54 protein-coding genes, 1 riboswitch and 1 other annotated feature (2 of these 56 cut by a window edge) are annotated in these 57671 nt (G+C 41.9%); all 54 genes read left to right on the forward strand.

Annotated elements, in window-relative coordinates; translation table 11 throughout:
* A protein-coding gene (gene bshC, locus NSQ76_RS07860; protein WP_034623696.1) for a bacillithiol biosynthesis cysteine-adding enzyme BshC crosses the window boundary here: on the forward strand, positions 1 to 1326 show its 3' portion. The gene continues 294 nt to the left of window position 1, outside the view; 1326 of the gene's 1620 nt are visible here — the last part of the coding sequence; its start codon lies off the left edge, out of view; the stop codon is at positions 1324 to 1326.
* Positions 1327 to 1454: 128 nt separating this feature from the next.
* Positions 1455 to 1886 (forward strand): division/cell wall cluster transcriptional repressor MraZ, encoded by a 432-nt coding sequence (gene mraZ, locus NSQ76_RS07865; protein ID WP_003211163.1) that lies wholly within the window; start codon positions 1455 to 1457, stop codon positions 1884 to 1886.
* Between the two features lie 66 nt (positions 1887 to 1952).
* A complete protein-coding gene (gene rsmH / locus NSQ76_RS07870) occupies positions 1953 to 2885 on the forward strand; it encodes a 16S rRNA (cytosine(1402)-N(4))-methyltransferase RsmH (RefSeq protein ID WP_024426925.1) in 933 nt (310 codons plus the stop codon).
* A gap of 37 nt (positions 2886 to 2922) precedes the next feature.
* Positions 2923 to 3270 (forward strand): cell division protein FtsL, encoded by a 348-nt coding sequence (ftsL, locus tag NSQ76_RS07875; protein ID WP_024424265.1) that lies wholly within the window; start codon positions 2923 to 2925, stop codon positions 3268 to 3270.
* 7 nt (positions 3271 to 3277) lie between these two features.
* Entirely contained in the window at positions 3278 to 5428 is a 2151-nt protein-coding gene (locus NSQ76_RS07880) for a penicillin-binding protein (protein WP_341055767.1), read from the forward strand.
* A gap of 128 nt (positions 5429 to 5556) precedes the next feature.
* On the forward strand, positions 5557 to 7476 hold the full coding sequence (locus tag NSQ76_RS07885) for a stage V sporulation protein D (RefSeq protein ID WP_034623693.1): 1920 nt from the start codon (positions 5557 to 5559) through the stop codon (positions 7474 to 7476).
* Between the two features lie 211 nt (positions 7477 to 7687).
* Positions 7688 to 9163 carry a UDP-N-acetylmuramoyl-L-alanyl-D-glutamate--2,6-diaminopimelate ligase gene (locus NSQ76_RS07890; RefSeq protein WP_034623692.1) on the forward strand — a complete coding sequence of 492 codons (1476 nt, stop codon included), beginning with the start codon at positions 7688 to 7690 and terminating at the stop codon, positions 9161 to 9163.
* Between the two features lie 135 nt (positions 9164 to 9298).
* Positions 9299 to 10273, forward strand: a complete 975-nt coding sequence (gene mraY, locus NSQ76_RS07895; protein WP_003211854.1) for a phospho-N-acetylmuramoyl-pentapeptide-transferase — start codon at positions 9299 to 9301, stop codon at positions 10271 to 10273.
* Positions 10274 to 10282: 9 nt separating this feature from the next.
* Complete coding sequence (murD, locus tag NSQ76_RS07900) at positions 10283 to 11629, forward strand: UDP-N-acetylmuramoyl-L-alanine--D-glutamate ligase (protein ID WP_029707663.1); 1347 nt, start codon at positions 10283 to 10285, stop codon at positions 11627 to 11629.
* A 59-nt stretch (positions 11630 to 11688) separates the two neighbouring features.
* On the forward strand, positions 11689 to 12789 hold the full coding sequence (spoVE, locus tag NSQ76_RS07905; protein WP_024424259.1) for a stage V sporulation protein E: 1101 nt from the start codon (positions 11689 to 11691) through the stop codon (positions 12787 to 12789).
* 196 nt (positions 12790 to 12985) lie between these two features.
* The gene (gene murG, locus NSQ76_RS07910) at positions 12986 to 14080 is read left to right on the forward strand and encodes an undecaprenyldiphospho-muramoylpentapeptide beta-N-acetylglucosaminyltransferase (RefSeq protein ID WP_024426929.1); all 1095 of its coding nucleotides are present in this window, start codon (positions 12986 to 12988) and stop codon (positions 14078 to 14080) included.
* A 31-nt stretch (positions 14081 to 14111) separates the two neighbouring features.
* Positions 14112 to 15023 (forward strand): UDP-N-acetylmuramate dehydrogenase, encoded by a 912-nt coding sequence (gene murB, locus NSQ76_RS07915; RefSeq protein ID WP_034623687.1) that lies wholly within the window; start codon positions 14112 to 14114, stop codon positions 15021 to 15023.
* 125 nt (positions 15024 to 15148) lie between these two features.
* Complete coding sequence (locus NSQ76_RS07920) at positions 15149 to 15928, forward strand: cell division protein FtsQ/DivIB (RefSeq protein ID WP_024424256.1); 780 nt, start codon at positions 15149 to 15151, stop codon at positions 15926 to 15928.
* Positions 15925 to 16614, forward strand: a complete 690-nt coding sequence (locus NSQ76_RS07925) for a DUF881 domain-containing protein (protein ID WP_024424255.1) — start codon at positions 15925 to 15927, stop codon at positions 16612 to 16614. The genes NSQ76_RS07920 and NSQ76_RS07925 overlap by 4 nt, the downstream gene beginning before the upstream one ends.
* A gap of 20 nt (positions 16615 to 16634) precedes the next feature.
* Positions 16635 to 17360, forward strand: a complete 726-nt coding sequence (locus NSQ76_RS07930) for a DUF881 domain-containing protein (RefSeq protein WP_041117315.1) — start codon at positions 16635 to 16637, stop codon at positions 17358 to 17360.
* Positions 17360 to 17728: a small basic family protein gene (locus NSQ76_RS07935; protein WP_003210988.1), complete on the forward strand. Its 369-nt coding sequence runs from the start codon at positions 17360 to 17362 to the stop codon at positions 17726 to 17728. Before NSQ76_RS07930 ends, NSQ76_RS07935 begins: the two co-directional genes overlap by 1 nt.
* Positions 17729 to 17887: 159 nt before the next feature.
* Complete coding sequence (gene ftsA / locus NSQ76_RS07940; protein WP_024424253.1) at positions 17888 to 19210, forward strand: cell division protein FtsA; 1323 nt, start codon at positions 17888 to 17890, stop codon at positions 19208 to 19210.
* A 33-nt stretch (positions 19211 to 19243) separates the two neighbouring features.
* Positions 19244 to 20389, forward strand: coding sequence for a cell division protein FtsZ (ftsZ, locus tag NSQ76_RS07945; protein ID WP_024426931.1), 1146 nt, complete (start codon positions 19244 to 19246; stop codon positions 20387 to 20389).
* A 302-nt stretch (positions 20390 to 20691) separates the two neighbouring features.
* Positions 20692 to 25008 (forward strand): S8 family serine peptidase, encoded by a 4317-nt coding sequence (locus tag NSQ76_RS07950; protein ID WP_341053286.1) that lies wholly within the window; start codon positions 20692 to 20694, stop codon positions 25006 to 25008.
* A 249-nt stretch (positions 25009 to 25257) separates the two neighbouring features.
* Entirely contained in the window at positions 25258 to 26187 is a 930-nt protein-coding gene (spoIIGA, locus tag NSQ76_RS07955; protein ID WP_024426933.1) for a sigma-E processing peptidase SpoIIGA, read from the forward strand.
* A 58-nt stretch (positions 26188 to 26245) separates the two neighbouring features.
* Entirely contained in the window at positions 26246 to 26965 is a 720-nt protein-coding gene (gene sigE, locus NSQ76_RS07960; protein ID WP_034623684.1) for an RNA polymerase sporulation sigma factor SigE, read from the forward strand.
* A 143-nt stretch (positions 26966 to 27108) separates the two neighbouring features.
* Positions 27109 to 27888, forward strand: coding sequence for an RNA polymerase sporulation sigma factor SigG (sigG, locus tag NSQ76_RS07965; protein WP_024424250.1), 780 nt, complete (start codon positions 27109 to 27111; stop codon positions 27886 to 27888).
* A gap of 150 nt (positions 27889 to 28038) precedes the next feature.
* Entirely contained in the window at positions 28039 to 28977 is a 939-nt protein-coding gene (locus NSQ76_RS07970) for a sugar-binding transcriptional regulator (RefSeq protein ID WP_024424249.1), read from the forward strand.
* Positions 28978 to 29221: 244 nt separating this feature from the next.
* A complete protein-coding gene (locus NSQ76_RS07975) occupies positions 29222 to 30466 on the forward strand; it encodes an NAD(P)H-dependent oxidoreductase (protein WP_024426935.1) in 1245 nt (414 codons plus the stop codon).
* A gap of 12 nt (positions 30467 to 30478) precedes the next feature.
* Positions 30479 to 30910 carry a transcriptional regulator GutM gene (locus tag NSQ76_RS07980; protein ID WP_024424247.1) on the forward strand — a complete coding sequence of 144 codons (432 nt, stop codon included), beginning with the start codon at positions 30479 to 30481 and terminating at the stop codon, positions 30908 to 30910.
* A gap of 18 nt (positions 30911 to 30928) precedes the next feature.
* On the forward strand, positions 30929 to 31459 hold the full coding sequence (srlA, locus tag NSQ76_RS07985; RefSeq protein WP_024424246.1) for a PTS glucitol/sorbitol transporter subunit IIC: 531 nt from the start codon (positions 30929 to 30931) through the stop codon (positions 31457 to 31459).
* Positions 31460 to 31472: 13 nt separating this feature from the next.
* Positions 31473 to 32483, forward strand: coding sequence for a PTS glucitol/sorbitol transporter subunit IIB (gene srlE, locus NSQ76_RS07990; RefSeq protein WP_024426936.1), 1011 nt, complete (start codon positions 31473 to 31475; stop codon positions 32481 to 32483).
* A gap of 26 nt (positions 32484 to 32509) precedes the next feature.
* Positions 32510 to 32866 carry a PTS glucitol/sorbitol transporter subunit IIA gene (locus NSQ76_RS07995; protein WP_007499733.1) on the forward strand — a complete coding sequence of 119 codons (357 nt, stop codon included), beginning with the start codon at positions 32510 to 32512 and terminating at the stop codon, positions 32864 to 32866.
* 130 nt (positions 32867 to 32996) lie between these two features.
* A complete protein-coding gene (locus NSQ76_RS08000) occupies positions 32997 to 33773 on the forward strand; it encodes an ABC transporter ATP-binding protein (RefSeq protein ID WP_024424244.1) in 777 nt (258 codons plus the stop codon).
* Between the two features lie 79 nt (positions 33774 to 33852).
* Positions 33853 to 34089 carry a YlmC/YmxH family sporulation protein gene (locus NSQ76_RS08005; protein ID WP_008344958.1) on the forward strand — a complete coding sequence of 79 codons (237 nt, stop codon included), beginning with the start codon at positions 33853 to 33855 and terminating at the stop codon, positions 34087 to 34089.
* 211 nt (positions 34090 to 34300) lie between these two features.
* On the forward strand, positions 34301 to 35164 hold the full coding sequence (pgeF, locus tag NSQ76_RS08010) for a peptidoglycan editing factor PgeF (protein ID WP_034623682.1): 864 nt from the start codon (positions 34301 to 34303) through the stop codon (positions 35162 to 35164).
* A gap of 6 nt (positions 35165 to 35170) precedes the next feature.
* Entirely contained in the window at positions 35171 to 35860 is a 690-nt protein-coding gene (locus NSQ76_RS08015) for a YggS family pyridoxal phosphate-dependent enzyme (RefSeq protein WP_034623709.1), read from the forward strand.
* Between the two features lies 1 nt (position 35861).
* Entirely contained in the window at positions 35862 to 36320 is a 459-nt protein-coding gene (gene sepF, locus NSQ76_RS08020) for a cell division protein SepF (protein WP_024424241.1), read from the forward strand.
* A gap of 6 nt (positions 36321 to 36326) precedes the next feature.
* Positions 36327 to 36608 carry a YggT family protein gene (locus NSQ76_RS08025; RefSeq protein WP_024424240.1) on the forward strand — a complete coding sequence of 94 codons (282 nt, stop codon included), beginning with the start codon at positions 36327 to 36329 and terminating at the stop codon, positions 36606 to 36608.
* 53 nt (positions 36609 to 36661) lie between these two features.
* The gene (locus tag NSQ76_RS08030) at positions 36662 to 37438 is read left to right on the forward strand and encodes a YlmH family RNA-binding protein (protein WP_034623681.1); all 777 of its coding nucleotides are present in this window, start codon (positions 36662 to 36664) and stop codon (positions 37436 to 37438) included.
* 26 nt (positions 37439 to 37464) lie between these two features.
* Positions 37465 to 37959 (forward strand): DivIVA domain-containing protein, encoded by a 495-nt coding sequence (locus NSQ76_RS08035; protein ID WP_008344947.1) that lies wholly within the window; start codon positions 37465 to 37467, stop codon positions 37957 to 37959.
* 59 nt (positions 37960 to 38018) lie between these two features.
* Positions 38019 to 38255 (forward strand) — a binding site (T-box leader).
* 59 nt (positions 38256 to 38314) lie between these two features.
* On the forward strand, positions 38315 to 41080 hold the full coding sequence (gene ileS / locus NSQ76_RS08040) for an isoleucine--tRNA ligase (RefSeq protein ID WP_024424238.1): 2766 nt from the start codon (positions 38315 to 38317) through the stop codon (positions 41078 to 41080).
* A gap of 160 nt (positions 41081 to 41240) precedes the next feature.
* Positions 41241 to 41615 carry a TraR/DksA family transcriptional regulator gene (locus tag NSQ76_RS08045; RefSeq protein ID WP_206533877.1) on the forward strand — a complete coding sequence of 125 codons (375 nt, stop codon included), beginning with the start codon at positions 41241 to 41243 and terminating at the stop codon, positions 41613 to 41615.
* 94 nt (positions 41616 to 41709) lie between these two features.
* The gene (gene lspA, locus NSQ76_RS08050) at positions 41710 to 42177 is read left to right on the forward strand and encodes a signal peptidase II (protein WP_024424236.1); all 468 of its coding nucleotides are present in this window, start codon (positions 41710 to 41712) and stop codon (positions 42175 to 42177) included.
* Positions 42174 to 43088 (forward strand): RluA family pseudouridine synthase, encoded by a 915-nt coding sequence (locus tag NSQ76_RS08055; protein ID WP_024426940.1) that lies wholly within the window; start codon positions 42174 to 42176, stop codon positions 43086 to 43088. The genes lspA and NSQ76_RS08055 overlap by 4 nt, the downstream gene beginning before the upstream one ends.
* Positions 43089 to 43258: 170 nt before the next feature.
* Positions 43259 to 43801: a bifunctional pyr operon transcriptional regulator/uracil phosphoribosyltransferase PyrR gene (pyrR, locus tag NSQ76_RS08060; RefSeq protein WP_024424234.1), complete on the forward strand. Its 543-nt coding sequence runs from the start codon at positions 43259 to 43261 to the stop codon at positions 43799 to 43801.
* 155 nt (positions 43802 to 43956) lie between these two features.
* The gene (locus NSQ76_RS08065; RefSeq protein ID WP_025092549.1) at positions 43957 to 45285 is read left to right on the forward strand and encodes a solute carrier family 23 protein; all 1329 of its coding nucleotides are present in this window, start codon (positions 43957 to 43959) and stop codon (positions 45283 to 45285) included.
* 130 nt (positions 45286 to 45415) lie between these two features.
* Complete coding sequence (locus tag NSQ76_RS08070; RefSeq protein WP_262089394.1) at positions 45416 to 46339, forward strand: aspartate carbamoyltransferase catalytic subunit; 924 nt, start codon at positions 45416 to 45418, stop codon at positions 46337 to 46339.
* A complete protein-coding gene (locus NSQ76_RS08075) occupies positions 46323 to 47609 on the forward strand; it encodes a dihydroorotase (protein ID WP_341053297.1) in 1287 nt (428 codons plus the stop codon). Before NSQ76_RS08070 ends, NSQ76_RS08075 begins: the two co-directional genes overlap by 17 nt.
* Positions 47606 to 48700: a carbamoyl phosphate synthase small subunit gene (locus NSQ76_RS08080; protein ID WP_024424230.1), complete on the forward strand. Its 1095-nt coding sequence runs from the start codon at positions 47606 to 47608 to the stop codon at positions 48698 to 48700. Before NSQ76_RS08075 ends, NSQ76_RS08080 begins: the two co-directional genes overlap by 4 nt.
* Positions 48685 to 51900 (forward strand): carbamoyl-phosphate synthase (glutamine-hydrolyzing) large subunit, encoded by a 3216-nt coding sequence (carB, locus tag NSQ76_RS08085; RefSeq protein ID WP_169510837.1) that lies wholly within the window; start codon positions 48685 to 48687, stop codon positions 51898 to 51900. The genes NSQ76_RS08080 and carB overlap by 16 nt, the downstream gene beginning before the upstream one ends.
* A complete protein-coding gene (locus tag NSQ76_RS08090; RefSeq protein ID WP_125586832.1) occupies positions 51897 to 52673 on the forward strand; it encodes a dihydroorotate dehydrogenase electron transfer subunit in 777 nt (258 codons plus the stop codon). Before carB ends, NSQ76_RS08090 begins: the two co-directional genes overlap by 4 nt.
* Positions 52667 to 53599 carry a dihydroorotate dehydrogenase gene (locus NSQ76_RS08095; protein ID WP_341053301.1) on the forward strand — a complete coding sequence of 311 codons (933 nt, stop codon included), beginning with the start codon at positions 52667 to 52669 and terminating at the stop codon, positions 53597 to 53599. Before NSQ76_RS08090 ends, NSQ76_RS08095 begins: the two co-directional genes overlap by 7 nt.
* Complete coding sequence (gene pyrF, locus NSQ76_RS08100) at positions 53571 to 54275, forward strand: orotidine-5'-phosphate decarboxylase (protein ID WP_024424226.1); 705 nt, start codon at positions 53571 to 53573, stop codon at positions 54273 to 54275. Before NSQ76_RS08095 ends, pyrF begins: the two co-directional genes overlap by 29 nt.
* A gap of 7 nt (positions 54276 to 54282) precedes the next feature.
* A complete protein-coding gene (pyrE, locus tag NSQ76_RS08105; RefSeq protein ID WP_024424225.1) occupies positions 54283 to 54921 on the forward strand; it encodes an orotate phosphoribosyltransferase in 639 nt (212 codons plus the stop codon).
* A gap of 167 nt (positions 54922 to 55088) precedes the next feature.
* A riboswitch (SAM riboswitch) is annotated at positions 55089 to 55191 on the forward strand.
* A gap of 116 nt (positions 55192 to 55307) precedes the next feature.
* Positions 55308 to 55412, forward strand: coding sequence for a DUF2292 domain-containing protein (locus NSQ76_RS08110; protein WP_369810469.1), 105 nt, complete (start codon positions 55308 to 55310; stop codon positions 55410 to 55412).
* Positions 55413 to 55457: 45 nt separating this feature from the next.
* Positions 55458 to 56159, forward strand: coding sequence for a phosphoadenylyl-sulfate reductase (locus tag NSQ76_RS08115; protein ID WP_024424224.1), 702 nt, complete (start codon positions 55458 to 55460; stop codon positions 56157 to 56159).
* Positions 56160 to 56172: 13 nt separating this feature from the next.
* On the forward strand, positions 56173 to 57237 hold the full coding sequence (locus NSQ76_RS08120) for an inorganic phosphate transporter (RefSeq protein ID WP_025092551.1): 1065 nt from the start codon (positions 56173 to 56175) through the stop codon (positions 57235 to 57237).
* Positions 57238 to 57294: 57 nt separating this feature from the next.
* A protein-coding gene (sat, locus tag NSQ76_RS08125) for a sulfate adenylyltransferase (protein ID WP_024424222.1) crosses the window boundary here: on the forward strand, positions 57295 to 57671 show its 5' portion. The gene runs 760 nt beyond the window's last position; only the first 377 of its 1137 coding nucleotides appear in the window; the start codon lies at positions 57295 to 57297; its stop codon lies off the right edge, out of view.

The following is a 57671-nucleotide window of genomic DNA, read 5'->3' on the forward strand; positions in this document are numbered from 1 at the left end:
CCGCTTTATACCATACATAAAATCATATCCATTATTCAGTTCGCAAAAGAAAAAGAATCAGCGCTTGGCGTTCCTGTGATTCCAGTCTTTTGGGTAGCAGGTGAGGATCATGACGTAGATGAAATTAATTTTGTCTACACATCCGGCGAAAAAGGTCCAGTCAAGCAAAAGCTGCCATTACATAACGTCAAAAAAACTGCGGCCAAAAGAACACCTCTGCATCAAGAAAAAACAGAAAAATGGCTCCGCGATGTGTTTTCAACGTATGAAGAATCTGCGTATACTAATGACTTGCTTGGTAAGCTTCTTCGATGTTTACGCAAATCGCAAACGTTTACGGATTTCTTTGAATGGATTGTATGCGACCTTTTTGAAGAAGATGGACTGCTTCTATTTAATTCAGGAGACTTAGGCGTCAAACCACTTGAGCGTACGTTATTCAAGCACATTGTCGAGACAAATGATGCAGTCACAGCTCGTTTGAATGAAACGCAGGCTGCCATGAAACGAGCGGGATATCAGCCGATCATTGAAGCTGGTGACAATCAGGCGAACCTGTTTTACGAATATGATGAAGAGCGTTTCCTTATTGAAAAAGAAAACGGCCAGTTTTCTATATCAGAAGTGGGGCTTACGTGGACAAAAGAAGAGCTTTTGCAGGAAATTGAGGAGCACCCAGAACGGTTCAGCAACAATGTGGTGACGCGTCCCTTAATGCAGGAAACCCTTCTCCCAACACTTGCTTTTATGGCAGGACACGGTGAAGTCAACTATTGGGGAGAACTGAAAGGAATCTTTGAGCATTTTGAATTAAAGATGGCACCCGTTCTTCCAAGACTGCACGTGACCATTCTTGAAAGGCACATCGATAAGAAGCTGCCGGTCAGAGAACTTTCTCTAGAAGAAGTGCTTACAAACGGAGTGAAAGAAAAGAAAGAGGCTCACTTTGAGCAAAGCCTTCCAGACAGCTTTGTTCAAGCCGTTGATCAAGCGAAACGTGAATTAGCGAATGTTCATGGTGTATTGAGGCAAGAAGCACTGAAGGTTGAACCAAACTTCGAGCAGCTGCTAGATAAAAATGCCAAATTTATCGAAGATCAGCTTCAATTTGTTTATCAAAAGGTGGCGCAGCGTGTGGAAGAAAAGGAAGGTTATATCCTTCGAGATTTTGAACGGATTGAAAACAGCTTAAAACCATTAGATGCCCCGCAAGAAAGAATTTGGAATATCATGTACTTTTTAAACAAATATGGTCCAGAATTCTTCAAAACGTTCAAAAATCTGCCATTTTCATTTCAAAACAAGCAGCAAATTGTCAAACTTTGAAATAAAGTTTTAATGAACCCTGACTAGTTCAGGGTTTTTTTTTATGTAGAAACAGTGTAAAATAAGTTTTGTGGAGAGAAGTGGTGGATAGTGGAGAGTAAGGGTGAGAAAGTGGGGCTCTGATTATCATGTTCATGGGTGAATACCAACATACGATTGATACAAAAGGGCGCATGATCATCCCTGCTAAATTTAGAGACGGTCTCGGAGAACAGTTTGTGCTGACGAGAGGGCTTGATCAATGTTTATTTGGCTACCCTATGAGTGAGTGGAAACTAATTGAAGAGAAACTCAAAGCACTGCCGCTAACGAAAAAAGATGCACGTGCGTTTACCCGGTTCTTCTTCTCCGGCGCAGTTGAATGTGATCTGGACAAGCAGGGGCGCATTAATATCGCATCAAACCTACTCCAATATGCAAAACTCGAAAAAGAATGTGTGGTCATCGGCGTTTCAAATCGAATTGAGTTGTGGAGTAAGTCGATCTGGGAACAATATACAGAAGAGCAAGAAGATTCTTTTGCTGAAATTGCTGAAAACATGATTGGGTTTGATATATAATAATCCCTTGTGCAGCAAGCTTTCTACACATTCATTTCTATTTGAAAAAGGTGGGACCATAACATCATGTTTCAACATGAGACAGTATTATTAAAAGAAACAGTTGACGGTTTAAACGTCAAAGAAGACGGTACATATGTAGACTGCACGCTGGGCGGAGCAGGTCATAGCTCATATTTACTATCTCAACTATCAGAAAAAGGTACATTGATTGGATTTGACCAAGACGATGCTGCACTGGATCATGCACGAGAGAAGCTCGCAGATTCAAAAGCGAACATTCTTTTCATAAAGAGCAACTTCCGATATTTAAAAGAACGTCTGAATGAACAAGGCATTACAAGCGTAGACGGTGTGATTTTTGACCTTGGGGTTTCATCTCCTCAGCTCGACACACCAGAGAGAGGCTTTAGTTATCACCATGATGCACCTCTTGACATGCGAATGGATCAAACAGCCGCATTGTCGGCAAAACAAGTGGTGAATGAATGGCCATTTGAAGATCTAGTTCGGATTTTCTACAAATATGGGGAAGAAAAATTCAGCAAGCAAATCGCACGCAAAATTGAAGAAGCTAGAAAAAAAGCACCAATTGAAACAACAGGTGAGCTTGTCGACATTATCAAAGAAGGAATTCCCGCACCTGCAAGACGAACTGGCGGACATCCAGCAAAAAGAGTGTTTCAAGCGATCCGAATTGCTGTCAATGATGAATTAAAAGTTTTTGAAGAAGCACTAGAACAAGCAATAGAGTTACTCAATCCGAAGGGGAGAATTTCTGTCATTACATTCCATTCACTTGAAGACCGGATTTGTAAAAGTACATTTAAAGAAATGTCTTCTCTTCCAGAACTTCCGCACGGACTACCAGTGATTCCAGAAGGACTTGAACCAAAGCTGAAGCTGATCACGAGAAAACCAATCGTTGCATCAGAACAAGAGCTGGAACATAACAACCGTGCCCGTTCAGCGAAGCTCCGAATTGCAGAAAAAAAGTAAAACGACACCATAGATGATGATAAAAAGGAGGTTTCTTATGAGTAATTTGGCTTACCAAAGAGAAGTAAAACAATATCAAACAGAGCAGCAAGGCCAATCGGTTGTTATTAAAAGAAGAGGTTCTATCACACTTGGTGAAAAAATCTTACTTGTCATGTTTGTCATGGCTCTTATGTGCAGCTCCATTCTCATCATTTCTAAAGCCTTTGCTGTCTATCACGCCAATATCGAGGTGCAGAAATTAGAGCAGCAAGTATCTTTAGAATCGAAGAAGATCACTGAGCTTCAAAAGGAAAAAGACTTGCTGAGTGAACCAGAGAGAGTCATTGATACTGCGAAAAAAGCTGGCTTAAGCATTTCGAAAGATGTTAAGAAGGTCGATTAAGATGGCGATGCCTAAAAAGAATAAAATGATGAACAGAGGCGCGGCAATTGCGAGTATTTGCTTCGCCCTGTTTTTCTTTATCATCCTTGCACGTTTTATTTATATTCAGATTACAGGAACGGTCGATGGCCAAGTGTTAGCCGCAAAGGCAAATGAACAATATCAATCGAAGAAAACACTTGAAGCGAAAAGAGGGTCTATTTTAGACCGAAATGGGAATGTGATTGCCGAGGATACGTCTGTCTATAAGCTCATTGCGATCATGAGCAAGAAAATGACGGTCGATCCAAAGCACCCGATGCATGTCGTCGACAAAGAAAAGACAGCAAAAGAGCTGTCAAAAGTCATTGATATGAGCGAAAGCGAAATTTTAAAGCGTCTGAATACAAAAGATGCGTTCCAAGTTGAGTTTGGTAAAGCTGGGAAAGACATCAGTTTTTCAACAAAAGAAAAAATTGAAAAGCTAAAGCTTCCAGGGATCGCATTTGAAAAAGACACGAAGCGATATTATCCAAACGGCATGTTTGCGTCGAATCTGATCGGTTATGCAAGATTAGATGAGGCAACGAAGGACATGTCAGGCGCGATGGGACTTGAGAAGGCGCTGAACAAATTTTTAAAAGAAAAAGACGGCTATGTGACATATAACAGTGACAGAAGCGGATGGGCTCTTCCAAATAGTAAAGAAGACATTGTCGCTCCGAAGGATGGAAAAAATGTCACGCTGACCATCGATCAAAAAATCCAAGCGTTCCTTGAAGAAAGTATGACGCAGGTTGCCAAAAAATATAAACCGAAGAAAATCATTGCCACAGTCGTTGACCCAAAAACGGGAAAGGTGCTCGCGATGGGACAGCGGCCAAGCTTTAATTTAAATGAATTAGACATTACGAATTATAACAATGATGTCATTTCATATGCGTTTGAACCAGGTTCAACGATGAAAATCTTCACACTTGCTGCGGCAATCCAAGAAGGGGTCTACCAAGGCAATGATAAATATCAATCTGGTACTTATAAAGTAGGAGGCGGCCTTGTAAGAGACCACAACAATGGAAACGGCTGGGGGAAAATTGACTTTCATGAAGGGGTTCTCCGTTCGTCTAACGTAGCTTTTGCAAAGCTGGCAAAAGAAAAATTAGGCTTCACGCGCTACGAACAATATTTGCAGAAGTTCCATTTCTATGACAAAACAGGTATTGACTTACCGAACGAAGCGTCTAGTAAAATCAATTACAGATACGAATATGACAAAGCATCGACGGCTTACGGTCAAGCGTCTGCCATTACACCGATTCAACAAATCGAAGCAGCGACAGCGATAGCAAACGGCGGAACGATGATGAAGCCATATGTCATTGATCATATTACAGACCCGAACACAAACAAAACGATTTTACAGCACGAACCAACAGTAGCTGGAAAACCAATTTCCTCTGATACAGCAAAGCAAGTCCGTGACATTTTAGGTGAGGTGGTTTCCTCGAAGATTGGAACAGGCCAGCCTTACCAAATCAAAGGATTTGACGTTGCTGGGAAAACAGGAACAGGACAAATTGGCGGTGCCGGCGGTTATCTCAAAGGAAGAAACGATTACGTCTTTTCATTTATGGGAATGGCGCCAAAAGATGATCCGAAGCTGCTCGTTTATGTCGCTGTACAGCAGCCGCAGCTGTCTGATACAGAAACTGGCTCTGCCCCAGTTGCACAAATCTTTAACCCAGTCATGAAAAATAGTCTGCTATATTTAAATATTGCACCAACAAAAACAGACGATAAAAAATCAGGCGAACAAAAAGTGAAACAAGAAACAATGCCTTCATTCTTAGATTTAGAAGTGAAGCAGGCGGAAACAGAAGCCAAAAACAAAAACTTAACGCCTGTTGTCATCGGCGACGGCCTCTCCATTAAACGACAGTGGCCAAGTGCAGGCTCTGAATTCTCTGAAAGCCAGAAAGTTTACTTGAAAACAGCAGGAAAAACGATAAAAATGCCTGATATGACAGGCTGGTCGAGACGGGAAGTCCTTCAATATGCATCCATTTCCGGTGTGCATATCGAAACAAAAGGACAAGGATATGCTGTCAAACAAAGTGTGAAAAATGGAGCGGAGATTTCAGATAAAGTCGTCACTGTGACATTTAAAAGCCCGAATTAACTGCAAAACCTAGCAAACCACTTGCTAGGTTTTTTCTTTTGCCGAGCGGTATAGACGAGACGTTCTACATAAGGACGGGCCTGCATATGATGGAAACAAGCCATATGTATGTAAGGAGTGAACCGGGCGTGCGAGTATCAAGTGTAACAGTGAGAAAACGATTGCTTTTCGTGCTGATGTTTGGGGTGATCATTTTTTTCATCATAGATACTAGATTAGGATATGTACAGTTTATTATGGGCGAGAAGCTCACAAGCTTAGCAAAAGATTCATGGAGCCGGAATCTCCCGTTCGAACCAGAAAGGGGAGATATTTTGGACCGAAATGGGGTAGAGCTTGCGACGAACAAAAGTGCCCCATCTATATTGGTCGTCCCGCGGCAAATTAAAGATCCCGCAGAAACAAGCAAAAAACTGGCGGCAGTACTGAATATGTCTGAAGAGAAAGCGTACAAGCACGTCACAAAGAAAACATCCATCGAACGAATTTCTCCAGAAGGCAGAAAAGTATCTCATGAAAAAGCAAAAGAAGTCAGAGAGCTTGATTTAGATGGCGTTTATGTTGCGGAAGACAGCATCAGACACTATCCGTTTGGCAGTTTTCTTTCTCATGTGCTGGGCTTCGCTGGAATTGATAATCAAGGGTTACTTGGACTGGAAGCCTATTATGATGATGACCTAAAAGGTGAAAAAGGCTCTGTCAAGTTCTATTCCGATGCAAAAGGGCAGAAAATGCCAGATGAAGCAGATGATTATACACCGCCTAAAGATGGTCTTGATATGAAGTTAACTGTCGATGCGAAGGTGCAAACCATTATAGAACGGGAATTAGACAATGCGCAGGCAAAATATAACCCAGATGGGATGATTGCAATTGCGATGAACCCGAAGAACGGTGAAGTGCTTGGGATGTCGAGCAGACCGGATTTTGATCCAGCGGATTATCAATCAGTTGACTCGAAAGTGTTTAACCGAAATCTACCGGTGTGGAGCACATATGAGCCAGGTTCAACGTTTAAAATTATTACGCTTGCAGCAGCACTAGAAGAGAAAAAAGTCAATTTAAAACGCGATCATTTTTTTGACAGCGGTTCTGTGACAGTTGATGGTGCAAGACTTAGGTGCTGGAAAAAAGGCGGCCACGGATCACAGTCATTTTTAGAAGTGGTTCAAAACTCCTGTAACCCCGGTTTTGTTGAACTAGGCGATCGTCTAGGAAAGGATAAATTATTTTCCTATATTAAAAATTTCGGATTTGGCCAAAAAACAGGAATCGATCTTCAAGGGGAAGGGCGAGGCATTTTGTTCCCGCTGGACCGGGTTGGCCCTGTAGAGCAGGCGACAACTGCCTTTGGTCAAGGTGTATCTGTTACGCCGATACAGCAAGTAGCTGCCGTAGCAGCTGCGGTAAATGGCGGAACACTTTACACGCCGTACATTGCAAAAGAATGGATAGATCCAATCACAAAAGAGGTAGTGAAAAAGCAATCACCGATTGCCAAAAAGAAAGTGATTTCAGCAGAAACATCCAAAGAAATCAGATATGCGCTTGAAAGTGTAGTCGCTCAAGGAACTGGCCGAAATGCATTTGTTGAAGGATATCGAGTTGGCGGAAAAACAGGGACAGCACAGAAGGTAAAAGACGGCAAGTACATGGAAAATAACCACATTGTGTCATTTATCGGATTTGCGCCTGCTGATGATCCGAGTATCGTTGTATATGTGGCTGTAGATAACCCGAAAGGCACTATTCAATTTGGCGGGACAGTTGCTGCACCAATTGTGGGTCATATTATGCGGGACAGCCTGCCTGAGATGGGTGTGAAAAAAAGAAAAGGACAAATTGAAAAGAAGTACCAGTGGCTGGACACAAAAACCATTGAAGTACCGAATCTTGTAGGGGGTTCTGTTTCAGACCTTGAATCCTTACTGATTAACCTGAAGATCGATGCTTCTGGAACTGGCAGTAAAGTGGTGAAGCAATCGCCTGCTGCCGGGACAAAAGTCAAAGAAGGCTCCACCATCAGATTATACTTAAACGATGAATAATAAAGAATGAACAGAGGGTAGCCGCACTCATTCGGCTGCCTCTTTTTGTTGAAAGAGAAGGTCTGTTTAAAAAAAAGAGCCCAAAGTGTGTTTTTTCCAAGAGAAACTTAAGGAATACGCTGGATGTATCCCTTTTTTTACGATAAAATATAGACTGTGTGTTTTTTTCACAAGACATGCACGTGAACGAATTTGAGAGGTTTGATATGAAATGAAATTACAAGAACTCCTTACATATTTTAAAAGTGAAAACAACGAACTAATAAACGAAAATCCTGATATCACTTCCATTGAAATGGATTCAAGAGAGGTGAAAAAAGGAAGCCTTTTTGTCTGTATAAAAGGCTATACAGTAGATGGACACGATTATGCTGAAAAAGCGGTGAAAAGCGGGGCTGCAGCGATTGTAGCAGAACACCCTCTTAACATATCAGATGTACCAGTCATTATTGTAAAACACTCTCAAAGAGCTCTTGCAAGAATAGCTGATGCGTTTTACGAGCAGCCAACTCATAAGCTGAATCTCATCGGGATCACAGGAACAAACGGAAAAACTTCGACAACACACATGATTGAACAAATGATGAGAAAAGCCGAAAAGAAAACTGGCTTAATCGGTACGATGTATATGAAGGTGAATGATGACATTCTCGATGTGAAAAACACCACACCTGAAAGTGTCACGCTTCAGAAAACTTTTAAACAGATGCTTGACCAAGATGTAGACACAGCCATTATGGAAGTATCATCACATGCACTGCATCTTGGCAGGGTACATGGATGTGATTATGATATTGCTGTTTTCACAAACCTTTCTCAGGACCATCTTGATTACCACAACACAATGGAAGAATATAAACATGCGAAAAGCTTGCTATTCTCACAGCTTGGCAGTGCCTTTCATCACGACAAGCCGAAGCATGCGATTTTAAATGCAGATGATGACGCTTCGAGTTATTATGAAAAAGTGACAGCTGCTGAAGTCATGACATATGGCTTAGAGCAAGAAGCAGATGTGATGGCAAAGAATATTCAAATCAAACCGAAGGGGACTCAATTTGATTTGATCACTCCAATTGGCACAAAAAATGTGACAGTTGCCCTCATCGGTAAGTTTAATGTGTACAACATCCTAGCAGCTGTATCAGTAGGGATCGTATCTGGCTTAACATTTGAAACGATTGTAAGTGCTATTGAAGAGCTGGAGGGAGTCAAAGGCCGATTTGAACTTGTGAACTTTGATCAAGATTTCCCTGTTATCGTCGATTACGCCCATACACCTGACAGCTTAGAAAATGTCCTTACAACGTGTAGAGAATTAACAGAGGGCAAAATTTTCTGTGTGATAGGCTGCGGCGGCGACCGTGATAAAACAAAGCGTCCTCAAATGGCCCAAATCGCTGTGAAGTATGCAGATGAACCTGTATTTACATCAGACAACCCAAGAAGCGAAGATCCTTCAGCTATTTTAAAGGATATGGAAAATGGGGTGCCAGACGCATATTATCATAGTTTTGTGAATCGCAAACAAGCCATCTTTTTTGCAATTGCCAATGCGAAAAAAGGCGATACAGTCTTAATAGCGGGTAAAGGTCATGAGACATATCAAATCGTCGGCGATCAAGTTTACGATTTTGATGATGCAAAGGTTGCTATGGAGGCTATTTTAGATCTAAACAAATCTTAAAATGATGAAAAGAGTGTAATGAAATGAAGCATTTTGTACAAAAACAACATACGAAGAACGCGAATGAATACCTTAATAATGAATGTGATTTTCTGATGGAAAACGGCTTTGGAAATTCGGAAGGAGTAAAGAACGATGCTTGAACAGGTGATATTGTTTACAATCATAATGGGATTTTTAATCAGTGTTCTTTTATCCCCGATTTTTATTCCGTTTTTAAGAAGGCTTAAATTTGGTCAAAGTATTAGAGAAGAAGGACCACAGTCTCACCAAAAGAAATCAGGTACTCCGACAATGGGCGGAATTATGATTATCTTTTCTATTACCATTACAACGATTGTGATGATCAACAAATTTTCTGAGATTAGTCCAGAAATGTTTTTATTGTTATTTGTCACGCTTGGCTACGGTCTATTAGGATTTTTAGATGATTATATTAAAGTAGCGATGAAACGAAACCTAGGTTTAACATCGAAACAGAAATTAATTGGTCAAATTGTGATCGCAGTGATTTTTTATGCAGTCTTCCATTATTATCAGTTTGCAACGACGATTCGCATTCCAGGAACAGATGTGAGCTTCGATTTAGGATGGGCTTACTTTATCCTTGTCGTTTTCATGCTTGTCGGAGGTTCTAATGCCGTGAACTTAACGGATGGACTGGATGGTCTATTATCTGGAACCGCGGCTATTGCCTTTGGAGCCTTTGCTATATTGGCTTGGAATCAATCACAGTACGATGTAGCGATCTTTTCAGTAGCTGTTGCTGGAGCCGTTCTTGGGTTTCTTGTGTTTAACGCGCATCCTGCAAAAGTATTTATGGGTGATACAGGGTCGCTTGCTTTAGGCGGAGCGATTGTAGCAATTGCGATTTTAACAAAGCTTGAAATTTTACTTGTCATTATTGGAGGAGTATTTGTTGTCGAAACGTTATCCGTTATTCTTCAAGTGATCTCCTTTAAAACAACTGGAAAAAGAATCTTTAAGATGAGTCCGCTTCACCACCACTATGAGTTAGTTGGCTGGTCTGAGTGGAGAGTAGTTGTCACCTTCTGGACAGCTGGTTTATTACTTGCTGTTTTAGGAATTTACATCGAGGTGTGGTTATAATTGAATAAGATGCAAATGTTAAAAAACGAACATGTACTAGTATTAGGTCTTGCAAAAAGCGGATATGCGGCAGCTTCAATTCTTCATGAGCATGGAGTAAATGTCATAGTAAATGACCAAAAGCCGTTTGAAGAAAATGAACCTGCTCAGCTTCTTTCTGAAAAGGGGATTGATGTCGTTTGCGGCAGCCATCCTCTTCGTATGTTCGATGATAAAGAAATTACGATTTTAATTAAAAATCCAGGAATTCCATATGAAAATGTGATGGTTCAAGAAGCGCTTCGCCGACGAATTCCAGTTTGGACGGAAATAGAATTAGCTTATCATTTAACCTCAGCTCCTTTTATTGGGATTACTGGATCAAATGGAAAAACCACTACCACGACTTTGATTTATGAAATGTTGAAACAAGACAGTCAAAAAACTTTAGTGGCAGGTAATATTGGCACAGTTGCCAGCGAAGTCGCTGCAAAGGCAGCTGGCGATGAGTGGATCGTAACTGAACTCTCTTCTTTTCAGTTAATGGGAACAGTTGATTTCAGACCTAAAATCAGCTTAATATTAAATATTTTTGATGCACATTTAGACTATCACCACACTCGTGATGAATATGAAAAAGCAAAGCAGAAAGTATACGCACATCAACTTGAAGATGACATAGCTGTTATTAACCTCGATGATCCATCAGTCGTAAAACTGGCTGAAGCTTCAAAAGCAAAAAAAGTGTTTTTCTCAGTGAAAGAGCAAGTAGAACATGGTGCGTATATTAAAAATGGTGCGATCTACTACATGAATGAACATATCATCGATTTAAAGGATGTTGTTCTTCCTGGTGAGCATAACCAAGAAAATATTTTGGCAGCTATTTGTGTTGTGAAAAATGCAGGCTGTTCAAATGAAGCAATCGCACACGTTCTCACGACATTTAGTGGAGTGAAGCATCGTCTGCAGTTTGTAGATACAATTCAAAGCAGAAAATTCTATAACGATAGTAAAGCCACCAATATACTGGCAACAAGTAAAGCATTGTCAGCTTTTAATCAGCCGACCATTTTACTAGCTGGCGGGCTTGATCGCGGCAATGAATTTGATGAATTGAAACCTTTTATGAAAAATGTAAAAGGAATTATCACATTTGGTGAGACGGCACCTAAGTTTGTGAAGCTTGGTGAAGAACTGGGAATACATCACGTAAAACATGTCGATAATGTTGAACAAGCAGTACCTGCGGCGTTTAACATTTCTGAAGAAGAAGACGTGATTTTATTATCCCCGGCTTGTGCAAGCTGGGATCAACATAAAACATTTGAAGAACGTGGAGACATGTTTGTAAACGCCGTGCATATGCTTAAATAAGGGCTTGTCTCTCGTATGACTGACAGCCCAAATGAAATTATGCTTGGGGTGTCGGTCTCTTGACGAATAAGAAAACTTCTCCGGACTTTTTGCTTGTTGTCATTACGTTACTTTTATTGACGATTGGTTTAATTATGGTGTACAGCGCTAGTGCTGTGTGGGCATCGTATAAATTTGATGATTCGTTTTATTTTGCAAAAAGACAGCTTTTGTTTGCCGGAATCGGAGTTATCGCGATGTTTTTCATTATGCGAGTCGATTATTGGACGTGGCGGACTTGGTCAAAGATATTGATTGCTGTTTGTTTTCTCCTTTTGCTGCTTGTACTTATTCCTGGTATCGGTATGGAGAGAAATGGATCAAGAAGCTGGATCGGTGTCGGTGCGTTTAGTATTCAGCCCTCTGAATTTATGAAGCTTGCGATGATTGCGTTTCTTGCAAAATTCTTATCTGAAAAGCAAAAAAATATCACATCCTTTCGTAAAGGTTTCGCACCAGCATTAGGCATTGTATTTTCTGCATTTGCCATCATCATGCTGCAGCCAGATTTGGGAACAGGGACGGTAATGGTTGGAACCTGTATTATTATGATATTTGTTTCAGGTGCGAGAATTGCTCACTTTATATTTCTCGGTCTTTTAGGGCTCAGCGGATTTGCTGCACTAGTCTTATCAGCGCCCTACCGCATAAAACGAATTACATCGTACTTAAATCCTTGGGAAGATCCACTAGGCAGTGGGTTTCAAATTATTCAATCCTTATACGCTGTTGGTCCAGGCGGTCTGTTCGGAATGGGTCTCGGTCAAAGTAGACAAAAATTCTTTTATTTACCTGAGCCTCAAACAGACTTCATCTTTGCAATATTGTCTGAAGAGCTTGGCTTTATAGGAGGATCACTCATTTTGCTGCTCTTTAGTGTTCTATTATGGAGAGGCATACGAATAGCACTTGGAGCCCCAGACTTATATGGAAGTTTCCTAGCAGTTGGTATTATTTCAATGGTTGCCATTCAAGTGATGATTAATATCGCAGTTGTTACTGGACTTATCCCTGTGACAGGTATCACGCTCCCATTCCTAAGTTATGGCGGCTCATCACTGACATTAATGCTGATGGCAATTGGCGTACTCTTAAATGTAAGCAGGTACGCTAGATATTAGTGCTGCTAGTTCATGAAACCATGATGACATTTATTTTGCAAAAGTACAAAAAAATGATTTGAAGAGTAGAAATGACAGATTTTGTATTGGAAACATGTTTTTTGACTCTTCTTTACAGGTTTTAACGGAGCCCTGTTGTTTAAAACAGGGTTTATACTTTGTTCAGAGCAGAAAAAAATTGAGGGGAAATGGTATAATGCGTATAGTAATCAGTGGAGGCGGAACAGGCGGACATATTTATCCAGCCTTAGCTTTTATTAAAGAAGTGAAAAGACTGCATCCTGATGTAGAATTTTTATATATTGGTACTGAAAATGGACTTGAAAAGAAAATTGTAGAAAGAGAAAATATCCCTTTCAAATCCATAGAAATTTCAGGTTTTAAAAGAAAGCTTTCCTTTGATAACGTAAAAACGGTGATGAGATTTCTAAAAGGCGTTCAAAAAAGCAAATCTTACTTAAAGGAATTTAAGCCAGATGCGGTCATTGGAACAGGTGGTTATGTGTGCGGCCCTGTCGTTTATGCAGCTTCTAAGCTGAAAATCCCGACCATTATTCACGAACAGAACAGCCTGCCTGGTATCACAAATAAGTTTCTAGCAAGATATGTTGATAAGGTAGCCATCTGCTTTGAAGAAGCAAAGGCACATTTTCCTTCTGAAAAGGTTGTATTTACGGGAAACCCTAGAGCCTCTGAAGTCGTCTCTATAAAAGAGGGGAAATCTCTGAAGGAGTTTGGACTGGATGAAACGAAAAAAACGGTTCTTATTTTTGGCGGGAGCCGGGGGGCTGCGCCGATTAATAGAGCAGTTATTGACATGCAAGATGCATTAAAGGCTAAGAACTATCAGCTTTTATATATCACGGGTGAGGTTCATTATGAAAAAGTGCTGAACGAACTAAAGGAAAAAGGTGCAGCACCTAATATGATCACAAAGCCTTTCTTGCATCAAATGCCGGAGTATTTGAAATCAATTGATGTGATTGTTGCAAGAGCCGGTGCCACAACGATTGCTGAGGTGACAGCCCTTGGAATTCCAACTATTTTTATTCCAAGCCCATACGTGACGGCAAATCACCAGGAAATCAATGCAAGATCACTAGAAAAGCATGACGCTGCAATCGTTTTAAGAGAATCAGAGCTTTCTGGAGAAAGCCTCCTTCATGCCATTGATGAAATTGCTGGTAATGAAGAAAAATTAAACGAAATGAGCCGTTTAACAAAAGAACTTGGAGTACCAGATGCGGCTGGACGTTTATATAATGTATTAAAAGAAATTACGACTACATGATGGAATGATATTAGGTAAGGCGGAGGGTAATATGGAGAACTTGAAGAATGAATTATTAGAAGCGCAAGTCGGTAAAGTGCTTGAAAATGAGCCGCTTGCAAATCATACGACAATGAAAATAGGCGGGCCGGCAGATCTATTGATCGTTCCTAAAGATATCGATTCAGTTAAAACGATCATGGATCAGATAAAAAAACACCACGCGGACTGGACGGTTATTGGAAGAGGGTCAAATTTACTCGTACTTGATAAAGGAATACGTGGCGTCGTCCTGAAGTTAGGCGCTGGACTTGATCACTTAACTGTAAATGATGAAGAAATTACAGTTGGCGGCGGCTATTCTGTTGTAAGGCTTGCAACGTCTCTTAGTAAGCAGGGTCTTTCAGGGCTGGAATTTGCAGCTGGTATCCCAGGGTCTATTGGCGGCGCTGTTTATATGAACGCAGGTGCGCACGGATCTGATATCAGTAAGATTCTTGTGAAAGCGAGAATCTTATTTGAAGATGGAAGCATCGAGTGGCTAACAAATGAGCAGATGAACTTTAGCTATAGAACGTCTGTCCTTCAAAAGGAACGACCAGGCATTGTTCTCGAGGCCGTGTTTAAGCTCAAACAGGATGATCGCGAGAAAATCACAAAGAAAATGCAGCAAAATAAAGACTATCGCAAGGAAACACAGCCTTATAATCGACCATGTGCCGGAAGTATTTTTCGAAATCCGCTGCCTGAATATGCAGGACAGCTTGTAGAAAAAGCGAATTTAAAAGGGTACCAAATTGGTGGAGCAAGAATCTCTGATATGCATGGCAACTTTATTGTGAACGCTGGCGGGGCAACTGCTCAAGACGTGCTGGACTTAATCCAGTACATCCAAAAGAAAATTAAAGATGACTACAATGTAGAAATGCATACAGAAGTAGAAATTATCGGTGAAGCAAAATAAAAGCAAGTCTTATGAATGATGGCATCACAGGAAAACAAACGGCATGAAAGAATGCCGTTTGTTTTCTCATCAAAAGATGACCCAAAGGTGTGGACAAGCAGCTTTGAATGGGGTGAAGAATATATATGCGGCCTGATCATGAAAATGAAAAGATCGTCAATATAGAAGAACGAATTCCTAAAATTAAAGAACAAAGGAAGCAGAAAGCGAATCGGAGACTAATCTCTTTTATTCTACTGTTTTTTATCATGGTTTTAATCATTATTTATTTGCAGACACCAATCAGTAAAATTTCTTCTTTAACTATTACGGGTAATGAGCATGTCCCTACAAAACAGCTTGTGAAACTTTCCCAGATTAAAGAAGGCGAAACAGAGTTTTGGAATTTAAATAAAGATTTAACAGCAGATCATATTAAGCAAAACAAACTGATTAAAAGTGTCAGTATCAAAAAACATTTTCCAAATAAGGTTAGTATTGCTGTCAAGGAATATGCCAATATTGCGTATCTTCAAAAGGGAAATTTATACTATGAGCTTCTTGAAAATGGGACAGCATTACCAGAAGAAGTCACACCAAGTCATGCAGGACCTATTTTTGTTGATTGGGACAATAAAGAGAAGCTGAAGCAAACGGTTAGATCTTTAAATCAGCTGCCAGCCTCTATTCAGGAACTCATCTCAGAAATATATTATGTGCCAACAAGCTCAAACCAGTGGCTCGTTAAATTTTATATGAATGACGGGAACACCGTGATTGCATCAATTAAAACATTCGCTGATAAAATGAAAACCTATCCTGCCATTGTAAAAGAACTTTCGCCATCAGAAAAAGGCACAATCCATATGGAAGTCGCGACGTATTTTGAAGCGTTTAAATCTAAGAAAAAGGAAGATGAACGTTGAGAGGCAAAACAGTTATATTCTCAATTGTCATGCTTGTTCTTGGTTTTCTGATTTCTTTTTCATACCAATATACTAAGCAGCATCAGGCAGATGTCATTCGAACAGAGCAATGGAAAAAAGAATACTCCTTGAAAAGTCAGCTGACAAAGCAAGAAAAGGCGAATCAGAAACTTGAAAAAGAATTATACAGTCTTCAATCACAGGTTCAAGCCACTGAGTCCAATTTGAAAAATGAAAAAGAGCAGTATTTTAATGTATTGGAAGATGTTGAGAAATACAGGATGTTTACAGGAGAGATCGGTGTAAAAGGAAAAGGGGTAAAAGTATCCCTTGAAGATGCATCTTATATCCCGAGTGGACAAAATGTCAATAATTACATTGTTCATGAGAGCCACATTTTTCATGTGATAAACGAACTGTTTATATCAGGGGCCTCTGCCGTATCTATTAATGGACAGAGAATTACACACCAATCATACATACATTGTAACGGCCCAGTTGTCACAGTTGACGGTGTTCAGCATCCAGCGCCATTTGTTATTTCTGCTATTGGTGATCCGGCTGTGTTAATACCTGCATTAAATATTGCAGGAGGAGTGGTCGATCAGCTGACAAGTGATCACATTTCGATGACGATTGAAAAAAAGGATATTCGTATGAATCCTCTTTTAAAACACAAAGATTAAAAGTGAAAAGGTGAGTGGTGTTGAGGAAAAAGAAGCCTTTACTTAGTTTGACAGCCTTAATGGTGATATTCGGCATCATGGTCTCCATCCAATTTAATTCATTGCAAAAGCCCAAAGTTCGTGATACTCGCGATGTGTGGGAGCTAAGAGAGGATTTATCTGCATCTAAAAGTAAAGAATTGGATTTACTGAAAGAAATTGATAAATACGATGAAATGCTGAAAAAGTATGGTCGTCAAGGAGATCAATCAAAAGAAGCTCAACTAACTAAAACATTAAAAGATTTAAAAGAAAAGGCTGGTTTTACAGAAGTGACAGGGGAGGGAATTGAAGTTGACATCTCTCAGCTCTTCTCCAAGGATCTGACCGGGGAAGAAGTGAAAAATATCCCCCCTGATCTTCTGAAAAAGCTAATCAACGAAGCCAATATGTATGGAGCAAAACATATTTCTATTAATGACCACCGTGTGATTAATACAAGTGTGATTCGAGATATTAATGGTACGACGAAAATGGATGGCTACAGCTTAGATGGTGATGAAGTGACCATCAAGATGATCAGCGACCAGGCCGACAAATTATACAGCCGTTTAAATGTATCAGATATTGGTGATTTGTTTGCTCAGGAAAATTTCGGCTTAAGTATTAGCCAGCCGAAGCAGCAAATTCAATTAAAAGCATATGACGGTGCAATTCAGTTAAACGAGTTGAAGCCTCTTGACGATGTAAAGGAGGGAAAATCTTAATGTGGCTTCCTGTACTTGGCTTAATCATAGGAGTTGCGATCGGTTTCTTAACAAATTTTACGATACCGAATGAGTATTCTAATTATCTTTCCCTCGCTGTACTTGCTGCGCTTGATACATTGATTGGTGGAATCAGGGCACATCTGCAAGGGGCATACGATGAACTAGTGTTTGTATCAGGCTTTTTCTTTAATATTATACTTGCAATAAGTTTAGCTTTTCTGGGCGTCCATCTTGGTGTAGACTTGTATTTAGTCGGAATGTTTGCTTTCGGCGTTAGATTGTTTCAAAATATAGCAGTTATTCGCAGAATTCTACTAACAAAATGGACAATTTCTAGAGAAAAAAAGAAAAAAAGTGAGTCATAAAAAAGGATATACATATGATGTAACGAATATTTTCAGTAATCCTAATAAGAAATGTTGATTTTTTAAGTTTTGTTACACACTTGTAAAAACACATTCATTGTATTGTTGTTCAGCAAATAATAGAATAGAAAGTATTGATATGTGAGGAGGTGCCATAGAATGAACAACAATGAAATTTACGTCAGCCTTGACATCGGTACATCCAATATAAAAGTCATCGTCGGAGAAATGGCGGATGATTCGCTTAACATTATAGGTGTTGGAAATGTCCCTTCAGAAGGGTTAAAAAAAGGATCGATTGTTGATATAGATGAGACAGTTCATTCTATTAGACAAGCATTTGAACAGGCTGAGAGAATGGTAGGTTTTCCTTTACAAAAGGCGATTGTCGGAATTAACGGAAACCACATTCATATTCAGAATACGAGCGGCGTGGTCGCAGTATCTAGTGAAAACAAAGAAATACATGCTGAAGATGTGAGACGTGTCTTAGATGCTGCACAGGTAGTATCTATTCCTCAAGAACATCTCGTCGTAGACGTCATCCCGAGACAATTTATCGTCGACGGAAGAGATGAGATCACTGATCCGAAAAAAATGCTTGGTGTTCGGCTAGAGGTGGATGGATCGTTAATTACAGGTTCTAAAACGATTCTACATAACTGGCTCCGATGTGTAGAAAGAGCTGGAATTGAAATTATGGATATTTGCTTGCAGCCGCTCGCATCGGGCTCAGCAGCATTATCGAAAGATGAAAAAAATCTAGGGGTAGCTCTCGTCGATATTGGCGGCGGATCTACAACGATTTCCGTATTTGAAAACGGGCATCTCTATTCTACTCACAGTATCCCTTTGGGCGGAGAGAACATTACAAAAGATTTGTCTATAGGACTTAGAACTTCTACTGAAGAAGCTGAACGAATCAAAAAACAATTTGGACATGCGTTTTATGATGAGGCATCGTCTGAGGAAACATTTGAAGTTTCTGTCATCGGTACCGATCAGAAACAGACGTATACACAGCTTGAGGCGGCTAATATCATCGAGGCTCGGCTGGAAGAAATCTTGCTCTTTGTGGCAGAGGAATTAAGAAATATGGGTGTCCATGATTTGCCTGGCGGATTCGTTCTAACAGGTGGACAGGCAGCTATACCAGGTATCCTTTCTCTTGCACAAACGGTCTTGCAAAACAATGTTAGAATTGCAAGTCCGAATTATATTGGGGTGAGAGAACCTCAGTATATGACAGGAGTGGGTCTGATCCACTTTGCTTATCGCAATGCAAAGATTCAGGGCAGACAAGTTGGATTCCAAATGCCGGATGAGGCGTTTCATGAAGTAGGCGCATCCATGGAGCCGGTTTCTTCTGCACCACAAGTGAAAGAAGCGCAGCCAAGACCGAAAGTAAAACAAAAAGCACAAGAAGAGACAAATAAAAAACCGGGCAAAATGAAAAAACTATTTAATATGTTCTGGGAATAGAATTAGATTTTCGACGGATTAGGAGGATTCAGCATGTTGGAGTTTGAAACAAATATAGACGGCCTAGCATCAATTAAAGTAATCGGAGTAGGTGGAGGCGGAAATAACGCTGTCAACCGAATGATCGAAAATGACGTACAAGGTGTCGATTTCATTGCAGTCAACACAGATGCACAGGCGTTAAATCTATCAAAAGCAGAAACGAAAATGCAAATCGGTGCTAAGCTGACAAGAGGGCTTGGAGCAGGTGCGAATCCTGAAGTCGGTAAAAAAGCTGCTGAGGAAAGCAAAGAACAGATTGAAGAAGTATTAAAAGGCGCAGACATGGTCTTTGTTACTGCTGGTATGGGCGGTGGAACTGGTACGGGTGCTGCACCTGTCATTGCAAAAATCGCAAAAGATTCTGGTGCATTGACAGTTGGAGTCGTGACTCGTCCTTTCACATTTGAAGGAAGAAAGCGTCAGCTTCAAGCAGTTGAAGGAATTGCTTCTATGAAAGAAGCAGTTGACACTTTAATTGTGATTCCAAACGATCGCTTGCTTGAAATTGTTGATAAAAACACGCCAATGCTTGAAGCATTCCGTGCAGCAGATAACGTGCTACGACAAGGTGTTCAAGGGATCTCAGATCTTATTGCTACACCAGGTTTAATCAACCTTGACTTTGCTGACGTGAAAACGATCATGTCCAATAAAGGTTCTGCTCTTATGGGTATCGGTGTTGCGACTGGTGAAAATCGTGCCGCTGAAGCTGCGAAGAAAGCTATTTCTTCACCACTTCTAGAAACGGCAATCGACGGTGCACAAGGTGTCATCATGAATATTACTGGTGGTACGAACCTAAGTCTTTATGAGGTACAAGAAGCAGCGGACATTGTGGCTTCTGCATCTGATGAAGATGTAAACATGATTTTCGGTTCTGTCATTAATGATAACTTGAAGGATGAAATTGTGGTAACCGTGATCGCAACTGGATTTATTGAGCAAGAGCCAGAGGTGTCAAAACCACAAAGAAATCCATTAGGGCAAGGATTAAAGCAAAATCAATCCATTCCTCAAAAACGTGAAGTAAAACGTGAGGAACATCAGCAGTCATCATCTCAGCCGAGACAAAATACACAATCAAGCGATGATACGCTGGATATCCCAACGTTCTTGCGCAACCGTAATAAACGCTAATCGAGTATCACTCATCCCCTTCCACCGGAAGGGGATTTTTTCATGTTCAATATATAAAGAAACCCGCATCACTACTAATCAAAAAGTCTTAAATGTGTCTGGATTACTTTATCCAACATATGTATTTCGACTTAGAGTGATTAAGTAAAAAGAATCATTTTTAAATCCTATTACAAAAAGCGACAAAATGATGAACTTTATTTGACTACATTAAATAGAACACCATGAATCTTGTCATGAACAAAGGAAAGGGAGGAGTTAAACCCATACACTGTTTGACCATTTGAGGAGGAGGGATTTGATTGAAAGTGAAGTTTCGCAAAACCGCCGGCTATCGTTTGATGAGTCTTTTGGTGATTGGTACTTTAATGATGACAAGCTTTGGGATGGTTCAAGCAAAATCGACTTCTACCTCATATCAAGAGGAAGCTGTTTCCTCCAAGAAAACAAAAGCAAAGATCTCATCTAGATTAATGAAACAGTTTCAACAAGAAGACAAGGTGACCTTTTTAGTCAAAATGAAGGAACAAACCAATGTCAAAAAAGTGGCGAAGGATGCTGTGTCAAAAGCCAAAAAACAAAAGTTAACAGCTGCTAAAACGCAGTACACAAAAAGATCAGCTGTCGTATCAGAACTAAGAGCGACGTCTGAAGAGACGCAGGAAGCGCTGCTTGCTTATTTACAAAAAGCCCAGAAGAAAAAGCAAGTGAAGGATATTCATTCGTACTATATTGTGAATGGTCTCGCTGTGACGGGAACGAAAGAAGTCATGGAAAAGGTAGCTTCCTTCCCAGAAGTAGATCAAGTGCTGCCAAATGAAATCCGTCAAATCCATCGTCCTGTTGATTTGAAGACTTCAAAGAAAAACAAACAAATCAAAGCAGCAGATGGAATCGAGTGGAATATTTCTCAAGTTCATGCCCCAGAAGCGTGGGCTTTAGGCTATGACGGAACTGGTACCGTTGTGGCAAGTATTGATACAGGTGTGGAATGGGATCATCCTGCATTAAAAGAAAAATACCGCGGATTTGACCCTGCACGTCCGAATGAACCTTCTCATGAATTCAATTGGTACGATGCAACGACAGGTTCTAAAGCGCCATACGATGATTTAGAGCATGGTACACATGTAACGGGAACGATGGTTGGCTCTGAGCCAAATGGAGAGAATCAAATTGGAGTCGCACCAGGTGCAAAATGGATCGCGGTGAAAGCTTTCTCAGAAGATGGTGGATCAGATGCTGATCTGCTTGACGCAGGTGAATGGATTTTAGCTCCAAAAGATGAAAACGGAACCCCTCATCCAGAAAAGGCGCCAGATGTGGTCAATAATTCTTGGGGCGGTGGGCCTGGTCTTGATGATTGGTATAAAGATGTGGTCAATGCTTGGAGAGCAGCGGACATCTTCCCAGAGTTTTCAGCTGGTAATACGGATTTATTTAACCCTGGCGGTGAGGGATCTATTGCAAATCCTGCGAACTATCCCGAAGCCTTTGCGACGGGTGCAACAGATCAAAACAACAAATTGGGTTCTTTCTCTTTGCAAGGCCCTTCTCCATATGGGGTCATGAAACCAGATATTGCGGCCCCAGGGGTAAATATTCGTTCTTCTATTCCTGGGAAAGGGTATGAGGATGGCTGGAATGGGACCTCGATGGCAGGTCCGCATGTTTCAGCTGTTGTGGCTCTTCTGCGCCAAGTACAGTCAGATCTGTCTGTTGAAGAGATCGAAGAAATTCTCATTGATACTGCAAAACCGCTGACAGATCAGCAATTCCCGGAATCCCCTAACAATGGCTATGGGGCAGGATTAGTTGATGCAAAAGAAGCCATCACAGCATTAACAGATGGAATTGGCAAGATTGAAGGACAGGTAACAAAAGAAGGAGAAGATACAGACCCACCTGTTTTTTCTCATAAAGGACCGAATGAAATTTTTGCCTCTACGCCAACACCTCTAAGTATTACAGCAGAAGATAAAGTAGCTGTGACAAATGTCTCCTTGAGCTATCAAGTGGATCAAGGGAAAAGGGAGACGCTGCAAGCAAAACGAACGGATGGAAATCATTTAAAAGGGACATATGTTGTTCAGCTCCCAGAACTTGAGGGTGAAAATGTCACGTACCGATGGATTGTGAAAGATTTTGGAGAAAATGAAGCTGCATCAGAACCGTATACGCTTCCGATTAAAACATCCATCACGACTGGCTACTCGCAAGATTTTGAAGCTTGGCCAAGTGGATGGTTCAGTGGTGGAACAAAAGATCCTTGGCAGTGGGGGAAGCCGACCACAGGTCCGAAACAGGCCTTTACTGGAGATCATGTCTACGCTACAAACCTAGACAGTCCTTATGAAAATCAAACAGATGCTCATTTATCTATGCCGATGATTGCTGTACCTGAGTCAGGCTCCGCCTTTTTACAATATCAATACTGGCATGACCTTGAAGCAAATTATGACTATGTGCATATTCATGTGCAGCCTGAGGGGGAAGATGCTGTCCAAGTGGCAGCCTACACAGGCAAAACAAGTGGATGGACAAAAGGAGAAGTAGATTTATCTGCTTACAAAGGTCAGAACGTGAGAGTTATTTTTCAGCTAAGAACGGATGGCAGTGTGACAAAAGACGGTTTTTATTTAGATGATGTGAAAATAACAGATCAAGCCTTGCCTCAAAAGGCAAAGAAACAGCTTGGCGTCATCAAAAAAGAAAAGCCAGCACAGGAGCTGAAGAAACCTGTCGATCCGAAAAGCGCAAAGCCTGCTAAAATAAAAGACAAACATGTCCAGATGAAAAAGGAAAAAAGCGTAGATGCCCCATCTATCAAAGCTCTTCCGATGAAGGCAGAAATCAGTGTTCTTGAAAGCGGCAAGTCCACGTACACAGATGAAGCGACAGGGAGATATCAGCTTTCTCATGGTGCAGGGGAATTTACAGTGAAAGCTGAAGCATATGGCTTTGAATCACGCACACAAAAAGTCAATATTCCTGCAAATGATCAGGCAGAGGCAAATTTCTCATTACAGCCACTAGAAAAACGAACGATATCTGGCACAATTGTCAATGAAACAACGGGTGAAAAAGTAAAGGATGCTACGGTTTATCTTGTAGAGGATGCGAAAATTGAGCCGGTGAAAACAGATGAATCTGGCGAGTTTTCTCTAGAGGCATTGAGCGGTGTGTATACAGTCAAAGTATTTGCGAAAGGGTTTAAAGGATATTCGTTTACAGCCGATGTGACAGAAAAGCCGCTTGAAAAAGCAATCAAGCTGGAACCTTTCATCGGTATTGCTGGCGAAATTGGCTACGATGACGGAACAGCTGAAAATGCACGGGCGTTCTATGATCCTGGTAATGGCTGGGCGGTGAAATTTTCATTAGAAAAAGGGAAGAAACAAGCACAGGTCACAGGGGGGCTTTTCCGTTTCTGGACAACAGAGTGGCCAGCCCCTGGCGGGAATGAATTTGCGGTTGAAGTGTATGATGCTTCTGGGAAGGACGGCGCTCCAGGTGAGAAAATTGCTGGACCTTTTAAAGCGAATGCGCTGCGTAATGGTGAATGGACAAAAGTAGATTTAGAAGATCAAGCCATTACGGTGGATGGAGATTTCTATCTTGTCTATATTCAAACGAAAAAGAATACGGAATCTCCAGGCCTTGCAACAGATGAAAATGGACCAAATGCTGAAAGAAGCTGGCAGCTGACAAGCGGTGCCTTTTCTCCTTCTCCAAAAGAAGAGGGAAATTATATGATTCGTGCGCTTGTCCAATATGAAGCAGATGTGCCAGAAATAACATCTCCAAAGGCTGGAACGATCACGAACAAAGATGAACTGGAGATTGAAGGGAAAGCCTCTCCAGGGCTTGATGTAGCGATCTATCAAAACGATAAAGAGATTGCCAAAGTGAAAGCAGATCAGTCGGGTGCTTTCGAAGAGAAGGTTACAGTGTCAAGCGGAGAGCATGTATTCACGGCTGCTACTGTTACGGATAAAGGCGCAACGAAAAAATCCAAATCAGTCAAGGTGATCATTGATCAAACAGCCCCAGTGTTAACGATAGATACACCAAAAAAAGGGGAAAAGTCTAACAAAGAATCACTCACTGTAGAAGGAAAGGTAACGGATGATCATCTTGATCAAGTCACTGTGAATGGAAAAAAAGCAGCAATAAAAGATGGGAAATATTCTGCAAGAATCCTGCTTGAAAACGGGAAAAATACGATCAAAGTAACAGCAAAAGATGCAGCAGGAAACAAAACGACTAAAAAAGTCGATATCGATGTTCAATACGAAGCGCCTGAGATTTCTAAGCTGACACCAGCAGAGAATGTCAATCTATCATCAGGTGAGTCTGTTAAAATTTCATTTAACAGCAGAGAAAAGCTAGACGCAACGTTTGTCATTCACATGCCGCTGACAAACGCGAGATCAAAGCTGCAAAATACAACAGAGCTGCCGCTTCGTGAGGTAGCCAAGGGAACATATGAAGGTTACTGGACAGCTACTTCTACCGCCAAAGCAAAAGGTGCAGTCATTGAAGTGATTGTGCGGGATGATTATGGAAATGTTACTCGACAAAAGGCCCCAGGCACATTAAATATCAATGTAAAATAATCCTTAAAAAAGGCACGACTCCTTGGAGCGTGTCTTTTTCGTTTCGAATGATTGTTTGTAAGCTTGTCCGGAAGCACACTCTCTTTCTTTGTGCTCTCATTCCTCGACAAAAACAATAACAATCCACCAAAAGTTCTCTATCATCCCCAACAAGAATTGACAGACTTCCATCTCTTGGCTGTTTTATACTGGTACAAACAAGTGCAAGTACTGCTTTTGATTCTTTGTTTCAGATGAAAGGAGCAGAAGGTGGTCATTTATTTAGATGTGATTTGGCTGTTAAACTTTTGTTTTGATCTATTGCTTCTCTTACTCACTGCATTTATTCTCAAACGACAAGTAAAAAAACGGCGATATATGTTAGGAGCTCTGATTGGATCGAGCATTGTTCTCTTGCTCTTTACACCATTTGCAATGTTTGTGTCACACCCTCTAGGCAAACTGCTTTTTTCTGTCTTGATCGTGCTTGCAACTTTTGGATTTCAAAGATTTCGATTCTTTTTTCAAAACCTGTTTGCTTTTTACTTTGTCACATTTTTGATGGGAGGAGGCATGATCGGGGTTCATTCGTTTTTACAAACCAATACTGTTATTCAAGACGGGCTGCTGATTTCACAAAATGATGGCTTTGGTGATCCCATTAGCTGGCTTTTCGTTTTAACCGGCTTTCCTGCGATTTGGCTGTTTTCAAAGAAACGATTAGGAGAGGTCGGTGCGAAAAAAAGACAGTTTGATGAACAAGTCCTTGCGGAGATACACATTCAAGGAGAGACCATCCGCTTAAAGGGACTCGTCGATTCTGGCAATCAGCTGTATGATCCTATGACGAAAACACCTGTGATGATCGTTCAAGCAGATCAACTCATGTCCATTTGCGGAGAGCCATTTATAGAGCTTATGAAGCAGTCTCATCCTGTTGAAGTGATGCAAAAGCTCGATGATCAATTTCCGCTTCTTGACCGTTTAAGACTTGTTCCATATCGAGCGGTCGGTCATGATCACGGGTTTCTTCTATGCTTAAAACCAGATACGGTCATCATTTATTCAAAAACGCATATGATCCAGCCAGCCAAGTGTTTTGTAGGCATGAGTCTGAGCGGTTTATCAGCAGATCAGGAATTTCAATCCATCATTCATCCAGATATGTTAGACGGAAAAATCATCCAAGGGGTGTCTTAAGTTTTGGTGATGTCTTTTATCTTACGAGGTCAACTTGACATTTAGAAGGGAGAAGAAGATGAAAAAATTAAAATTTAAACTCAGTTACTACTGGTATAAACTCCTCATGAAGCTAGGTCTTAAGAGTGATGAGATTTATTATATTGGTGGTAGTGAGGCGCTGCCGCCGCCATTATCAAAGGATGAAGAGCAGGAACTGCTTGTCAAATTACCAAAAGGTGATCAAACAGCAAGGGCTATCCTGATTGAAAGAAATTTGCGGTTGGTGGTCTACATCGCAAGAAAATTTGAAAACACAGGGATTAATATTGAGGATTTAATTAGTATTGGAACTATTGGTCTAATTAAGGCAGTCAATACATTTAACCCAGAAAAAAAGATCAAGCTTGCGACATATGCTTCGAGATGTATTGAAAATGAGATTTTGATGTATTTGCGCCGAAATAATAAAATTCGTTCAGAAGTGTCGTTTGATGAGCCGCTCAACATTGATTGGGACGGAAATGAACTGCTTTTATCAGACGTACTTGGAACAGATGATGATATTATCACACGAGATATTGAAGCAAATGTAGATAAAAAACTTTTGAAAAAAGCGCTGGAACAATTAAATGACCGCGAAAAGCAGATCATGGAGCTTAGATTCGGCTTGGTTGGCGGTGAGGAAAAAACCCAAAAAGATGTCGCTGATATGCTAGGCATTTCCCAGTCGTATATTTCAAGGCTTGAAAAAAGAATTATTAAACGATTACAAAAAGAATTTAACAAAATGGTCTAAAAAAATTTTTAAAAAAGCCCTGTCCCTTTGCTGTCAAAGGAATCAACTTCTTTTCTCATGATTCTCGTCATCACTCGTGCATATTTTTCCATCCCAAGGAGATACTGAACTTTGTACAACAGCTCCTGTAGGGAGGGAAAAAAGTGTCCAGAAATAAAGTGGAAATCTGCGGAGTCGACACCTCCAAACTGCCTGTTCTGAAAAACGAAGAGATGAGAAAATTGTTCAGACAGCTGCAAGATGAGGGTGACGATACAGCAAGAGAAAAGCTAGTCAATGGCAATTTGCGGTTGGTTTTAAGTGTGATTCAGCGTTTTAACAACAGAGGCGAGTATGTGGATGATCTCTTCCAAGTAGGCTGTATCGGATTAATGAAATCAATTGATAATTTTGATTTAAGCCACAATGTCAGATTTTCAACTTATGCGGTCCCTATGATCATAGGAGAAATCCGTCGATACTTGCGTGATAACAACCCAATTCGGGTGTCTCGTTCACTAAGAGATATTGCCTACAAAGCGCTTCAGGTTCGTGAGAGGCTGATTAGTGAGACAAGCAAGGAGCCAACGGCAGAAGACATTGCCAAAGTGCTGGAAGTGCCTCATGAGGAAATTGTCTTTGCCCTAGATGCGATTCAAGATCCTGTTTCTTTGTTTGAACCGATCTATAATGACGGAGGAGATCCGATTTATGTGATGGATCAAATTAGTGATGATCGGAACAAAGACACACAATGGGTAGAGGAATTGGCCTTAAAAGAGGGAATGCGCAGATTGAATGATCGAGAAAAAATGATTCTCCGCAAACGCTTCTTCCAAGGAAAAACGCAAATGGAAGTCGCTGAAGAGATCGGGATTTCTCAAGCACAAGTCTCAAGACTTGAAAAAGCAGCCATCAAACAAATGAATAAAAACATCTTTTAAAGCCGCCGCTTCATGTGCGGCTTTTTTCATTCTTGGAAAGAGCACGTCTCTAGTATTGACTCTGTTATTTTTTTCATTTAATCTGTTTTTAACAAATGTTATTTTAGATATCATTTGTTAGGGAACACTTAAGCGGAAAGAAGGGTTATTATGACATTCCATGATGAAAGAAGGCTGCTCATTAAGGTTGCGCATATGTATTATGAAGAAGGCGCCACTCAATCTAAAATAGCAGATGCTGTTGGGGTTAGCCGTTCGCTCATATCGAAATATTTGGCAAAAGCACGTGAAGCAGGAATCGTGGAAATCATTATTCATGATGAAATGAATCAACAATATGGATCTTTAGAAAGAAAAATAGAGCGGAAATACGGGCTGCGAGAAGTCGTCTGTGTGGAAACGCTCAGCCAAGAAACAACAAAAAGCCGAATCGGCGCTGCGGCGGCAGGCTTTTTATTAAAAGTCATGAAGGATGGACAAGTCATCGGTTTTTCCTCAGGAACCACTTTGCATGAAATGGCGAAATCGCTTACGTCAGTTCAGCACTACCCATCCGTGACATTTGTTCCGCTTGTCGGGGGTGTGGGAAACGAAGATGTTGATATCCATGCCAATTATATTATTGCGAGATGCACAGAGGCACTCAAATCTAAATGTGAGTTTTTACATGTGCCTGTCATGCTTGATACGAAAGAAGCGAAGGATGTACTGATACGGCAGCCGTCAATCAAAAAAGTGATTGAATTAGGAGAATCATCAAATATTGCGGTTGTCGGGATTGGCGGGGTTCCGCAGCATTCAACGATGGTGAAATCTTATATGACAAGCGGTGAGGAGGATATTCTTCAAGCGAAGGATGTAGCGGGTGACATTTGCTATAACTTTATTGATCACCAAGGGGAAGTGTATCCTCACCCATGGAACGACAGGGTAATGGGCATAAGCCCGCAAAAGTTGAAAGAAATCCCGCTAGTCATTGGTGTCGCTGGAGGAGAAGAAAAAGTTGAAGCGATCCGGGCAGCCTTAGAAGGTGGATTAATTCATGTATTAATTACGGATGAACGAACAGGAGATGCCTTATTAAAGTAACTACCTAATATGATTAGGTAGTTTTTTTGAGTCTTTAGACTCAAAAAGATTGAAAATTTTATTGATTTTATCTTGACACAAAGTTGACACATCATATAAACTAAGTTCATAACAAATGATAAATAAAATAACAAATGTTACAAGAAACAGATTTTTGTTAATTTTTATAACATTTGTTAAAAGTTTCAGATTATTTTTCTAGCAATCTACCCGAGAAGCAAGAAAACCTGAAAGGATGATTTAGATGTCAATCTATCAACAGTTGTTAGCTCGAGAACGCAGTGGAGATCCAATCAAAGTAGGAATTATTGGGGCAGGCCAAATGGGCTTTGGACTTATTTCACAAATTTCTAAAATTCCAGGCATGATTGTAGCAGGTGTTTGTGATATTCACCTTAGTGCAGCAGAGAAGGCAGCGAATTTTTATAAGCAGCATGCGAAGCCGCATCAAATGGTCGTCACAAATGATTATAGAGAAGTGATTCAATCAGATTTTGTGGAAGTTGTCGTAGATGCAACAGGAGTGCCAGAGGTCGGAGCAAACATTTCTTTGGAAGCGCTTAATTCAAAGAAACATCTCGTTCTTTTAAATGTAGAAGTTGATATTACCATCGGTTTGGTGATGCATAAATTATTCACAAATGCAGGACTTGTTTATTCTGGATCAGCTGGAGACGAACCGGCAGCAACACTAGAATTATATGAATTTGCAAAAACAATGGGACTTGAGGTGCTCGTTGCTGGGAAAGGCAAGAACAACCCATTCTTCCCAGAAGCAAATCCAGATACGTGTAAAGCAGAAGCAGATAGTAAACATATGAGTGCACATATGCTCGCTGCCTTCCAAGACGGAACAAAAACAATGGCAGAAATGAACTTATTAAGTAACGCGACAGGGCTTTTGCCAGATAAAGTCGGTATGCACGGAGTCGAAGCAAATTTAGAGAATGTAGCAGATAAATTGAATCAAAAACAACAAGGCGGCGTGCTCGATAACTTCGGAGTCGTTGAATATGTAAATGGACTTGCTCCTGGCGTATTCGTTATCGTCAAGAGTGATCTAGAGCCAGTAGATGAAGAGCTTCGTTACTTAAAAGTTGGAAAAGGTCCTCACTACACGCTTTACCGTCCTTTCCATTTAGCGAGTCTTGAAACACCTGTTACCATCGCAAAAGCGGTCTTACAGCATGATTCATCGATCCACCCGATTGGTGTACCAGTGTCAGAAACAGTCGCTGTTGCGAAAAGAGATATTAAAGCAGGGGAATCACTTGACGGGATTGGCGGATACTCCGTAAGAGGTGTACTTGAAACGCATCAAGACATGAAAACGAACGGTCACATTCCAATTGGTTTAATCAGCGGAAAAGTCGTAGCGAAAAAAGACATTAAATTAGGACAGTTCCTTACTCATGATGATGTAGAGCTTGATTCAAACACAACCGTCTGGAAGCTGCGTTCATTACAAGATCACTTATTTCAATCATAAGGACGTGAAGCTATGGAAAAATTAGCAATCGTACTTTGTATCATTCTCATCGTGCAGTATGGGTTATCTTTTATTCAAATCAAGTATTACCGTAAAAGCATGGACTCACTGATTGATGACTACAGAGGGAAACAAGGCTATCACTTATTTTCAGGAATGGAACGGCGCAAAGTTGGCCCTGGGGCCATTGCGCTCATCATTGTGGATGAATCGTATATCATTCAAAAATGCCATGTGCTTGGCGGCGTGTCGATCTTATCTAAATTTAAAGAAGTCCCTGCATATGAAGGCAAGCATGTAGGGGCTGTGCTGGATGAGCACCACATGATGAAGAAAACGTTGAAAAAGCGCAAAAAAGCGCCAGCTGTCATGCAAGCACTTTCCATGGCGGCTGAACAGGCACTTGTCTCGATTTCGAAAAAAAATATAACAAATGTGAACTAAAGAAAGGGGAGATGAAACATGGAATGGATTCAATGGTTTGGAGAGCACTTTATCGGAATGTTTGAAGCCGGGGGAAAGCAGTTCATGGGTCTGATTACAGGTATCGTTCCAACGCTTGTTGTGTTACTTACTTTCACTTATGCTGTCATGAAATTTATTGGAGAAGAGCGAGTGAATAGAGCCATTCAGTTTGCAGCGAAATATACCATTTTGCGCTACACGTTAATGCCGATCTTATCTGTTCTTATTTTGACAAACCCAATGGCTTATACGTTTGGCCGCTTCTTACCTGAAAAACAAAAACCAGCATTCTATGATTCAGCTGTTTCATTTGTTCATCCGGTGACATCACTGTTCCCGTATGCCAACGCAGGAGAACTATTTGTCTACTTAGGAATTGCGAACGGGATTAAAGAAGCTGGATATTCAATGTCAGAGCTTGCTGTTCGTTACTTCTTAGTCGGGATCGTCGTCATTTTACTACGCGGAATCATTACTGAATGGATTACAAAATATTTAGCAGGAAAAATGAAAGCGAATTCACAATAGGGGAGGGTTAGACATGACAAACCACAAAGTATTTGTTGCAAAAGGTGCTGGCGGATGGGGAGAAGGCTTAGAGCTTGAACCAACTGGTAAAAGAAGAAAGGTCGTTTCCATTACAGGGGGAGGCATTCACCCGGTTGCACGTAAAATTGCAGAAATGACAGGGACAGAAGCATGTGATGGCTTTAAAAACTCTATACCAGAAGATGAAATGATGTGTGTTGTCATTGACTGCGGGGGAACAGCGCGAATCGGACTTTATCCAATGAAACGCATTCCAACTGTAGACGTTTTAGCATCCTCTCCTTCTGGGCCGCTTGCTAAACATATTACAGAAGATATCTTCGTATCAGGCGTAACAGAAAAAGATATTTCCTATGCAGAAGCATCTGATGGTGAGGCGAAAGCAGAAGGTCAGGAAAACAGTGAGTCGATTGACAAAGAGAATTTCAAAGAAACGTATGCAAAGCTGAAAGAGGAAAATATTGAGCGGCAGGAAAAAGGCAATTTCCTGATGAGATTCTCACGCGGAATCGGGAAAGTCACCGGTACGTTCTACCAGGCTGGCCGTGATTCTGTTGATATGCTTTTGAAAAACATTATTCCATTCATGGCATTTGTCAGTATGTTAATTGGAATTATCAATTATACAAAAATCGGTGATCTGATTGCCCATTTTCTATCACCTTTGGCAGGATCTCTTTGGGGGCTCTTACTGCTCGTTGTGGTCTGTACACTGCCGTTCCTATCACCTGTCTTAGGACCTGGAGCAGTCATTGCCCAAGTCATCGGTGTTCTGATTGGTAGTCAAATTGCACTAGGTAACATTCCGCCTCAATTTGCACTTCCAGCACTATTTGCCATTAACGGTCAAGTAGGGTGTGATTTTATTCCAGTGGGGCTGTCACTTGGTGAAGCGAAGCCGGAAACGGTACAATATGGGGTACCAGCTGTTTTGTATAGCCGTCTTATTACAGGGGTTCTATCTGTTGTAATCGCATACGTTGCCAGCTTCGGTATGTATTAAACGTATTAAAGGAGGAATCGAGATACATGGTAACACAATCTGTCGTAAAAGAAATTGGGATCTTAGTCCCGCAATTTAAAGAAGATAAGCTGATTGTTTTATTTGGACCCGCAGCGCCGCAGGAATTAAGAGATATGTCTGTCATTCATGAGTTCGAACATCTAGAAGAAGAGCCGCTGAAGCTAGGCGGAACCATTCAAGTGGGCGATCAAACGTACACGATCACAGCCCTAGGCAATAAAGCAAATGACAACTTTAAAGAGCTCGGCCATATTTCGATCTACTTCCAAGAGCCGTTTGATGATGTATTACCAGGAGCTGTATTTGCATCCCCGCACACGTTTCCTGATATAAAAGAAGGCGTACGAATTGAAATTTCGTAACCTTGTAAAAAAAGCTGTTCCTAAATTGGAACAGCTTTTTTATATGAGGTTTACCAGAAAGAGCATTTACGATATGCTGTAAACATTCATTATTTGTATATTCAGAATTTTTACTCAGGAGGAAGTTATGGTGTCACTTGAATTGAAGAATGTTTCATTAAAAAGAAATGGGAAATGGCTGCTGCAGTCTGTTGACTGGCAGGTAAATAAGCAGGAACACTGGGTGCTTTACGGTTTAAATGGTGCGGGGAAAACCGCTTTATTAAATATGCTCTGCTCCTATTATTTCCCCACGTCAGGCGAGATGACAGTGCTGGGGCATGTCTTTGGCAAGGAAGCTCTTGGTGAAAAGCTCAGGAGGAAAATTGGTCTCATCTCAGCGGGACTTGAAAAGAAATTGCACAGAGACGACAATGCTTTTGAAATTGTTTTGAGCGGCGCATTTGCTTCTATCGGGCTTTATGAAACCCCGACTGATGAAATGAGAGAGAAAGCCATTGATCTATTAAAAGCGTTTGGTTCATTCAAATATGCCAACAGAACATATGAAACCCTCTCACAGGGAGAGAAGCAAAAAGTCTTGATTGCGAGGGCTTTAATGAATGATCCGCAGCTCTTGATTTTAGATGAACCTGTGACGGGTCTTGATTTTTTAGCAAGAGAGCAAGTGCTGGAGACCATCTCATTTATTGCAGCTAAGCCTGATGCGCCTACTTTGCTCTATACGACCCATCATGCAGAGGAGATTCTGCCTGTTTTTCAGCATACCTTATTATTAAAAAATGGATCGGTTTTTGATCAAGGAGAAACAAAAGAGATGATGACAAGCGGCCTGCTTTCTTCTTTTTTTGAATGTCCGGTAGATGTCATGTGGAGAAATGGCCGTCCGCATTTAAGCAAATTGTAGATAAAAGAAACTATTGGTCTGCTTCCCTGCTTTTCCATCATACATATTATAGTAGAAAACGAAAGGCGGGGAAGGACAGATGATCAGTATTTCTGAATTCCAAATCAAGGATGTCGTCGATGTATCCAGCGGGAAAAAATTAGGTACCATTGGGGACATTGATATTAATGTCACAAGCGGCAAAATCCAAGCGATTATTATTGGCGGCACAGGTAAAATGATGGGATTTTTCGGAAAAGAAGAGGAAATGATTGTCCCATGGCGAAATATAGTAAAAATTGGCGAAGATGTGATACTTGTCCGCTTGTCTTCTTAATTCGTATAATTCCTCAATGAATCATTCAATTTTTCCTTAAAACAAACTCTTCATTCTTAGCAAACAATGTCTTTTTCGGGTAAAAAGATTACGTTTTCATATCAATTTGTAAAAAAAACTGCAGAAAGGGCACATTTGAGTGTAATATTTAATGAATCCCACTAACTGTCTATGCATGTCTTGTGGTAAAATAGGAGCGAAATAAAGAGAGATGAATGAAAGGTGGGAGGCAGCTTTGACATACAAATATGACCCCTTTCAGCAGAAATCACCATATGCAATGACCATTCATGATTGGACGAACATGACATGTTCTGGTAAAGAGGTATTGGCCGGGTTTACCACAAAAAACGGCGGCTTCAGCCTACCTCCATATCAATCATTGAACACTGGACTCCATGTAGGAGATGATGCTTCTAGTGTTCAAATGAATCGTCAAGTCATAGCAGATGCTGCTGCTGTGCCGCTCTCTGATTGGGTGTTTGCAGACCAAACACACGAGGATCGCATCCTGAAAGTCACCAAGGAGCAAAGAGGAAGAGGAAGTCTTCATTATCATGAGGCACTGCCTGGTACAGACGGTTTATATACGTCTGAGACGAACATGATGCTCGCTCTTTGTTTCGCTGATTGTGTTCCGCTTTATTTTCTAGCTCCGGAAAACGGATTAATTGGAACGGCTCATGCCGGCTGGAAAGGAACCGTCAAGCAAATTGGTGCAAAGATGGTTGATGTATGGGTCAGCCAAGAAGATGCCAAGGCCGATCATATTCAAGTCGTCATTGGACCATCCATTGGCAGCTGCTGCTACATAGTCGATGACGCAGTCATGGATCAAGTGAAACAGCTTCCTTTTTCAACAGAGGATGTGTATTCCGAGATTTCACCAGGACAATATAAAATTGATTTGAAAACATTAAACAAAAACGTATTGCTTCATGCAGGAATAAAGGAAGAAAACATACATGTCAGTTCGATGTGCACAAGCTGCAATGATCAGCTTTTCTTCTCACACCGGCGTGATCAAGGGAAAACAGGACGTATGATGTCTTTTGTCGGGTTTAAGGAGGCATAAGTGCAATTGAATGTACGAGAGAATCTCAGACAAATAAATGAACAAATAAACGAAGCATGTAAAAGAGCCGGTAGACAACCAGCAGATGTATCGGTCGTCGCTGTGACAAAGTATGTCTCAATTGAACGAGCACAAGAAGCCAAAGAAGCAGGAATTATGCACTTTGGTGAAAATCGTGACCAAGGGTTACTTGAAAAGCAGGCGGCCATAACCGATGAAAACATTAGCTGGCACTTCATCGGCAGTTTACAGACGCGAAAAGTGAAATCTGTCATTCAGTCAATTGACTACTTACATTCGCTCGACAGGATGTCTCTTGCGAATGAAATTGAAAAAAGAGCGGATCACACAGTTCGCTGTTTTGTACAAGTGAACACATCTCTTGAGGAGTCAAAACACGGCTTGAAAAGTGAAGACGTCATTCCATTTGTAAAGCAGCTAGCTGATTTCAAACAGATTGAAATTGCTGGACTGATGACGATGGCTCCATTTACAGATGATCACACTGTGATTCGCAACTGTTTTAAAACATTAAAAAATCTTCAAGAAGAAGTAAAACATCTTAACCAAGTAAATGCACCTTGTCAGCATTTATCGATGGGCATGTCAAATGATTTTGAAATCGCAATTGAAGAAGGTGCGACATTCGTTCGGATTGGCTCTTCACTTGTTGGAAATGAAACAGGAGGTGCGTGACATGAGCATAAAAAATAAGTTTAAAAGCTTTTTCACTCTCGACGATGAAGAGTATGAGTACGAATATATTGATGAAGAAAGAGAACCCGTTCAAGAAGAAAAAGGAACGAAGGACAAAGCAGCATTTCAAGATCGCCCGCAGACAGGAAAACAAAATGTCGTCAGCTTGCAAAGCGTGCAAAAATCCTCTAAAGTGGTGTTAAGTGAGCCGCGTGTTTATGCAGAGGCGCAGGAGATTGCAGACCATATTAAAAACAGACGTGCAGTCGTCGTGAATTTGCAGCGCATTCAGCATGATCAAGCAAAGCGAATCATTGACTTCTTAAGCGGAACCGTTTATGCAATCGGTGGAGACATCCAGCGTATTGGCTCGAATATATTCCTCTGCACACCTGATAATGTAGATGTATCTGGTACAATATCAGAGCTATTGACAGAGGAAGAACCTCAGAGGTGGTAAATCATAGTGATTCTAAATTTCATTTTTAATATTTTAGGAACGGTATTAACGATTTACTCATTCGCGATTATTATTTACATCTTTATGTCATGGGTGCCATCTGCAAGAGAAACTGTGTTTGGCCGTTTTCTGACAAATATTTGCGAACCGTATTTAGAACCATTTCGTAAAATTATTCCGCCAATCGGCATGATTGACATCTCGCCGATTGTGGCATTGCTTGTGATTCGTTTTGCATCATCATATGGACTAACTGGTCTTTACAATATGATTGTGCGCTTCATGTAAACAGGCTGCCGGGCTTGGCACTGCCAGGCTCTTTTACATAAGAGGGGAACAAAATGAGCGATATCTATCAGCATTTTAGAAAAGACGAACAGCCATTTGTCGACCAAGTGTTAGGCTGGAAAAAAATCGCACTCGACCAATATCGAATGAAATTAACAGATTTCCTTGATCCGCGTGAGCAATTTATTACTGAGTCCGTCATCCAGCATGGCGAAGAACTTGGGATCATGTTTTTTGGCGGGTATGAGGGAGCGGAGCGCAAAAGAGCCCTCATTTATCCTGATTATTTAGAACCTTCTATTCAAGATGTCGAGCTGTCATATTTTCAGGTGAACTATGCGAAAAAGTTTATTTCCTTAGAACACCCGAAGCTTCTCGGCTCATTGATTGGGACAGGCTTGAAGCGTCAAAAATTCGGAGATCTATTATTTTCAGAGGAAGATGTGCAGTTTATTTGTACAAGTGATGTCGCCGATTTTGTGCGGGCACAGCTGACTCATGTCGGCAGAGCAGCCGTTTCATTAGAGGAAATCACGCAGGCAGAAATAAAGCCAGTGATCACGAAGACTGATATTAAAGAAGATATCATTTCTTCACTTCGGCTTGATGCTGTATGTGCTGCTGTCAGCCGTCAGTCTCGGCAAAAAGCACAGCTTTTAGTCAAAAATGGGCTTGTCAAAGTCAATTGGAAAGTCACAGAGGACCCTTCCTTTACAATCGGTGAAGGCGATCAGCTCTCTGTTCGGGGATTTGGCCGCTTTAGCCTCAAAACGATTGATGGGAAGACCAAAAAAGATAAATTCAAAGTAACATTTGAGCTTCTGACATAACGAACTTGAATCTGGAGGTGGCGAGGTTGCCATTAACACCTAATGATATTCATAATAAAACGTTCACAAAAAGCTTTCGCGGCTATGATGAAGATGAAGTAAACGAGTTTTTAAGCCAAGTACGTAAAGACTATGAGATCGTACTTCGTAAAAAGAATGAGCTTGAAGACAAAGTAAACGAGCTTGACGAAAGACTAGGTCATTTTGCAACAATTGAAGAGACATTAAACAAATCGATTCTTGTGGCGCAGGAAGCAGCAGAAGACGTAAAGCGCCATTCGGATAAAGAAGCAAAATTGATTATTCGTGAAGCAGAGAAAAATGCAGACCGTATTATCAACGAAGCGCTGTCAAAATCAAGAAAAATTGCAATGGAAATCGAAGAGCTGAAGAAACAGTCGAAGGTCTTTAGAACTCGTTTCCAAATGCTCATCGAAGCGCAGCTTGATCTTCTGAAAAATGACGATTGGGATCATTTACTGGAATATGAAGTAGACGCTGTCTTTGATGAAAAAGAATAAGCGCATCATCTTGACATGACGTGCTCATGTTGCATATAATACCATCATAAATTAACAAGAGATAAACGTTTGAAAGGGACACTCGCAGCTGTCACATGCGTAATAAAGCGAATCAGGGATGGTGGAAGCCTGACATTACGAGACGCTGCAATGAGATCACCCCTTTAGTTCCTTTTCTGAAAAAAACAGTAAGAAAAGGCGTCTGATCACGTTACGATTTTAGAGTGGATAAGCGGCTCTTTCATATCGCTTGTCTAAAAGGGTGGTACCGCGAGACAAGCCTTCTCGTCCCTTATGGGATGAGAGGGCTTTTTTTATTGTTTTTTAATCAGAATTTGCATGTGGAGGAATGGGTATGAACTACAAAGACACCTTATTAATGCCGAAAACAGAATTCCCGATGAGAGGGAACTTGCCGAACAAAGAGCCTGAAATCCAAGAGGAGTGGGCAGAGAAAGACATCTATCAAATGGTTTTAGAGCGGACTAAAGGACGCCCGACGTTTATTTTGCATGATGGACCTCCATATGCGAATGGTGACATTCATATGGGGCATGCACTTAATAAAATCCTAAAAGATTTTATCGTCCGATTTAAATCAATGAACGGGTATCATGCACCGTATGTTCCGGGCTGGGATACACACGGGCTGCCAATTGAAACAGCTCTTACTAAAAATAAAAAAGTCAAACGCAAAGAAATGTCTACAGCAGAATTCCGCAAACTATGCGAGGAGTATGCTTGGAAGCAAATTGAAGGTCAGCGCAGCCAGTTTAAGCGATTAGGCGTTAGAGCAGACTGGGACAATCCATATGTCACATTAAAGCCTGAATACGAAGCACAGCAAATCCTTGTCTTTGGTGAAATGGCGAAGAGAGGCTACATCTATAAAGGATTAAAGCCTGTTAACTGGTCTCCTTCAAGTGAATCAGCCCTCGCTGAAGCGGAAATTGAATATAAAGACAAACGTTCACCATCGATTTACGTTTCGTTTAAAGTAAAAGATGGCAAAGGCGTTCTTGAAAACGGCGAACAATTCATTATCTGGACAACAACACCTTGGACGCTTCCTGCAAACCTTGGCATTTGTGTTCATCCAAACTTAGAGTACAGTGTTCTTCAAGTCGGTGCTGAGCGTTATGTCGTTGCATCTGAACTGGTTGAACAAGTAGTAAAAACACTCGGCTTTGAAGAATACGAAGTTGTGAAAACATTAAAAGGTAAAGAATTAGATAAAATCGTTGCAGCACATCCAATTTACGATAGAGATTCTCTTGTGATGCTTGGCGATCACGTGACAACTGATGCGGGAACTGGCTGTGTTCACACAGCACCAGGCCACGGGGAAGATGACTTTATTGTCGGTATGAAATACGGTCTTGATGTGCTCTGTCCAGTAGATGAAAAAGGTGTGATGACAGATGAGGCGCCTGGTTTTGAAGGACTATTCTACGAGGATGCCAATAAAGCCATCACAGAACAGCTTGAAGCAAAAGGTGCGCTGAAAAAGCTCGACTTTATCACGCACTCCTACCCGCATGACTGGAGAACGAAAAAACCAACGATTTATCGTGCGACAGCTCAGTGGTTTGCATCCATTAAAGATTTTAGAGAAGCGTTATTAGACAATATTAAAGAAACAAAATGGGTTCCAGCATGGGGAGAAACACGCCTGTTCAATATGGTGCGTGACAGAGGTGACTGGTGTATTTCAAGACAGCGTGTATGGGGCGTTCCAATTCCGGTCTTTTATGCGGAAAATGGTGAGCCGATCATCACGGACGAAACCATTCAGCATGTATCTCAATTATTTAGAGAGCATGGCTCGAATATTTGGTTTGAAAAAGAAGCAAAAGAGCTATTGCCAGAAGGCTTTACACATCCAGGCAGCCCGAATGGTGAATTCACAAAAGAGCAGGATATCATGGATGTATGGTTTGATTCCGGTTCTTCTCACCAAGCCGTTTTAGAAGAAAGAGACGACCTAGTCCGTCCGGCAGATCTTTACCTTGAGGGCTCTGACCAATATCGCGGCTGGTTTAACTCCTCTTTATCAACAGCAGTTGCTGTCACTGGAAAAGCACCTTATAAAGGTGTCCTAAGTCATGGCTTTACGCTTGATAAAGAAGGACGAAAGATGAGTAAATCATTAGGCAATACGATTGATCCAACGAAGGTTGCGAAGCAGCTTGGTGCAGAGATTCTAAGACTTTGGGTATCTTCAGTCAACTATCAAGCCGATCATCCAGTATCTGATGATATTTTGAAACAAGTAGCAGAAGTCTATCGTAAAATCCGTAACACCTTCCGCTTCCTGCATGGAAACCTATTTGACTTTGACCCAGCAGTAAATGCCGTGCCGGTAGAAGAGCTTCGCGAAGTGGATCAATACATCATGATCAAATTAAACAAATTGATTGATAAAGTGAAAAAAGCCTATGATGATTACGAATTTGCGGTCGTGTATCATGCGATTCACAATTTCTGTACGATTGAGCTCAGCTCTTTCTATCTTGATTTTGCAAAGGATGTCGTCTACATTGAGCATGCCGATCATCCAGACCGCCGCAGCATGCAGACGGTCTTCTACGAAACATTAATGGCTTTAGTAAAGCTGACTGCACCAATTCTTCCGCATACCGCAGATGAATTATGGAGCCACTTAAGCTTTGTTGAAGAGCCGAGTGTTCAGTTAACAGATATGCCAGAAGGTGTGGCAGTTCCTCAAGCTGAAGCGACAGAAGCGAAATTTGACCGCTTTATGGAAGTACGTGATGATGTGCTAAAAGCGCTGGAGATTGCGCGTAACGAGAAAGTCATCGGACGTTCACTTGAAGCAAGTGTGACGCTTTATGCGACAGACGAAGTGAAAAACCTTCTTGCATCCATTAAAGAAGATGTGAAGCAGCTCTTTATCATCTCTGAATTAACGGTAGAAGATGAGCAGCATGCAGATACATCAGCGCCTGAATATGCATCAGGACGAATTGTGGTTCAAAAAGCAGAAGGAGAACTGTGCGAGCGTTCCCGCATTATTTCAAAAGACGTTGGTGCAAATCCGAAATACCCAACATTGTCGCTGAAAAATGCTGAAATCGTGGAGAAATATTACCAAAATTAACAATGCGATATCACAAGCTGGCGCCCCGTCATATGCGGGGCGTTTTCTTTTATGAGAAAATGACAGCGTTTAGAACGAAAGGAAAAATCTTATGGCTTTAAAGTGACCAGGCGGGGCAACAATATGATTATCACGACAGGGCAGGAGTTGAAATAGCGACATGAATGGCGATATAGAGATGATTTACACGGAACTCCTTCAAATGAAAGAAGAGCTGCAATCTAAACTGTTTGAATACGCATCATTTCGTTCACCCGCTGAGCATGTCACATTGAATGAGGTCAAAACGACCACGCTTCTTTATCACATCAAAGAAGAGCTGCAAGATGTGTCTCTCGCTATTGCAAAAATCGAACAAGGAACCTATGGCATATGTGAGGCAACAGGAGATGTGATTCCGCTTGAACAAATGAGTATTCTTCCTACCGCCCGCACGGCTGACGACTTTTTATATCATAAGCAATACGAGAAAAAAGCATTCACTCCTTATCCTTACGAATCAAATGATTCTCATTTTGAAGCCTTCCACATGTAGGGAGGTTTTTGTCTGTCAACTAAAGTTTCTTTACTCCTTCCTGTTTTCTTGATAAAATGCTTAAAGATCAAAGTATGAAGATGGAGGAACGTGTGTGTTCTATTACATAATCGCATTCGTTATCATTTGTTTAGACCAATTAACAAAATGGCTCATTGTCAAAAATATGATGCTCGGTGATTCTGTTCCAGTCATTGATGGATTCTTTTATATCACGTCTCACCGAAATTCAGGAGCCGCATGGGGAATTCTCCAAGGGCAAATGTGGTTTTTCTATGTGATCACACTCGTTGTTATTGCGGGAATTGTTTATTACTTACAAAAACATGGACAAAAGGACAAGCTGCTGGGAGTAGCGCTGGCCTTAATGCTTGGCGGAGCAATCGGAAACTTTATCGACCGTATTTTCCGTCAGGAAGTGGTTGATTTTGCTCATTTCGTATTTGGGGATTATCACTACCCAATCTTTAATATTGCAGATTCTTCTCTTTGTGTAGGGGTTATTCTGCTCTTCATTCAAATGCTGTTAGATGGAAAGAAAAATAAGGAGTCAACTACATGAATCAAGTAAATATTGCCGTTTCAGAAGAACAAACGAGTGAACGGCTAGATAAATTTCTAAGCACGACAGAACCAGAATGGTCAAGAACCCAAGTCCAGCAATGGGTAAAAGATGGGCTGATCGAAGTAAACGGGAAACAAGTAAAGGCCAATTACAAAGTACAAGCTGGAGATCAAATCAAAGTGGAGATCCCAGATCCGGAAGCCCTAGATGTAGAAGCAGAACCAATGGATCTTGATATTTATTATGAGGATGCAGATGTGTTAGTCGTAAATAAACCACGAGGAATGGTCGTTCATCCAGCGCCAGGTCATGTGTCAGGAACACTTGTAAATGGACTGATGGCACATTGCAAAGACTTATCAGGGATTAACGGTGTGATGCGTCCTGGAATTGTCCACCGAATTGATAAAGATACGTCTGGGCTGTTAATGGTCGCTAAAAACGATATGGCACATGAGTCACTCGTCAATCAGCTGGTGGCTAAAACTGTCACAAGAAAGTATACGGCTGTTGTCCACGGTATTATCCAGCATGATACAGGCACAATTGATGCACCAATTGGCAGAGACAAAAAAGACCGCCAAAGCATGACGGTCACAAAAGAAAATGCAAAACAAGCCGTTACTCACTTTGATGTGATTGAACGCTTTAAAGACTTCACAGTTGTCGAATGCCGCCTTGAAACAGGAAGAACACACCAAATTCGTGTTCATATGAAATATATCGGCTACCCTCTTGCAGGAGATCCGAAATATGGGCCGAGAAAAACAGTCGATTTTAATGGACAGCTGCTGCATGCAGGTGTTTTAGGATTTGATCATCCTAGAACAGGAGAATATATCGAGTTCACAGCACCAATTCCAGCTGATATGCAAGCCTTTATCGATTCATTAAGAAATAACGATTGACAGGCCGTTCTTTTTTTGAAATAATAAACGAAGAAATTGAGATTCTTTAAAACAGTCCAGAGAGGCTGAGAAGGATAACGGATCAATTTGTGCACGCATATGCACAAATGAACGCCCCTCTCTGCCCTTTGCAGAAGGGGCTTTTTATTTGTCAAAAAGAGGTGTAAAAGATGGAACAAAAAGCAGTCATTCTTGATGAACAAGCGATCAGACGAGCGCTTACCCGAATTGCACATGAAATGATTGAGCGCAACAAAGGGATGAAGGATGTCATCCTTGCCGGGATCAAGACAAGAGGCATACATCTTGCAAAGCGCCTTGCAGAGCGCATCGAGCAAATTGAAGGGAATCCAGTCACTGTAGGTGAACTTGATATTACGCTATACCGTGATGACCTGACAAAAAAGACAGACAACCAAGACCCGCTTGTAAAGGGTGCAGACATACCAGCTGACATTAATGACAAAACACTTATTGTTGTTGACGATGTCCTGTTTACAGGCAGAACCGTCAGAGCAGCTATGGATGCCCTTGTGGATGTAGGAAGACCATCTTCCATTCAGCTGGCTGTGCTCGTTGACCGGGGACACCGGGAGCTGCCGATCCGAGCCGATTATATCGGGAAAAACATTCCGACTTCAAAAGCAGAGACAGTCATGGTTCAGCTTAATGAAGTAGATCAAAACGACCTTGTCGCTATATATGAAAAATAACCTTTTTAAATGCATTCCAGAGAGTTTGCAAAGAGGGCAATAACAGAGAAACCGAGCACACGGCCAACATGACGTGTCCGGTTTATCTAGGCCTCTTTGCGCATACTCGCAAAGAGGCTTTTTTAATGAAAAAGGACACATCTAGGAGGAAAATCATGAGTCAGCAAAAAGCCAATTTAGGCATTCGAGATATCCCAAAACCATTCACATGGCTGTCACTTAGCCTTCAGCATTTGTTTGCGATGTTTGGTGCGACCATTCTTGTACCAAAAATCATTGATATGAGTCCAGCCGTCGCGCTCATCTCAAGCGGAGTGGGAACGATTGTTTACTTAATCATCACAAGAGGACAAATTCCGGCGTATCTTGGATCGTCCTTTGCCTTCATCGCCCCCATACTGAATGTGAAAGCAACGGGAGGCCCTGGAGCCGCAATGGTTGGCGCCTTCATGGCGGGTGTCGCTTATGCACTCATCGCCCTATTCATTAAATGGCTCGGCACAGGCTGGCTGATGAAGCTTCTGCCGCCGGTGGTCGTAGGACCAGTCATTATGGTCATCGGACTCGGACTCGCTGGAACAGCAGTCAACATGGCGATGTATGTTGATCCGAATGCAACCGAGCTTGTTTACAGCCTCAAACACTTAATGGTCGCTGGCTTCACACTGGCTGTCACCATTATCAGTATGATTTTCCTAAGAGGATTCCTTAGCTTAATCCCAGTATTAATCGGCATCATCAGCGGCTATCTCTTTGCCTTAACACAAGGCATCGTGAACTTCCAGCCGGTCATTGACGCAAAATGGTTTGCTGTACCAGACTTCGTTGTGCCATTTGTCGACTATACACCTGCTGTGACCTTAAGCATTCTCACAGTGATGGTGCCGGTAGCCTTTGTCACAATGTCTGAGCATATCGGCCACCAAGTGGTGTTAAGTAAGGTCGTAGGACAAGATTTTATTAAAAAACCAGGTCTTCACCGTTCCATTTTAGGAGACAGTGCGGCGACGATCTTCGCTTCACTTATTGGCGGACCACCAACAACAACTTATGGAGAGAACATTGGCGTACTAGCCATCACAAGAGTGTTCAGTATCTTCGTCATCGGCGGAGCAGCCGTGTTTGCGATCTGCTTCGGTTTTGTAGGAAAAATTTCAGCATTAATCAGTACAGTGCCGTCCGCGGTGATGGGAGGCGTTTCGTTCCTGCTCTTTGGAATCATTGCTTCAAGCGGCCTGAGAATTCTGATTGATCATAAAGTGAATTTTGAAGAAAAGCGTAATCTCATTATCGCATCAGTCATCCTAGTCATTGGGATTGGCGGGGCATTCATTGAGGTGAAACAAATCAATCTCACCCTATCTGGAATGGCACTTGCTGCGATTACGGGTGTCCTGTTAAATCTGATCCTGCCGCATCAAAAAGCAGAAGATGACAACTCAAATGAATCAAATACAGAAAACCTTTTAAAAGAAGTCCAGTGAGGCTGACAAGGGTTCTAAATGGAGCAGAATGCACAAAAGTGCCGCTGCTTCTTTTGGAGAACCCTAAGCTGCCGAGGCTTAGGGTTTTTTTGAACCTGAAAGTGATGAAAAACTAGAGGGGGAAGAAAAAATGAATGATTTATCGACAATGAGCAGCTTATCAAAAGAAGAGATTTTACAGCTGATTGAAGAAGCAGCTGCACTCAAAAAGGGGAAACAAGAACATGGATTAGCCGGAGAATTTGTGGCAAACCTTTTCTTTGAACCAAGCACAAGAACACGTTTTAGCTTCGAAGTAGCCGAGAAGAAACTAGGGATGAATGTCCTGAGCTTAGATGCGGCAAGCACCTCCGTTCAAAAAGGCGAAACACTTTACGATACGGTAAAAACACTCGAATCGATCGGAGTAAAGGCATGTGTGATCAGAGACAGCACCGATGAATATTATAACGAGCTGATTGGGAAGGTTGGAATTCCCATCATCAATGCAGGAGATGGCTGCGGACAGCATCCAACCCAATCACTGCTTGACCTCATGACCATCTTTGAAGAGTTTGGCGGCTTTGAAGGCTTAACGATTTCGATTCATGGAGACATCAAACATAGCAGGGTGGCAAGATCAAATGCTGAGGTTCTCTCAAGGCTGGGAGCGACAGTCCTGTTTTCAGGGCCTGCTTCCTTCCAGGATGAACAAAACCCTCACGGAACGTATGTCCAAGTAGATGAAGCCATCGCACAATCTGATGTGGTGATGCTGCTTAGAATCCAGCATGAACGGCACGCTGAAAAAATGGGCAGCGAAGATTACTTATCAACTTATGGATTAACAGTAGACAGAGCAAACAAAATGAAAGAACGCGCGATTATTATGCATCCAGCACCAGTAAACAGAGGTGTTGAAATAGATGATTCATTAGTAGAGGCCAAGCAGTCAAGGATTTTCAAACAAATGGAAAATGGTGTTTATATCCGAATGGCTGTATTAAAAAGAGCTTTTCAAAATAGCACACTACATCAAAAAGGGAGAGATTCTGTCTATGTCATATCTCATTAAAAACGGGTTTATCTTAACAAGCACAGGTGAAAGAGTGCAGCAGGATATTAGGGTAAAAGGAAAAGTGATTCAAGCGATTGGTCACCTAGAAAGAGAAGACGGAGAAGAGGTTATTGATGCAGCGGGGCTATTTGTGTCACCAGGCTTGATCGATCTGCATGTGCATTTAAGAGAGCCAGGCGGAGAGAAAAAGGAAACGATTGAAACAGGCTCTAAAGCAGCCGCAAGAGGCGGATTTACGACGATTGCAGCGATGCCGAATACAAGGCCGGTTCCAGATACAAAAGAGCAAATGGAATGGCTGATGAATCGCATCGAAGAGACCTCATCTGTGAGAGTGCTGCCATACGCCTCCATCACAACGAGACAAATTGGGGAAGAGATGACGGATTTTGCAGCACTAAAAGAAGCAGGCGCCTTTGCTTTTACAGATGACGGTGTCGGCATCCAAACAGCAGGCATGATGTACGAAGCGATGAAACAGGCAGCAAGTCTTGATCAAGCGATTGTGGCGCACTGTGAAGATAACTCGCTCATTTACGGCGGGTGCGTTCATGAAGGAGAATTTTCAAAAGCAAATGGGTTAAACGGAATACCGTCAATCTGTGAATCGGTGCATATTGCAAGAGATGTTCTTTTAGCAGAAGCAGCGAACTGTCATTATCATGTATGTCATATCAGTACGAAAGAATCTGTGCGGGTCGTACGCGATGCAAAAAAAGCAGGCATCCGTGTGACGGCTGAGGTGTCACCGCATCACCTGCTGTTGTGTGATACGGACATTCCAGGTCTTGATACAAACTATAAAATGAACCCGCCGCTCAGAGGAACAGAGGATCGCGAGGCATTGATCGAGGGACTGTTAGATGGAACGATTGATTTCATCGCAACAGACCATGCGCCGCATACAGAAGAAGAAAAGAACGAAACGATGCAGCGTGCCCCATTTGGAATTGTGGGACTTGAAACTGCGTTTCCGCTTCTGTATACACGATTTGTCAAAACAGGCGAATGGACATTAAAGCAACTCGTTGATTATATGACAATCAAACCAGCTGAAGCATTTTCTCTTCCATACGGAAAGCTTGAAGAAGGGCACATAGCTGATATCACACTCATTGATTTAAACAAAGAAATGGCAATCGATAAAAAAAGCTTCTTATCTAAAGGGCAAAATACACCGTTTGACAAATTGACTGTATCAGGATGGCCGGTCATGACACTTGCATCTGGGAAAGTCGTTTATGAAGAGGGGAGACTAGTAAAATGAAGAGACGCTTAGTGCTAGAAAACGGAACAGTATTCGAAGGAACAGGCTTTGGCAGCTTAGAACCATCAGTCGGAGAAGTCGTCTTTAATACAGGGATGACGGGCTATCAAGAAATTTTGTCTGATCCATCATACTGCGGACAAATTGTCACACTGACTTACCCGCTTATCGGCAACTATGGCATTAACCGTGACGATTTTGAATCGATCACACCGTTTGTGAAAGGGCTGATTGTGAAAGAGCTTTGTGAAAAGCCCTCAAACTGGCGCTCTTCATATTCACTCGATGAATATTTAAAAATGAAAAACATTCCGGGGCTGAGCGGAATCGATACACGGAAGCTGACTAGAATGATTCGAAGTGCAGGGACTTTAAGAGGGGCATTTGCAGGACCTGATGAACAAGTAGAAGACGTTGTCCGCCGCCTTCAAACATTGCAGCTGCCAACAGATCAAGTGAGTCAAGTATCTGTGAAAAATGCGTACCCAAGCCCAGGCAGAGGAAAAAGAATTGTCCTTGTCGATTTCGGCATGAAGCACGGCATTTTGCGCGAGCTCAATAAACGTGACTGCGACGTCATTGTGGTGCCATACAACATCACTGCAGATGAAGTGCTGCAGCTAAAGCCTGATGGCATCATGCTTTCAAACGGACCTGGAGATCCTGTGGATGTACCGGAAGCCGTTGAGATGATTCAGCAATTGATTGGAAAGGTGCCGCTCTTTGGTATATGCCTCGGACATCAATTATTTGCTCTAGCGTGCGGTGCAAGCACAGAAAAAATGAAATTTGGCCACAGAGGATCAAACCATCCGGTGAAAGAACTAGCAACTGGCAAGGTGACACTGACGTCTCAAAACCATGGCTACACGGTTAGCAGTATTAACGAAGACGTGCTCGAAGTCACACATATTGCCCTAAACGACAATACGATTGAAGGATTAAAACATAAAGAAGCACCAGCATTCACTGTTCAGTACCACCCAGAAGCATCACCGGGTCCAGAAGATGCAAACTACTTATTTGACCAGTTCATGGAAATGATTCATACGACTGAGAAAGAAGGGGAAGAAGTATGCCAAAACGCGTAGACATCAAAAAGATTTTAGTAATCGGATCAGGTCCTATCATCATCGGTCAGGCAGCGGAGTTTGACTATGCAGGTACACAGGCTTGCTTAGCGCTAAAAGAAGAGGGCTATGAAGTCGTTCTTGTGAACTCTAACCCTGCGACCATTATGACAGATACAGAAATGGCTGATAAGGTATACATCGAACCACTGACACCAGAATTTTTAACACGAATCATTCGAAAAGAACGCCCTGATGCGATCTTGCCAACACTTGGCGGGCAAACTGGATTAAACCTTGCTGTTGAATTGTCAGAGCTTGGCGTATTAGCTGAATGCGGCGTTGAAGTACTCGGTACAAAGCTGTCAGCCATCCAAAAAGCAGAGGATAGAGATTTATTCCGTAATTTAATGAATGAACTAAATGAGCCTGTACCAGAAAGTGAAATCATTCATAACCTGGAAGAAGCAATGGCGTTTACAGATCAAATCGGTTTCCCTGTCATCGTCAGACCAGCCTATACATTAGGCGGAACGGGCGGCGGAATTTGTACAAACGAGCAAGAACTGAAGGAAATCGTTGAAAACGGTCTGAAGCTAAGCCCAGTCACACAATGCTTACTTGAAAAAAGCATTGCAGGCTTTAAAGAAATTGAATATGAAGTCATGCGAGACAGCGGTGACCATGCAATCGTTGTTTGTAACATGGAAAACTTTGACCCTGTCGGCATCCATACTGGTGACAGTATTGTTGTAGCCCCAAGCCAAACGTTAAGTGACCGTGAATATCAGCTGCTTCGAAATGTGTCGCTTAAGCTGATCCGTGCACTTGGCATTGAAGGCGGCTGTAACGTTCAGCTGGCACTTGATCCAAACAGTTTTCAATACTATATCATCGAAGTAAACCCGCGTGTGAGCCGTTCATCTGCGCTTGCGTCGAAAGCGACAGGCTATCCAATAGCCAAATTGGCAGCGAAAATTGCTGTCGGCTTAACGCTTGATGAAATGATGAACCCAGTCACAGGTAAAACCTATGCAGCCTTCGAGCCGGCACTTGACTATATCGTTTCAAAAATACCGCGCTGGCCGTTCGATAAATTTGAATCTGCGAACAGACGTCTTGGTACGCAAATGAAGGCAACTGGTGAAGTCATGGCGATCGGCCGCACATTAGAAGAGTCTCTTCTAAAGGCTGTACGTTCACTTGAAGCCGATGTGCATCACATTGAATTAAAAGATGAAGCAGACATCACAAATGAAGTGCTTGAAAAACGGATTATCAAAGCGGGAGACGAACGATTATTTTATATCGCTGAGGCGCTTAGAAGAGGCTATACAGTCGAACAAATACATGAATTCTCAAAAATTGATTACTTCTTCCTTCATAAGCTGGAAGGCATCATCGCCTTTGAGAAGATATTAAAAGAAAACAAAGGCAATACAGACGTATTAAAAGAAGCGAAAGAAAAAGGCTTCTCAGATATCTACATTAGCCGCGAGTGGAAGATGAACGAAGCGGATGTCTACAAGCTAAGACAAGAAGCAGGCATTGTACCTGTATACAAAATGGTGGATACATGTGCGGCAGAATTTGAATCAGAGACACCATATTTCTACAGCACATATGAAGATGAAAATGAATCAGAACGTACAGACAAGAAAAGCGTTATCGTATTAGGTTCAGGTCCTATCCGAATTGGACAAGGGGTTGAATTTGATTATGCGACTGTTCACTCTGTGTGGGCAATTAAACAAGCAGGCTATGAAGCGATCATTATAAACAACAACCCTGAAACGGTCTCAACAGACTTTAGTATTTCAGATAAGCTCTACTTTGAACCACTCACTGTAGAAGATGTCATGCATATCATCGACCTTGAACAGCCTGAAGGAGTCGTCGTTCAGTTCGGCGGACAAACGGCGATCAACCTAGCAGATGAATTATCAAATAGAGGGGTTAAAATTCTTGGAACTTCTCTAGAAGACCTAGACCGCGCAGAAAACCGGGACAAGTTTGAACAAACGTTAGAAACACTCGGCGTGCCGCAGCCTAAAGGGAAAACAGCAACGTCTGTGCCTGAAGCTGTAGCGATTGCCAATCAAATCGGCTACCCAGTCCTTGTCCGTCCTTCCTATGTATTAGGCGGCCGCGCGATGGAAATTGTGTATCAAGAAGCTGAGCTTCTTCACTACATGGAGAATGCGGTGAAGGTTAACCCGCAGCATCCAGTGTTAATTGACAAGTATTTGACAGGAAAAGAAATTGAAGTAGATGCCGTGTCTGATGGAGAAACTGTCGTAATCCCAGGCATTATGGAACACATTGAAAGAGCCGGAGTTCACTCTGGTGACTCGATTGCGGTCTATCCGCCGCAAACATTGTCTGAGGACATCAAAGCAAAGATCGCAGAATACACGATCAAGCTTGCAAAAGGACTCAACATTATTGGGCTTTTGAACATTCAGTTTGTCCTATCAAAAGGTGAAGTGTATGTACTTGAAGTGAACCCGAGATCAAGCCGGACGGTTCCTTTCTTAAGTAAAATTACAGGCATCCCGATGGCAAACCTTGCGACAAAAGTCATCTTAGGAGACAAGCTCAAAAATTATGGCTACGAAGAAGGGCTTCATACAGAGCAAGAAGGAGTGTACGTCAAAGTTCCAGTCTTCTCTTTTGCAAAATTAAGAAGAGTGGATATTACACTCGGGCCTGAAATGAAATCAACAGGTGAGGTCATGGGGAAAGATGTCACGATCGAAAAAGCCCTATATAAAGGATTGATTGCATCAGGCATTCAAATCCCTAATGACGGAACAGTTCTTCTGACAGTGGCTGATAAGGATAAAGAAGAAGGACTTGAGATCGCAAGAAGATTCCATTCGATCGGCTATCATATTTTAGCAACAGAAGGAACGGCGAATTATTTAAAACAAGCCTCCATTCCTTCAAGTGTGGTCGGCAAAATTGGAGAAGAAGGCAAAAATCTTCTTGATGTTATTCGAAACGGGGAAGCCCAATTCGTGATCAACACATTAACAAAAGGAAAACAGCCGGCAAGAGACGGCTTTAGAATTAGACGTGAATCTGTTGAAAACGGAGTGGCTTGCTTAACGTCACTAGATACAGCAGAAGCCATTTTAAGAGTGCTTGAGAGCATGACATTTAGAGCGGATGAAATGCCAGAAGTGAAAACGAATGCTGAGGTGACAGTAACGATATGAAAAAAGCATACTTGACGGTCGTCTCGAACCGAGAGATCGCTGATCATATTTACGAAATGACATTACAAGGTGACCTTGTGGACTCCTTTCAAACGGCTGGACAATTTCTTCATCTAAAGGTCAGTGAATCGATGACACCGCTGCTGAGAAGACCGATCAGTATTGCCAACATTCATGCCGAGCAAAAAGAAGCAACCATCATTTACCGCGCAGAGGGAGAGGGCACAAAGCTCCTCTCCCAAAAGCGGGAGGGAGAATCAGTCGATGTATTAGGGCCGCTTGGAAACGGGTATGATCCTTCAGTCGTCAAGCCCGGAGAGACGGCATTACTAGTCGGCGGCGGAATTGGCGTACCGCCTCTATATGAACTGTCCAAGCGTTTAACGAAAAAAGGCGTCATCGTAAAGCATGTCCTCGGCTTTCAGTCGAAAAAGGATGTATTTTACGAGGGAAAATTTCAAGCACTCGGCGATACGTTTATTGCAACGGTTGATGGCACATACGGTGCTAAAGGCTTTGTAACAGATGTGATAAAAGAGCAAAACCTGAGCTTTGATGTGCTGCTTTCCTGCGGTCCAACACCTATGCTAAAAGCGCTGAAAGACACGTATCCTGATAAGCCTGTCTACATTTCGATGGAAGAACGAATGGGCTGCGGGATTGGTGCCTGCTTTGCATGTGTCTGTCATACCGATCAGCTCGACAAACCTTACGTCAAAGTGTGTCTTGATGGACCTGTATTTAAAGCAGAGGAGGTGGCATTGTCATGCTAAACGTTGAGTTACCGGGATTATCTTTAAAGAATCCAATTATCCCTGCATCAGGCTGCTTTGGATTCGGGAGAGAATTTGCATCCTTATATGACCTGTCATTGCTGGGCGGTATCATGATCAAAGCCACAACCCTTGAACCGAGATTTGGCAATCCGACTCCAAGGGTAGCTGAGACAGGAGCCGGTATGCTCAATGCAATCGGCCTTCAAAACCCAGGTCTAAAAGATGTGCTTGAAAATGAATTGCCTTGGCTCGAGCAGTTTGATACGCCTATTATTGCGAATGTTGCTGGCTCACAGGTGGATGATTATGTTGAAGTAGCCAAGCAAATCAGCCAAGCAAAAAATGTTCATGCCCTTGAGCTGAACATTTCTTGCCCAAATGTTAAAACCGGCGGAATCGCCTTTGGTACAGATCCAAATATGGCAGCATCATTGACAAAAGCAGTCAAGAAAGTCTCTTCCGTACCTGTCTATGTCAAGCTGTCACCTAACGTAGCCAATATTGTAGAAATTGCTCAAGCGATTGAAGCTGCTGGAGCAGATGGACTCACTATGATTAACACATTAATTGGGATGCGTTTAGATTTAAAAACGGGGAAACCCATCCTTGCCAATAAAACAGGCGGATTATCAGGACCAGCTGTCAAACCTGTCGCTGTACGTATGGTGCATGAGGTGAGTCAAGCGGTTTCTATTCCGATTATCGGGATGGGCGGAGTGCAAAGTGCTGAAGATGTACTTGAATTTTTACTAGCAGGTGCAAGTGCAGTCGCTGTCGGTACAGCCAATTTTGTGAATCCATTTATTTGCCCGGAAATCATTGAAGAATTGCCAAATGTGTTAGCAGCATATGGTTATTCATCTGTAGAGGAATGTATCGGAAGGAGCTGGAAACATGAAGCACTTGCCCATCATCGCGCTTGATTTTCCATCAGGGCAGGACGCGCTTGCCTTTTTAGATCCCTTTGAAGGGACACCATTATTTGTGAAGGTCGGCATGGAGCTGTTTTACCAAGAAGGACCTGCCATCCTTGATGCGCTGAAAGAAAAAAATTGCCGCATTTTTCTCGATCTAAAATTACATGACATTCCAACAACGGTGCAAAAAGCGATGAACCGGCTTGCCGCACTTGGCGTTGATTTGGTCAATGTGCATGCTGCTGGCGGGAAACGAATGATGCAGGCTGCATTAGAGGGACTTGAAAGCGGGACTCCTGCTGGACAAAGCCGTCCGGGCATTATTGCAGTGACCCAGCTGACTAGTACGTCAGAAGACATGATGAGAAACGAATTACTCATTGACCGTCCGCTGCAAGAGACTGTTATCCGGTATGGACAATTAGCATATGAAAGTGGACTGGACGGTGTTGTTTGCTCTGTTCATGAATCTAAAGCACTTCATGAACATATCTCACCCTCCTTTCTCACTGTAACGCCAGGGATTCGCTTACCGAATGATCAAACCGATGACCAAAAGCGTGTGGCGACACCTGCCTATGCAAAAGAGCAAGGTGTTTCACAAATCGTTGTCGGGAGATCAATCACAAAAGCTGATAAACCAATAGAAGCCTATCATCAAATTTTGAAAGAGTGGGAGTGAGTGCCAGATGAAATCAAAAATCGCGAAACATCTATTACAAATCAAAGCGGTCTCATTAAAACCAGACGAACCGTTTACATGGGCGAGCGGTATAAAATCACCGATCTATTGTGATAACCGCCTCACATTATCATATCCAGAAGTCAGACACGACATTGCGGAAGGTCTAAAAGATTTGATTCTCACTCATTTCAAGGGAGCAGAGGTTGTCGCGGGTACTGCAACAGCAGGCATTCCGCATGCGGCATTAGCAGCAGACCGCTTGAACATCCCGATGTGTTATGTCAGAAGTAAGCCGAAAGCACACGGCAAAGGAAATCAAATTGAAGGGGCCGTATCGAAAGGCCAAAAGGTTGTCGTCGTCGAAGACCTTATTTCCACAGGAGGCAGTGTGCTGGAAGTGGTTGCTGCTCTTCAAGCTGAAGGCTGCGAGGTACTAGGAGTTGCCGCAATCTTCACATACGGACTGCCAAAAGCAGCGGCCGCTTTTCAAGAAAAAAATATTCCATATGTCACCCTGACAGACTATGACACATTGACAGATGTGGCACTTGAACTGAAAGCGATTGAGCCGTCTGCGATGAACAAACTAAAACGCTGGAGACAAGACCCTTCCTCTGAATCTTGGATGGAAGAAACGGTCTGAAAAGTCAAAGTCCATCGTTAACAATTTTAAAGCTGTGCCTGCCCGCACGGCTTTTTTATTTGGGTAAAAATAGTAAAATAGACTCAAATTTTAATAAAAACTAATCCTATCAATAAAGTCGGGTTGACTTTTGTTTGAATTGTGTTAATATTTAAGACAAATTGAAACTCTTATCCAGAGAGGTGGAGGGACTGGCCCGATGAAACCCGGCAACCTGCGATTCGCAAGGTGCTACTTCCTGCAAAATGATTCTATTTTGAAAGATAAGGAAATTGTGAGCTTCCTCATCTTTCTTTCGGACTGAAAGAAAGTTTTTTTATTTTAACGGTGAGGAGGAAGAGGAGATGGAAGTGAAACAAAATCAGGATGAGGACTTAGTAAAGCATATGCAAGAACTGATTGGGGATATGAAATTCGGTTCAATTACGTTAATTGTTCAGGACGGTCAAGTGATTCAAGTGGAAAAAAACGAAAAAATTAGATTAAAGTAGTGCGGAAAATAGCAATATGAGCGGTACTCCGGAAGGGGAGAAATCATGTTAACTTATGAAAATTGGCAAGAGCCGTCCATTACATTTCAAGAGGATGATTTGTATAAAGGAGCCCTGTCTGTACTGAAATGGGCGTACGGTCATTATGGTGACCAGCTCGTATATGCGTGCAGCTTTGGGATTGAGGGCATCGTTCTAATTGATCTGATTGCAAAAGTAAAAAAAGATGCGAGAATTGTCTTTTTAGATACAGGTCTGCATTTTAAAGAAACTTACGACACAATTGATGCGGTAAAGGAAAGATATCCGGGCTTAGATATTGTACTGAAAACGCCTGAGCTGACGGTTGAACAGCAAAATGAGCAGCACGGTGATCAATTATGGAAAACAGATCCTCAAAGCTGCTGTCATATGCGTAAGGTCATTCCTTTGCAAGAAGCCTTATCTGGTTATCCAGCATGGCTTTCTGGTTTAAGAAGAGAGCAGTCACCAAAACGAGCAGGGACGAATTTCTTAAATAAGGATGAAAAATTCAAATCAGTGAAAGTATGTCCGCTTATCCATTGGACGTGGAAGGACATATGGAGATATGCATCTAGAGAGGAACTTACTTATAATCCGCTGCATGACCAAGGATATCCAAGTATCGGCTGTGCACCGTGTACACAGCCAGCATTTACTGCAGATGATCTGCGTTCTGGCAGATGGTCAGGCACAGCAAAGACAGAGTGCGGATTACATGAGTAAGGGAGCATAATGTATGGAAATCGCCGCAATTTTATTTAGTCTATTCTTTGCTTTAAACATAGGCGCAAGCGGAGCAGCTGCTTCTATGGGCATTGCGTATGGATCAGGTGCCATTCAAAAGCCCATTTATGCGCTCAGTTTTTGTGCAGTTGGGATTTTAGCAGGTTCAGTGATTGGCGGCGGTGAGGTCGTCAAAACGATCAGCTCTGGTATTATGCCAGAATCAGTCATTACACTTGAAATCGTTTGTATTATCATTGGTTCTGCTGCACTATCACTTTTCATAGCAAATCTGATGGCGATTCCTTTATCAACAAGTGAGGTCACAGTAGGGGCTGTAGTTGGTGTAGCAGTCGCATATAAAGTTTTGTTTGTGAAATCCATTTTAGTGATTGTGGCATTTTGGGTCATCATCCCGCTTTTCGCCTTTCTTTTTACCTTTGCTGTCGTCAAAATCATCAGAATGTTCCCTAAACGGAAGCTGTCTAAAAAAGGCACAGCTATTTTATCTATCGTATTAATTCTCAGCGGATTTTTAGAGGCATTTTCAGCCGGTATGAACAATGTGGCAAATGCCGTCGGCCCGCTCGTCGCTTCAGGCGTTTTGTCAGTTGGGCAGGGAACACTTTACGGCGGAATCTTCGTCGCAGCAGGGGCCCTCTTGCTAGGTAGAAGAGTACTGGAAACAAACGGAAAGAAAATTACCCGCTATCAAACAGGCGAAGGGATTTTACTTTCGAGTACCGGTGCCGGGCTTGTCATCGTCAGCTCTATTTTTGGGCTGCCCGTTCCACTTACCCAAATCACCTCCTCGTCTATTATCGGGCTTGGAATGGCAAAAGGCGGGCCTAACATTTTTCACAAACATGTGGTGAAAAAAATGCTGAAAGTATGGGTGGTCTCACCTTTCTTATCACTCAGCCTATCGTATTTGCTTGTGAGCCTTTTCTTAAAAGGAGACTATTACTCTATCTTTATCATGATGAGTGTACTGCTTGCCTCACTTGGTGCGCTGAGTCTGATGAAAGCAGTCAAAAATGAAAGCAGCTCTATTCATGAACAGGGCGGCGGGATTTAACCATAAATCCGACTATTAACATCTAATAAATATGAACATTGAGAGGAAGATGAACAAATGAGTTTAACACCACATGGTGGCGTATTAATTAATCGAGTAAATGAAGAATATGATCTCAGCACGGCTGCGAAGGAAATTGAACTAGATGCGATTTCCTTTGCAGACCTTGAACTCATTGCAATTGGCGGATATAGTCCAATTGAAGGGTTTTTAACAAAAGCTGATTATGAAGCAGTTGTAAGCAGTATGCGGCTAGCAAGTGGTGTCGTTTGGTCTCTTCCTATTACACTGCCAGTGACAAAAGAAAAGGCGGCGGAAATCCATCAAGGCGATATCGTGCGCTTATCCTACAATGGAACTGTATATGGGGTCATTGAAGTAGAGGATCAATACACACCAGATAAGGAAAAAGAAGCGGTGAATGTCTATAAAAC

Origin of the sequence: Bacillus sp. FSL M8-0256 (genome assembly GCF_038005765.1) — a bacterium.
In the GTDB taxonomy this organism is placed as follows: domain Bacteria; phylum Bacillota; class Bacilli; order Bacillales; family Bacillaceae; genus Bacillus; species Bacillus safensis.

Coding starts and splice junctions, on each gene's coding strand:
- mraZ (WP_003211163.1), top strand. CDS start 1,455: ATGTTCATGGGTGAATACCAACATACGATTGATACAAAAGGGCGCATG.
- rsmH (WP_024426925.1), top strand. CDS start 1,953: ATGTTTCAACATGAGACAGTATTATTAAAAGAAACAGTTGACGGTTTA.
- ftsL (WP_024424265.1), top strand. CDS start 2,923: ATGAGTAATTTGGCTTACCAAAGAGAAGTAAAACAATATCAAACAGAG.
- NSQ76_RS07880 (WP_341055767.1), top strand. CDS start 3,278: ATGCCTAAAAAGAATAAAATGATGAACAGAGGCGCGGCAATTGCGAGT.
- NSQ76_RS07890 (WP_034623692.1), top strand. CDS start 7,688: ATGAAATTACAAGAACTCCTTACATATTTTAAAAGTGAAAACAACGAA.
- mraY (WP_003211854.1), top strand. CDS start 9,299: ATGCTTGAACAGGTGATATTGTTTACAATCATAATGGGATTTTTAATC.
- murD (WP_029707663.1), top strand. CDS start 10,283: ATGCAAATGTTAAAAAACGAACATGTACTAGTATTAGGTCTTGCAAAA.
- murG (WP_024426929.1), top strand. CDS start 12,986: ATGCGTATAGTAATCAGTGGAGGCGGAACAGGCGGACATATTTATCCA.
- murB (WP_034623687.1), top strand. CDS start 14,112: ATGGAGAACTTGAAGAATGAATTATTAGAAGCGCAAGTCGGTAAAGTG.
- NSQ76_RS07920 (WP_024424256.1), top strand. CDS start 15,149: ATGCGGCCTGATCATGAAAATGAAAAGATCGTCAATATAGAAGAACGA.
- NSQ76_RS07935 (WP_003210988.1), top strand. CDS start 17,360: ATGTGGCTTCCTGTACTTGGCTTAATCATAGGAGTTGCGATCGGTTTC.
- ftsA (WP_024424253.1), top strand. CDS start 17,888: ATGAACAACAATGAAATTTACGTCAGCCTTGACATCGGTACATCCAAT.
- ftsZ (WP_024426931.1), top strand. CDS start 19,244: ATGTTGGAGTTTGAAACAAATATAGACGGCCTAGCATCAATTAAAGTA.
- sigE (WP_034623684.1), top strand. CDS start 26,246: ATGAAAAAATTAAAATTTAAACTCAGTTACTACTGGTATAAACTCCTC.
- NSQ76_RS07970 (WP_024424249.1), top strand. CDS start 28,039: ATGACATTCCATGATGAAAGAAGGCTGCTCATTAAGGTTGCGCATATG.
- NSQ76_RS07975 (WP_024426935.1), top strand. CDS start 29,222: ATGTCAATCTATCAACAGTTGTTAGCTCGAGAACGCAGTGGAGATCCA.
- NSQ76_RS07980 (WP_024424247.1), top strand. CDS start 30,479: ATGGAAAAATTAGCAATCGTACTTTGTATCATTCTCATCGTGCAGTAT.
- srlA (WP_024424246.1), top strand. CDS start 30,929: ATGGAATGGATTCAATGGTTTGGAGAGCACTTTATCGGAATGTTTGAA.
- srlE (WP_024426936.1), top strand. CDS start 31,473: ATGACAAACCACAAAGTATTTGTTGCAAAAGGTGCTGGCGGATGGGGA.
- NSQ76_RS07995 (WP_007499733.1), top strand. CDS start 32,510: ATGGTAACACAATCTGTCGTAAAAGAAATTGGGATCTTAGTCCCGCAA.
- NSQ76_RS08005 (WP_008344958.1), top strand. CDS start 33,853: ATGATCAGTATTTCTGAATTCCAAATCAAGGATGTCGTCGATGTATCC.
- pgeF (WP_034623682.1), top strand. CDS start 34,301: ATGAATGAAAGGTGGGAGGCAGCTTTGACATACAAATATGACCCCTTT.
- sepF (WP_024424241.1), top strand. CDS start 35,862: ATGAGCATAAAAAATAAGTTTAAAAGCTTTTTCACTCTCGACGATGAA.
- NSQ76_RS08030 (WP_034623681.1), top strand. CDS start 36,662: ATGAGCGATATCTATCAGCATTTTAGAAAAGACGAACAGCCATTTGTC.
- ileS (WP_024424238.1), top strand. CDS start 38,315: ATGAACTACAAAGACACCTTATTAATGCCGAAAACAGAATTCCCGATG.
- NSQ76_RS08045 (WP_206533877.1), top strand. CDS start 41,241: ATGAATGGCGATATAGAGATGATTTACACGGAACTCCTTCAAATGAAA.
- NSQ76_RS08055 (WP_024426940.1), top strand. CDS start 42,174: ATGAATCAAGTAAATATTGCCGTTTCAGAAGAACAAACGAGTGAACGG.
- pyrR (WP_024424234.1), top strand. CDS start 43,259: ATGGAACAAAAAGCAGTCATTCTTGATGAACAAGCGATCAGACGAGCG.
- NSQ76_RS08065 (WP_025092549.1), top strand. CDS start 43,957: ATGAGTCAGCAAAAAGCCAATTTAGGCATTCGAGATATCCCAAAACCA.
- NSQ76_RS08070 (WP_262089394.1), top strand. CDS start 45,416: ATGAATGATTTATCGACAATGAGCAGCTTATCAAAAGAAGAGATTTTA.
- NSQ76_RS08075 (WP_341053297.1), top strand. CDS start 46,323: ATGTCATATCTCATTAAAAACGGGTTTATCTTAACAAGCACAGGTGAA.
- NSQ76_RS08080 (WP_024424230.1), top strand. CDS start 47,606: ATGAAGAGACGCTTAGTGCTAGAAAACGGAACAGTATTCGAAGGAACA.
- carB (WP_169510837.1), top strand. CDS start 48,685: ATGCCAAAACGCGTAGACATCAAAAAGATTTTAGTAATCGGATCAGGT.
- NSQ76_RS08090 (WP_125586832.1), top strand. CDS start 51,897: ATGAAAAAAGCATACTTGACGGTCGTCTCGAACCGAGAGATCGCTGAT.
- NSQ76_RS08095 (WP_341053301.1), top strand. CDS start 52,667: ATGCTAAACGTTGAGTTACCGGGATTATCTTTAAAGAATCCAATTATC.
- pyrF (WP_024424226.1), top strand. CDS start 53,571: ATGAAGCACTTGCCCATCATCGCGCTTGATTTTCCATCAGGGCAGGAC.
- pyrE (WP_024424225.1), top strand. CDS start 54,283: ATGAAATCAAAAATCGCGAAACATCTATTACAAATCAAAGCGGTCTCA.
- NSQ76_RS08110 (WP_369810469.1), top strand. CDS start 55,308: ATGCAAGAACTGATTGGGGATATGAAATTCGGTTCAATTACGTTAATT.
- NSQ76_RS08115 (WP_024424224.1), top strand. CDS start 55,458: ATGTTAACTTATGAAAATTGGCAAGAGCCGTCCATTACATTTCAAGAG.
- NSQ76_RS08120 (WP_025092551.1), top strand. CDS start 56,173: ATGGAAATCGCCGCAATTTTATTTAGTCTATTCTTTGCTTTAAACATA.